The sequence below is a fragment of the Cupriavidus sp. GW822-FHT02D05 genome, assembly GCF_058802485.1.
In genome coordinates this window covers 460481-516214 of sequence record NZ_JBXAOE010000001.1, presented here as the reverse complement: position 1 = coordinate 516214, position 55734 = coordinate 460481, and the positions used below count along the sequence as shown (strand labels likewise).

At 66.8% G+C, this 55734-nt stretch carries 52 protein-coding genes and 1 pseudogene (2 of these 53 only partly in view); 15 read left to right on the top strand and 38 right to left on the bottom strand.

What is annotated here, in order from left to right; genetic code table 11:
- Nucleotides 1-974, bottom strand: partial view of a type II toxin-antitoxin system HipA family toxin gene (locus tag AC1RQK_RS02365; RefSeq protein ID WP_492807451.1) — the 5' portion only. Its footprint begins 367 nt before the window's first position; the window shows 974 of its 1341 coding nt (coding positions 1-974); it begins with the start codon at nucleotides 972-974; the stop codon falls past the left edge of the window.
- A 2-nt stretch (nucleotides 975-976) separates the two neighbouring features.
- Complete coding sequence (locus tag AC1RQK_RS02360; RefSeq protein ID WP_492807449.1) at nucleotides 977-1228, bottom strand: helix-turn-helix domain-containing protein; 252 nt, start codon at nucleotides 1226-1228, stop codon at nucleotides 977-979.
- A 266-nt stretch (nucleotides 1229-1494) separates the two neighbouring features.
- Between AC1RQK_RS02360 and AC1RQK_RS02355 the strand changes: the two genes are divergently transcribed.
- The gene (locus AC1RQK_RS02355) at nucleotides 1495-3111 is read left to right on the top strand and encodes a class I adenylate-forming enzyme family protein (RefSeq protein ID WP_492807447.1); all 1617 of its coding nucleotides are present in this window, start codon (nucleotides 1495-1497) and stop codon (nucleotides 3109-3111) included.
- Here the strand turns inward: AC1RQK_RS02355 and AC1RQK_RS02350 are convergent.
- The 19 genes from AC1RQK_RS02350 to AC1RQK_RS02260 all read right to left on the bottom strand — a co-directional run bounded on the left by AC1RQK_RS02350 (nucleotide 3108) and on the right by AC1RQK_RS02260 (nucleotide 28860).
- On the bottom strand, nucleotides 3108-3965 hold the full coding sequence (locus tag AC1RQK_RS02350) for an AraC family transcriptional regulator (RefSeq protein ID WP_492807445.1): 858 nt from the start codon (nucleotides 3963-3965) through the stop codon (nucleotides 3108-3110). The genes AC1RQK_RS02355 and AC1RQK_RS02350 overlap by 4 nt on opposite strands.
- A gap of 195 nt (nucleotides 3966-4160) precedes the next feature.
- Nucleotides 4161-5792, bottom strand: a complete 1632-nt coding sequence (locus AC1RQK_RS02345) for a class I adenylate-forming enzyme family protein (RefSeq protein WP_492807443.1) — start codon at nucleotides 5790-5792, stop codon at nucleotides 4161-4163.
- 35 nt (nucleotides 5793-5827) lie between these two features.
- Nucleotides 5828-7000, bottom strand: coding sequence for an ABC transporter substrate-binding protein (locus AC1RQK_RS02340; RefSeq protein WP_150984552.1), 1173 nt, complete (start codon nucleotides 6998-7000; stop codon nucleotides 5828-5830).
- Between the two features lie 64 nt (nucleotides 7001-7064).
- The gene (locus AC1RQK_RS02335) at nucleotides 7065-9323 is read right to left on the bottom strand and encodes a 3-hydroxyacyl-CoA dehydrogenase NAD-binding domain-containing protein (RefSeq protein WP_492807441.1); all 2259 of its coding nucleotides are present in this window, start codon (nucleotides 9321-9323) and stop codon (nucleotides 7065-7067) included.
- Between the two features lie 34 nt (nucleotides 9324-9357).
- A complete protein-coding gene (locus AC1RQK_RS02330) occupies nucleotides 9358-11187 on the bottom strand; it encodes an AMP-dependent synthetase/ligase (RefSeq protein WP_492807440.1) in 1830 nt (609 codons plus the stop codon).
- Between the two features lie 69 nt (nucleotides 11188-11256).
- The gene (locus tag AC1RQK_RS02325; protein WP_492375570.1) at nucleotides 11257-12069 is read right to left on the bottom strand and encodes an ABC transporter ATP-binding protein; all 813 of its coding nucleotides are present in this window, start codon (nucleotides 12067-12069) and stop codon (nucleotides 11257-11259) included.
- The gene (locus tag AC1RQK_RS02320) at nucleotides 12066-12863 is read right to left on the bottom strand and encodes an ABC transporter ATP-binding protein (protein ID WP_492807438.1); all 798 of its coding nucleotides are present in this window, start codon (nucleotides 12861-12863) and stop codon (nucleotides 12066-12068) included. The genes AC1RQK_RS02325 and AC1RQK_RS02320 overlap by 4 nt, the downstream gene beginning before the upstream one ends.
- A gap of 12 nt (nucleotides 12864-12875) precedes the next feature.
- The gene (locus AC1RQK_RS02315; protein ID WP_174426302.1) at nucleotides 12876-13952 is read right to left on the bottom strand and encodes a branched-chain amino acid ABC transporter permease; all 1077 of its coding nucleotides are present in this window, start codon (nucleotides 13950-13952) and stop codon (nucleotides 12876-12878) included.
- Nucleotides 13953-13959: 7 nt separating this feature from the next.
- A complete protein-coding gene (locus AC1RQK_RS02310; RefSeq protein WP_492375568.1) occupies nucleotides 13960-14832 on the bottom strand; it encodes a branched-chain amino acid ABC transporter permease in 873 nt (290 codons plus the stop codon).
- Nucleotides 14833-15072: 240 nt separating this feature from the next.
- Complete coding sequence (locus tag AC1RQK_RS02305; protein ID WP_492807435.1) at nucleotides 15073-15684, bottom strand: methyltransferase domain-containing protein; 612 nt, start codon at nucleotides 15682-15684, stop codon at nucleotides 15073-15075.
- 905 nt (nucleotides 15685-16589) lie between these two features.
- Nucleotides 16590-18161 carry an acyl-CoA synthetase gene (locus tag AC1RQK_RS02300; RefSeq protein ID WP_492807434.1) on the bottom strand — a complete coding sequence of 524 codons (1572 nt, stop codon included), beginning with the start codon at nucleotides 18159-18161 and terminating at the stop codon, nucleotides 16590-16592.
- 72 nt (nucleotides 18162-18233) lie between these two features.
- Complete coding sequence (locus tag AC1RQK_RS02295; RefSeq protein ID WP_492375246.1) at nucleotides 18234-19019, bottom strand: enoyl-CoA hydratase/isomerase family protein; 786 nt, start codon at nucleotides 19017-19019, stop codon at nucleotides 18234-18236.
- A gap of 85 nt (nucleotides 19020-19104) precedes the next feature.
- Nucleotides 19105-21105 carry an acetyl-CoA carboxylase biotin carboxylase subunit gene (locus AC1RQK_RS02290; protein WP_492807431.1) on the bottom strand — a complete coding sequence of 667 codons (2001 nt, stop codon included), beginning with the start codon at nucleotides 21103-21105 and terminating at the stop codon, nucleotides 19105-19107.
- 39 nt (nucleotides 21106-21144) lie between these two features.
- Complete coding sequence (locus tag AC1RQK_RS02285; protein WP_492375248.1) at nucleotides 21145-22299, bottom strand: acyl-CoA dehydrogenase family protein; 1155 nt, start codon at nucleotides 22297-22299, stop codon at nucleotides 21145-21147.
- 55 nt (nucleotides 22300-22354) lie between these two features.
- A complete protein-coding gene (locus AC1RQK_RS02280) occupies nucleotides 22355-23977 on the bottom strand; it encodes an acyl-CoA carboxylase subunit beta (protein WP_492375249.1) in 1623 nt (540 codons plus the stop codon).
- Between the two features lie 155 nt (nucleotides 23978-24132).
- Nucleotides 24133-25035 (bottom strand): phosphatidylglycerol lysyltransferase domain-containing protein, encoded by a 903-nt coding sequence (locus tag AC1RQK_RS02275; protein ID WP_492807429.1) that lies wholly within the window; start codon nucleotides 25033-25035, stop codon nucleotides 24133-24135.
- Nucleotides 25032-25844 (bottom strand): TIGR03084 family metal-binding protein, encoded by an 813-nt coding sequence (locus AC1RQK_RS02270; protein ID WP_492807427.1) that lies wholly within the window; start codon nucleotides 25842-25844, stop codon nucleotides 25032-25034. The genes AC1RQK_RS02275 and AC1RQK_RS02270 overlap by 4 nt, the downstream gene beginning before the upstream one ends.
- 108 nt (nucleotides 25845-25952) lie before the next feature.
- Nucleotides 25953-26723 (bottom strand): AraC family transcriptional regulator, encoded by a 771-nt coding sequence (locus tag AC1RQK_RS02265; RefSeq protein WP_492375252.1) that lies wholly within the window; start codon nucleotides 26721-26723, stop codon nucleotides 25953-25955.
- Nucleotides 26724-27021: 298 nt separating this feature from the next.
- Complete coding sequence (locus tag AC1RQK_RS02260; protein ID WP_492807425.1) at nucleotides 27022-28860, bottom strand: acyclic terpene utilization AtuA family protein; 1839 nt, start codon at nucleotides 28858-28860, stop codon at nucleotides 27022-27024.
- Nucleotides 28861-29137: 277 nt separating this feature from the next.
- Between AC1RQK_RS02260 and AC1RQK_RS02255 the strand changes: the two genes are divergently transcribed.
- On the top strand, nucleotides 29138-30706 hold the full coding sequence (locus AC1RQK_RS02255) for a fatty acid--CoA ligase (protein ID WP_492375254.1): 1569 nt from the start codon (nucleotides 29138-29140) through the stop codon (nucleotides 30704-30706).
- Between the two features lie 162 nt (nucleotides 30707-30868).
- On the opposite strand, the gene AC1RQK_RS02250 is transcribed toward AC1RQK_RS02255, so the two are convergent.
- A complete protein-coding gene (locus tag AC1RQK_RS02250) occupies nucleotides 30869-31837 on the bottom strand; it encodes a DNA-binding protein (RefSeq protein WP_492807423.1) in 969 nt (322 codons plus the stop codon).
- Between the two features lie 122 nt (nucleotides 31838-31959).
- Between AC1RQK_RS02250 and AC1RQK_RS02245 the strand changes: the two genes are divergently transcribed.
- From AC1RQK_RS02245 to AC1RQK_RS02230, 4 genes are all read left to right on the top strand, one after another.
- A complete protein-coding gene (locus AC1RQK_RS02245) occupies nucleotides 31960-33120 on the top strand; it encodes a site-specific integrase (RefSeq protein ID WP_492807422.1) in 1161 nt (386 codons plus the stop codon).
- Between the two features lie 230 nt (nucleotides 33121-33350).
- Entirely contained in the window at nucleotides 33351-33767 is a 417-nt protein-coding gene (locus AC1RQK_RS02240) for a hypothetical protein (protein WP_492375257.1), read from the top strand.
- Between the two features lie 182 nt (nucleotides 33768-33949).
- Nucleotides 33950-34921, top strand: a complete 972-nt coding sequence (locus tag AC1RQK_RS02235; RefSeq protein ID WP_492375258.1) for a GGDEF domain-containing protein — start codon at nucleotides 33950-33952, stop codon at nucleotides 34919-34921.
- Between the two features lie 101 nt (nucleotides 34922-35022).
- The gene (locus AC1RQK_RS02230) at nucleotides 35023-35442 is read left to right on the top strand and encodes a hypothetical protein (protein WP_492375259.1); all 420 of its coding nucleotides are present in this window, start codon (nucleotides 35023-35025) and stop codon (nucleotides 35440-35442) included.
- A 21-nt stretch (nucleotides 35443-35463) separates the two neighbouring features.
- Here the strand turns inward: AC1RQK_RS02230 and AC1RQK_RS02225 are convergent, their stop codons facing one another.
- The 8 genes and pseudogenes from AC1RQK_RS02225 to AC1RQK_RS02190 all read right to left on the bottom strand — a co-directional run bounded on the left by AC1RQK_RS02225 (nucleotide 35464) and on the right by AC1RQK_RS02190 (nucleotide 39668).
- Nucleotides 35464-35652, bottom strand: coding sequence for a hypothetical protein (locus AC1RQK_RS02225; protein ID WP_492375260.1), 189 nt, complete (start codon nucleotides 35650-35652; stop codon nucleotides 35464-35466).
- A 214-nt stretch (nucleotides 35653-35866) separates the two neighbouring features.
- A pseudogene (locus AC1RQK_RS02220) lies at nucleotides 35867-36121 on the bottom strand (TCP-1/cpn60 chaperonin family protein); the annotation flags it as partial.
- A gap of 41 nt (nucleotides 36122-36162) precedes the next feature.
- Nucleotides 36163-36450, bottom strand: coding sequence for a co-chaperone GroES (locus AC1RQK_RS02215; protein ID WP_492375261.1), 288 nt, complete (start codon nucleotides 36448-36450; stop codon nucleotides 36163-36165).
- Between the two features lie 142 nt (nucleotides 36451-36592).
- Nucleotides 36593-36973: a hypothetical protein gene (locus tag AC1RQK_RS02210; RefSeq protein ID WP_253931045.1), complete on the bottom strand. Its 381-nt coding sequence runs from the start codon at nucleotides 36971-36973 to the stop codon at nucleotides 36593-36595.
- Nucleotides 36974-37212: 239 nt separating this feature from the next.
- On the bottom strand, nucleotides 37213-37779 hold the full coding sequence (locus tag AC1RQK_RS02205; protein ID WP_492807418.1) for an Hsp20/alpha crystallin family protein: 567 nt from the start codon (nucleotides 37777-37779) through the stop codon (nucleotides 37213-37215).
- Nucleotides 37780-37868: 89 nt separating this feature from the next.
- Nucleotides 37869-38276, bottom strand: a complete 408-nt coding sequence (locus AC1RQK_RS02200; protein ID WP_492807416.1) for an Hsp20/alpha crystallin family protein — start codon at nucleotides 38274-38276, stop codon at nucleotides 37869-37871.
- A gap of 15 nt (nucleotides 38277-38291) precedes the next feature.
- Nucleotides 38292-38732 (bottom strand): Hsp20/alpha crystallin family protein, encoded by a 441-nt coding sequence (locus AC1RQK_RS02195; protein WP_492375264.1) that lies wholly within the window; start codon nucleotides 38730-38732, stop codon nucleotides 38292-38294.
- A gap of 486 nt (nucleotides 38733-39218) precedes the next feature.
- Complete coding sequence (locus tag AC1RQK_RS02190; protein ID WP_492375265.1) at nucleotides 39219-39668, bottom strand: PA2169 family four-helix-bundle protein; 450 nt, start codon at nucleotides 39666-39668, stop codon at nucleotides 39219-39221.
- 343 nt (nucleotides 39669-40011) lie between these two features.
- On the opposite strand from AC1RQK_RS02190, the gene AC1RQK_RS02185 reads away from it, so the two are divergent.
- A complete protein-coding gene (locus AC1RQK_RS02185) occupies nucleotides 40012-40389 on the top strand; it encodes a hypothetical protein (RefSeq protein ID WP_492807413.1) in 378 nt (125 codons plus the stop codon).
- Nucleotides 40390-40411: 22 nt separating this feature from the next.
- On the opposite strand, the gene AC1RQK_RS02180 is transcribed toward AC1RQK_RS02185, so the two are convergent.
- Complete coding sequence (locus AC1RQK_RS02180) at nucleotides 40412-41221, bottom strand: sulfite exporter TauE/SafE family protein (RefSeq protein ID WP_492375281.1); 810 nt, start codon at nucleotides 41219-41221, stop codon at nucleotides 40412-40414.
- A 123-nt stretch (nucleotides 41222-41344) separates the two neighbouring features.
- Between AC1RQK_RS02180 and AC1RQK_RS02175 the strand changes: the two genes are divergently transcribed.
- A complete protein-coding gene (locus AC1RQK_RS02175) occupies nucleotides 41345-42196 on the top strand; it encodes an AraC family transcriptional regulator (RefSeq protein ID WP_492375266.1) in 852 nt (283 codons plus the stop codon).
- Nucleotides 42197-42414: 218 nt separating this feature from the next.
- Nucleotides 42415-43743 carry an alpha-hydroxyketone-type quorum-sensing autoinducer synthase gene (gene cqsA / locus AC1RQK_RS02170; protein WP_492375267.1) on the top strand — a complete coding sequence of 443 codons (1329 nt, stop codon included), beginning with the start codon at nucleotides 42415-42417 and terminating at the stop codon, nucleotides 43741-43743.
- A gap of 7 nt (nucleotides 43744-43750) precedes the next feature.
- Here cqsA and AC1RQK_RS02165 read toward each other — a convergent pair whose 3' ends face one another.
- The 5 genes from AC1RQK_RS02165 to nthA all read right to left on the bottom strand — a co-directional run bounded on the left by AC1RQK_RS02165 (nucleotide 43751) and on the right by nthA (nucleotide 47733).
- Entirely contained in the window at nucleotides 43751-45100 is a 1350-nt protein-coding gene (locus AC1RQK_RS02165; protein WP_492375268.1) for a sensor histidine kinase, read from the bottom strand.
- Nucleotides 45101-45229: 129 nt separating this feature from the next.
- Entirely contained in the window at nucleotides 45230-45826 is a 597-nt protein-coding gene (gene ribA, locus AC1RQK_RS02160; protein ID WP_043355124.1) for a GTP cyclohydrolase II, read from the bottom strand.
- A gap of 173 nt (nucleotides 45827-45999) precedes the next feature.
- A complete protein-coding gene (locus AC1RQK_RS02155) occupies nucleotides 46000-46386 on the bottom strand; it encodes a nitrile hydratase accessory protein (RefSeq protein ID WP_492375269.1) in 387 nt (128 codons plus the stop codon).
- Nucleotides 46379-47050, bottom strand: coding sequence for a nitrile hydratase subunit beta (gene nthB / locus AC1RQK_RS02150; protein ID WP_492375270.1), 672 nt, complete (start codon nucleotides 47048-47050; stop codon nucleotides 46379-46381). Before nthB ends, AC1RQK_RS02155 begins: the two co-directional genes overlap by 8 nt.
- A complete protein-coding gene (nthA, locus tag AC1RQK_RS02145) occupies nucleotides 47047-47733 on the bottom strand; it encodes a nitrile hydratase subunit alpha (RefSeq protein WP_492807409.1) in 687 nt (228 codons plus the stop codon). Before nthA ends, nthB begins: the two co-directional genes overlap by 4 nt.
- Nucleotides 47734-48090: 357 nt before the next feature.
- On the opposite strand from nthA, the gene AC1RQK_RS02140 reads away from it, so the two are divergent.
- The 6 genes from AC1RQK_RS02140 to AC1RQK_RS02115 are packed head-to-tail and all read left to right on the top strand — an operon-like array spanning nucleotide 48091 to nucleotide 54214.
- Nucleotides 48091-48891, top strand: coding sequence for an STAS domain-containing protein (locus tag AC1RQK_RS02140; protein WP_492807407.1), 801 nt, complete (start codon nucleotides 48091-48093; stop codon nucleotides 48889-48891).
- 23 nt (nucleotides 48892-48914) lie between these two features.
- The gene (locus AC1RQK_RS02135; RefSeq protein ID WP_492807405.1) at nucleotides 48915-49268 is read left to right on the top strand and encodes an STAS domain-containing protein; all 354 of its coding nucleotides are present in this window, start codon (nucleotides 48915-48917) and stop codon (nucleotides 49266-49268) included.
- A 50-nt stretch (nucleotides 49269-49318) separates the two neighbouring features.
- Complete coding sequence (locus AC1RQK_RS02130; RefSeq protein ID WP_492375274.1) at nucleotides 49319-49735, top strand: ATP-binding protein; 417 nt, start codon at nucleotides 49319-49321, stop codon at nucleotides 49733-49735.
- A 15-nt stretch (nucleotides 49736-49750) separates the two neighbouring features.
- Complete coding sequence (locus AC1RQK_RS02125) at nucleotides 49751-50854, top strand: ATP-binding protein (protein ID WP_492807403.1); 1104 nt, start codon at nucleotides 49751-49753, stop codon at nucleotides 50852-50854.
- Nucleotides 50851-52248, top strand: a complete 1398-nt coding sequence (locus AC1RQK_RS02120; protein ID WP_492807401.1) for a sensor histidine kinase — start codon at nucleotides 50851-50853, stop codon at nucleotides 52246-52248. Before AC1RQK_RS02125 ends, AC1RQK_RS02120 begins: the two co-directional genes overlap by 4 nt.
- A 7-nt stretch (nucleotides 52249-52255) precedes the next feature.
- On the top strand, nucleotides 52256-54214 hold the full coding sequence (locus AC1RQK_RS02115) for a hybrid sensor histidine kinase/response regulator (protein WP_492807399.1): 1959 nt from the start codon (nucleotides 52256-52258) through the stop codon (nucleotides 54212-54214).
- 243 nt (nucleotides 54215-54457) lie between these two features.
- On the opposite strand, the gene AC1RQK_RS02110 is transcribed toward AC1RQK_RS02115, so the two are convergent.
- Together AC1RQK_RS02110 and AC1RQK_RS02105 are read right to left on the bottom strand one after the other, a co-directional pair.
- A complete protein-coding gene (locus AC1RQK_RS02110; RefSeq protein WP_492375278.1) occupies nucleotides 54458-55288 on the bottom strand; it encodes a sensor histidine kinase in 831 nt (276 codons plus the stop codon).
- Between the two features lie 173 nt (nucleotides 55289-55461).
- Nucleotides 55462-55734 carry the 3' portion of a sigma-54-dependent transcriptional regulator gene (locus AC1RQK_RS02105; protein WP_492807397.1) on the bottom strand. 1137 nt of this gene lie beyond the right edge of the window, so 273 of the gene's 1410 nt are visible here — the last part of the coding sequence; its start codon lies off the right edge, out of view; it ends in the stop codon at nucleotides 55462-55464.

Below are 55734 nucleotides of genomic sequence, written 5' to 3'. Positions count from 1 at the left end.
CGGATGCTGAAATTCTTGGCATGCCCGTCGGGCGCCGCCAGCATCCAGAACAGGATCTGCGTGGTGAGGAAGATCTCCAGGTCTTCGTCGGCATGGGTCGATTGCCGCAGGATCTGGGCGATGTCGCGCATGCCAGGGCCGCCATCCGCCTCGTACTTCAGGTGCGGGGCGACGCCAAGCGCCTGGCAAAAATCCTCCTGCGGCAGGCGCAGGATCCAGCCTCCCGAGGAATGCATCTGCCGGTCGAAGCGCTGCACGCTCAGGACCTTCTGGCTGGCGAAGGTCTTGATTTCGCTACGCGCCACCGGCAGGCCATAAGCGGCGAGGATGGTCAGGCAGAGCCACTCGTTCTCGACCGAGGTACTGAGGTCGGCCCGCTTGTTGCCCACCAGTCCAAGCGGCAGCTTGAGGATGTGCGTGGTGGGCGTGGCGCCGTGGGGCTTCATCCACTGGTTGCCATGCCACAGCAGCGCGGTCTTTTCCTGCGCGCCGGCCAGGGAGATGCGGAAATCATCGTCATCGTCCTGCGCGCCCATGCCGGTGGGGCTGACCGTCTGCCGCAGCAGCTTTTCAATATCGGAGTCGGACTGCGGCGTACCGTCGATGCGGTCATGGCCCACCGGCTGTTCGTTCTCGCCGAGCAATTGCACGGCGCCGACGCAATCGCGGCCGATGGCTTCCAGCAGGTCGAAGGCTTCCGTGGTTGCCGCCTTGAAACGCGTGGCCAGGCGCTTGCGGATGGCATCGCTGTCGGGTAGCAGGTTGTCGAAGTAGTTGCGCACCCGGTCGCCCTTGAGCGGGGAGGTATCGACGCCGAAGGGAAGCGACAGGGAAAGCGGGCGTCCGGCGGGCGAGGCCAGCCAGCCTGGGTCGTACTGCAATTCCATGTCGCCCCGCGTGGGGATGCGCCACGTCCCTACCCGCTCGCCATTGGCCCATACCGACAACGCCCGCGCATGCGATCTGCGGCCCATGGCTACCACTCCACCGGCGAGGCGTCGGCGCCTGCCGCGTGCCGATCCTGCACGACGAGTTCCAGGCCGAGGACGCTGATCAGCGCCAGCAACTGGTCGGCGCTGATGCTGCCCGGGTTGAGCTCCATATGGGAGATGCGGCTCTGGCTGACATCCAGCCGCGCGGCAAGGTCCGTCTGCGACAGCTTGGCGGCGCGCCGTGCGGATTGCAGCACTTGCCCGAGCTGGCTGGGGGTGGTGAGCAGCTGTTTCATCGTGGTCATCCGGAGTTACCCATCAAATGCGTAATCTCACTTTACAAATAATATGGGTAAATTGCAAATATCAATTTCATGGGTATTTTTCAAATACCCATGTCATGCGTAATCTACGTCCACCGAGACGACGCTGCCGCCGCCATACGCAGCGACCCAGCCACTTTCCGCAAGCCTTGCCCCGCGCTCCTTGGCTACGCTTGCCGCTCTGACCTGCCCCGGTCTTTGCCGCATCCAACTTGACATCCAACGCCAGGAGAGCCCGCATGATTGCCAACCCGCCGCCCGCCACCATTGGTGCCGCCCTTCGCCAGGCCAGCCAGCGGTGGGGCCAGCGCACTGCCTACCGCTGCGGGCCGCAGGCCCACACCTTTGCCGGGATGGAGGCCAGCTCCGCGCGCCTTGCCTGTGGGCTGCTTGGCCTGGGCATCGCCCGTGGCGAACGCATCGGCGTGATTGGCCTGAACCAGATCGAGTGGCTGCAGCTGTTCTATGCCGCAAGCCGCATCGGCGTGGCGGTGGTGGGCCTGAGCGTGCGCTACCGCGACAACGAGATCGAGCATATGGTCAACGACAGCGCGGTCAAGGCGGTCTTCACGGTGCCGGAGTGCGAGGGCTTTGATTTTCCAGGCATGCTGGCACGGCTGGCTCCGCGCATGCCGGGCTTGTCGCATGTGGTGCTGATCGACCCAATCGACACAATCGACACGGCGCCATCGGCCGACACCAGCTCGCTGCGGCTTTCCACGCTGCTGGCCACCGCGCCGGACCCGGCCGTACTGGAGGCCGCCGAGGCGCAGGTCGTGCCGCAGGACCTGGCCATGGTGATCTACACCTCGGGCACCACCGGGCGGCCTAAGGGCGCGGGACTGTCCCATCGCAGCATGCTGGCGGCAGCCCTGGCCCAAGCGCGCCATGTGCGCACGAGCGAGGCCGACCAGCTCCAGCTGGCCCTGCCCTTGAACCATGTGGGCGGCATCACCTGCGGGGTGCTGAACTTCCTGCTGGGCGGCGGCACTTGCGACCTCGTGCCAGCCTTCAAGGCGGACCTGGTGCTCGCCAGGATGCGCCAGCACCCGCCCACCATCTTCTCGGGCGTGCCGACCATGGCCACGCTGCTGCTGATGCATCCCGACTCGGCCAAGGTGGACTTCTCCTCCGTGCGGCTCGTGATCGTGGGCGGCGCCACCGTGGACGCGGCCCTGCTGGAGCAGTTGCAGGCCCGCATGCCGCAGGCGACGGTGATGAACCTGTACGGCCTCTCGGAATCCTCTGGCGCGATCGTCATGACGCCCTGGGACGCGCAGCGGCAGGACCTGATGCAATCGATCGGCCGTGTGTTCGACGCCGCCGAGGTGCGGGTGGTCTCGTTTGCCGGCGAAAGCCTGGCCACGGGCGAAATCGGCGAGCTCTGTTACCGTGGCGCGGGCGTTTGCCCGGGCTACGTCGGCGGCGCGGCCGGGGAGGATGGATTCGATGCCCAGGGCTGGCTGCACTCGGGCGACCTGGGCTACGTGGACGAACGCGGCTATATCCACTTGAAGGGGCGCAAGAAGGATATGTATATCCAGGGCGGCTTCAACGTCTATCCGGCCGAGATCGAGGGCGTGATCGCGCGGCACCCGGCGGTGATGATGGTCGCCGGCATTGGCGTGCCCGACCCCGTGCTGGGCGAGATCGGCCGTTATTACATCGTGCCCAAGCCTGGCTGCCAGGTCTCCGAGCAGGAAATCCGCGCGTACTGCGGGACCCGCCTGGCCGACTACAAGGTGCCGCGCCAGGTGGTGCTGCGCGAAGCGCTGCCGCTCACGCCGGCCGGCAAGATCCACAAGGCGGCCTTGCGCACTGAGCACGCGCCGGATACCCCTGCGCGGCCCGCCTAGCCGGGCATGCCGCTGCCCACCTCCGCAAGCTCGCCAATCAGGGCGAGCTTGCGCGAGCCGGCAAAGATATCGCTGGGTTTGAGTCCGTAAACCTGGCGGATGGAATGGCTGAAGTGGGTGGAGTCCGGATAGCCGGCATCCAGCGCCACATGGGCCAGGTTGGAGTCCTGGGTGACATAGTGCAGCAGGCTGCGGGCGCGTTTCCAGGTCCGGAAGCTGCGGAACGGCGTGCCGACATCCTCCTTGAACAGATGCAGGAAGCGCGAGAAGGACAGATGGGCCGATGCGGCGCATGACTCGGCCGTGGCCGTGGCCGACGGCGCATTGCGAATGCGCTGCACCGCGGCCTCGATACGCGGGTCCAGCTTGCGCGGCGCCAGCGCGTGCCCGAAGAAGATCTGGTCGAAGCTGTCCGCCTGCAGTTCCAGCTCCCGGCCGCGCTCGCTCAGGTAGGCATGCGCTTGGCGCACATGGCGCACAAAGGCCGGATCGTCCACCGGCCCTGCCCGCTCGCGTATCACCGGCGGCAGGCGCGCCAGGTCGATGCTCTCCGCTTCCAGTGCGAGGTCGCAGATCATGCGGTCGTCGCAAGCAACCGAGTGCGGCATGTACGCCGGCACCACCGCCAGTTCCGTGGATGCCCAGGGTCCGTCGTCAAAGCGGATGCGGATGGGTGCACGCAAAGCCACATAGATCAATAGCCCACCCATGGTGCGGACCGAAGGCGAGCCAAGCAGGCCGGCGTAGAACAGCCTGTCGGGGGTGAGCCACATCACCCGGCCGGCTCCGTCCCGGGCGCCAGGCGCCACGGTCGTCGCTGGCGGGCACGCAATGCCTGGTGCTTGCATCTGCATGTCCTCGTCTCCTGCTGGCACCGTCCGCGCCCCGATGGGGGCATCGTCAGGCCTGCTAGTTATTTGCTCTCGGTGCGCCGCCATGATGCGATGCAAAAATGCGACGCAAAAAGCAGCGTAGCCGGGGCTACCGGCTACGTCTTGCGTCAGGTGGCTATGTCAGGTGGCTATGTCAGCCACAGGCGGGCCCGGTGCTCAGCCCTCGCCAGGGTGCGCGTGGTGCGCTTCGTGGTGCTCATCGTAATGCTCGTGATAGCGCTGGCGCAACGCGAACTTCTGGATCTTCCCGGTGGAGGTGGCCGGCAATGCCGCCAGCAGCAGCACCGCCTTGGGCACCTCGAAGCCGCCCAGGTGGGCCCTGCAGTGCGCGCCCAGCTCGTCGTCCTCCACCCGCGCGCCGGGCTTCAGGGTCACGAAGGCCGTCACCGCTTCGCCCCAGCGCGCATGCGGCAGCCCGACCACTGCCGCATTGGCCACGGCGGCATGGCGCAGCAACACTTCCTCGACCTTGATCGAGGGCACGTTTTCGCCGCCGCTCTTGATCATGTCCTTGATACGATCGAGGAACAGCAACTGGCCATCCTCGTCCAGCACGCCAAGATCGCCGGAGTGATGCCAGCCAAAGCGCTGCACGCGGGCGGTAGCCTCGGGGTCCTTGTAATAGCCCAGCATCACGTTCGGCCCGCGAAACACGATCTCGCCGGGCTCGCCCGGGCCGAGCAGCCGGCCGTCGTCGCTCATCACCGCCACCTCGTTGACCACCGTGCCCACGCCCCAGAAGGCGCCAAAGCGCTTGCGCTGCTCCTGCGCCTCGAAAATGGTGGCCGCCGGGTACATCTCGGTCTGGCCCGAGCACAGGACGAAGTTGGGGCAGAACGCATCCAGCAGGCGCAGCAGCAGGTTCTTGGGCAATGGCGCCATGCCGTAGATGCACAGCCGCACGCTGGAGAGGTCGGTCGCGGCGAACTGCGGGTGCTCCAGCATGGCCCGGTACATCATCGGCAGCGCCACCACCACGGTGACGCGGTGCCGGGCCAGGTCCGCCAGCACCCGGGCCGGATCGAAGCCGCGCCCGATCACCACGGCATGGCCGCCCAGCAGCGCGCTCATGGTATTGCCGTGCTGCGCGCAGTGGAACATCGGCAGCAGGCAGGTAAAGACTTCAGTCGCCGTCCCGCAGTCGGTATCGACCAGGTTGGCCGCCAGCACCGAATGCACCGAGGCGTGGGAATGCATGACACCCTTTTGCGGGCCGGTGGTGCCGCTGGTGTACATGATCTGTGCCAGTTGGCCGCTGGCGATGTCCACATCTGGCAGCGTGGCCGGCTGGCCAGCCAGCGCGTCGGCATGCCGGGTAACGGCTAATCCGGCCATCTCGCCTGCCACCTCGCCCGCCGGCTCCAGCAACACGACGGGAATGCGCAACGCCGCGACCAGCTCGCCGACGCCGGGCCGCGCCAGCACGGACGCGTCCGCCACCAGGCGCGTTACCTCCGCGTGTTCCAGGATGTACTGGATCGCATCCGGCGCCAGCGCCGTGTTGATCGGCACCCACACCATGCCCGCTTTCTGGATACCCAGCAGCGCCACGATCATGTCGATCGAGTTGTTGCACAGCATGCCGACACGCTCTGCGCTGCGCATGCCCTGGGCCAGCAGGTAGTGGGCAAACTGGTTGGTGGCGGCGTTCAGCGCCGTATAGCTGAGGCTGTGGTCGCCCTCGATCAATGCCGTGCGGGCGCCGAAGCGCCGGGCGCTGCGGTGGATCACATCGCCCAGGGCGATGCGCCCGATGCGCTCGCGCGCCTGTTCCGTTGCCGTGCTCATGGTTGTCTCCGGTTGTTCATGAATGCCGCGCCCGCTCAGTTCATCTTGGGCGGCGGCAGCAGGTCGCTGGCCGGGATCCACTTGTCGCCAGCCACCTTCATGATGCGGATGCGGTCGTTGCTCAGGCGGTTGCTGGCGGAGACATTGAAGCCCGGGTTGCCCAGCGCGTCCTGCGGTAGCTTGGTCGACTCCATGGCGGCGTTGAAGGACTCCGCGCTCAGGTTGCGCCCGGCCTTGTCGGCGATGGTGGCGAAGGTGGTGTAGGCGTAGTAGCTGAACATCGAGTACACGCCCGGGTCTTCATTGAAGCGTTTCTTGTAGGCGGCCGCCCATTGCCGTACCGCCGGGTTTGCATCGTCCGCATAGGGCAGCATGATGAAGGCTGCCGCATGCAGGCCTTCCATGGCCTTGCCGCCGAGCAGCGGCACCTGGTGCGCGTAGTTGGCGGAGGTGCCGGCGAAGACCGGGTTGAAGCCGATCTTGCGCGCTTCCTGGACGGAGGCGATGTACTCGCGCATCGTGGAGGCGTTGAACACCAGGTCGCAGTTGGCCGCCTTGAGCCGCGCCATCTGCGAGGAAAAATCGGTGGCGCCGCGCTTGTACGACACCTTTTCCACCAGGGTCATGTTCCTGGTCTTGAGGTAGGCCTGCACACCCTCCACGGACTCCCGCCCGTAGTCGTCGTCCTGGTACAGCGCGCCCACCCGCTGGTAGGGCTTCTGCTTGAAGAAGTAATCCATGATGGTGGTGGACATCAGGAAGTTGGACGGTCCCAGCGCGATCTTGTATGGGCTGGCCGGCTCATACATGTCGCGCGCGGCGCTCTGCGGCATGAAGTTGAAGACCTTGCTTTGCACCAGGAACGGCAGCGTGGCCATATTGGGCGCGGTGCCCAGGTGGCCGATGATGGCGAACACGCCATCCTGCGTGACCAGCTTCTGCGCGGCCAGCACGGCTCGCTTGGGCTCGTAGCCATTGTCTTCCACCACCACCCGCAGCTTGCGGCCCTGCACGCCGCCGCGGGCGTTGATCTCTTCCACGGCCATGGTCATGCCGTTGCGCGACTCCTTGCCGTAGTTGACGATCGGCCCGGACATATCGGTGATCAGGCCGAGCACGATTTCCTTGTCGGTGACGCCGCGCGTCTGCGCGCTTGCGCCGGCGCTGAGCGCGAGCGCAATGGCGGCGATGGTAGTCTTCAAGATCATGGTTGTCTCCTTGTCTTATCGGTTCGTTGCTTGTTCGTTGCCTTCTTGCTGGTTTGCCTTGGCTTCAATGCACGCTCTGCGGCGGCTTGGGTCCCGACTGGATCCTGCTTTGCACGGACCGAGAGTCCTGCGGTAATGAGATAGGCGCATGGCACTGTGCCTGGCCGCCCGGTGCTACGGCATCGGCTGCGGGCGGCGGCGCGCACCAGTCGGACAAGCGCTGCCCGCTTTGTGCCAGCGCCGCCAGCAAGGGGGAGATGTCCCAGTAGTCGTAAGGATTGCCGCGCAGGCGGGCGTAGCGCTCCAGCCCGGCTTTGACGCGGGGCAGGCCAATGCTGTCCGCCTGCCACACAGGGCCCCCGAGATAGTCGGGAAAGCCATAGCCGGCGGTCCATACCATGTCGATGTCTGCGGGCCGGCAGGCCATGCCCTCCTCCAGCAGCTTGGCGGCCTCGTTGATCAGCGGAAAAATCAGGCGCTCGATGATCTCGGCATCGGTAATGTCGGTGCGCTGGGCGATGCCGTGCGCGCGGCCCAGCGCGGCGCAGATGCGCTCGGCCTCCGGGTCCGCCACCGGCTCGCCGTCCGGATAGCGGTAGTAGCCCGCGCCGCTCTTGCAGCCGAGCCGCCCCAGCATGAACAACGTACGCACCACCGCGCGATAGGCGGGATCCGGCGGCAGTCCCCCGGCCTTGCCGTACTCCAGCACGATCTTGGCGCCCGTGTCGATCCCGGCCAGGTCCAGCATGCGGCACGGCCCCATCGCCATGCCGTAAGCCTGCATCACGGCATCCAACCGCGCCGGGCTCACGCCTTCCATGAGCAGGAACTCGCTCTCGCGCAGGTAGGCCTCGGCCATGCGGTTGCCGATAAAGCCGAAGCACACGCCCGTCACCACCGCTACCTTGCCGAGCCGCCGGGCCAGGTGCATGGCAGTCATCAACACATCCGGCGCGGTGGCGCTGCCGCGCACCACTTCGATCAACCGTCCGCCATTGGCCGGGTTGCGGAAATGCAGCCCGGCGAAATCGTCCGGCCGGCCGCAGGCCTCGGCCAATACCTCCACGTCCAGCGTGGAGGTATTGGTGGCAATGATTGCGCCGGGCTTGCAGATCTGGCCAAGACGGGCGCACACCTGCTGCTTGAGCGCCATGTCCTCGACCACCGCTTCGATCACCAGTTCGCAGCCGGCCAGTGCGTCGTAGTCCAGCGTGCCGGCAATCAGGCCCATGCGCCTGGCCACCTGATCGGGCTGCAGCCGCCCGGCCGCGGCACTGGCCTCGTACTGGGCGCGCACGGATGCCAGGCCCTTGGCCAACGCCGCGCCGCTGGCCTCAACCAGCGTTACCGGCAAGCCGGCGTCCGCCAGGCTCATGGCGATGCGCCTGCCCATGGTGCCGGCGCCCACCACTCCAGCGGTATGCAGCGCGCGCGGCGTGATGCCCGAGGGCACCCCGGGCACGCGGGCCGCCTGGCGCTCGGCAAAGAACAGATGGCGCAGCGCCCGCGATTCCGGCGACGCCACGCAGGCGGCAAGCAAGGCGGCCTCCACCGCCTCGCCCCCGGCGAACGGCAGCGTCGCTGCCGCCTCCACCGCTTGCACAATTGCCGCTGCCGCGGGATAGCGCGCACGCTCCTGCGTGGCGCGCTGCAAGGCCTGCGCGAAGAAGTCCGGCGGGAGCCCGGCAACAGGCACGGACAGCCTCGACAGCCGGCGCGGCGGCGCTCGCTTCGCCAGCAGGTCTTCCAGAAAATGAAGGCCGGCGGCCAACGGCTCGCCCGGCACCAGCGCATCGACGATGCCGGCGGCCAGCGCTGCCTCGGCGTCGAGCATGCGCCCGCTCAGCATCAGGTCCAGCGCCAGGGCCGCCCCGCAGGCGCGCGGCAGCCGCTGGGAGCCCAGCGAGCCGGGCAGCAGCCCCAGCTTGATCTCGGGCAGCCCGACCCGCGTGCCGGGCGCGGCCACGCGGTAATGGCAGGCCAGCGCCAGTTCCAGCCCGCCGCCCAGCGCGGTGCCGTGCAGCACGGCCACCACCAGCCGTTCGCACGCTTCGATCCGGGCCAGGATACGGTTGTAAGGCGCAGCCGTGAAATCCGGGGCATCAAATTGCGCGATGTCGCCGCCCGCCACGAAGGTCCGGCCCGCGCACCAGATCAGCAAGCCATCGAGGGAGGAATCGGCCTCGAAGGCGGCCACCTTGGCATCCAGCCCCGCCACCGTCGCCACCGAGAGCGCGTTCACCGGTGGATGGTCGATGCACAGCAGGCCGATGCGGCCATGCCGCACCAGGCTGACGGGAACCGCTTTGTCTGCATCGCTCATGGCGCCTCCTGTCTCCTGTTGGGGCCGCTTGCGTTCAGGCCACCTTGGCCAGGTACATCGACTCGATCAGCGCGCTGTATTTGTCGTTGACCAGCTTGCGCTTGAGCTTCATGGTGGGCGTCAGTTCCTCGTCCTCGGCGCCAAGGCGGGTCTCGATCAGCCTGAATGCCTTGATCTGCTCGACCCGCGCGAACTGCTTGTTGACACGGTCGATCTCCTGGCCCACCAGCGCGATCACCTCCTTGCTGCGGCACAGCGAGCCGTAGTCGGAGAAATGCACGTCGTGCTCCTGCGCCCACTGCTCCACGTTGTCCTGGTCGATCATCACCAGGCAGCTCAGGTAGGGCCGGCGGTCTCCGATCACCACGGCGTCGGTCACATAGGGGCTGAACTTGAGCTGGTTCTCCCACTCGGACGGCGTGACGTTCTTGCCGCCAGCGGTGATGATCAGGTCCTTCATGCGGTCGGTGATATAGAAGTAGCCCTGCTCGTCCACCCGGCCCACGTCGCCCGTGCGCAGCCAGCCGTCGGCCATGGTCTCGGCGGTCTTGGCGGGCAGGTTCAGGTAGCCCATGAAGACCTGCGGGCCCCGCACCAGCAGCTCGCCTTCCTGCGAGACCTTCACCTCGGTATGCGGCAAGGCAATGCCGATGCTGCCCGGGCGTGTCCGGCCGGGCGGGTTGCAGGTAGCCGCGCCGGTGATCTCGGTCATGCCCCAAAGCTCGTGCAGCACGATGCCCAGCGCCATATACCAGCGGATCAGGTCGGGCGAGATCGGCGCCGCGCCGGTCACCGCCAGCTGCACGCGGTTCAGGCCCATCATGCGGCGCACGTTGCCCAGCACCAGCGTATCGGCCAGCCAGAGCTTCAGGCGCGCGGCCAGAGGCAACACCGTTGCCTGCCCGTCCTCGTGCACGCGGGCCTGCCCGGCGGCCAGCGCCCAGTCATAGGCCCAGCGCTGCAGGCGGGTCGCTTCCCGGACCGCGATGGTCACGCTGGAATACAGCTTCTCCCACACGCGCGGCACCGCCAGGAAGGCGTCGGGCTGGATCTCGCGAATGTTGTCGAAGATGGTGTCGGGGTTCTCGACAAAGTTGACGACGGCACCGGACAGGATCGAGTAGTACTCGCCAAAGATCCGCTCCGAGACGTGGCACAGCGGCAGGAACGCCATGCGCTCGCCGATGGTGGTGGCCGGGAGGAACTCGCGCAGCGTCAGGCAGCTGCGCAGCACATTGCGGTGCGACAGCATCGCGCCCTTGGGCCGTCCCGTGGTGCCGGATGTATAGACCAGCACCGCCAGCGCGTCGGCGCTGCCGGCGGCCAGCCGCGCCGCCACCAGCCCCGGTTGCCGGGCCCTCGCTTGCCTGCCGAGTGCCAGCAGCGCGTCAAAGCTGAGCACGCCGGGGTCATCGAAGCCGGCCAGCCCTTCCATGTCGTACACGATCGCCTTGCGCAGCCGTGGCAGGCGCTCGCGCACCTCCAGGTACTTGTCCAGCTGCTCCTCGTTCTCGGCGAAGAGCATGACGCTGCCCGAGTCGTGGCAAAGATACTCCACCTGCGAAGGCGAGTCGGTGGGATAGATGCCGCTGACCACCGCACCGGCGGTGAGTGCGCCAAGGTCGCTCCACACCCATTCGCGGTTGGTGCTGGACAGCACCGACACCACCTCGCCTGCCTGCAGGCCCAGCTCGGCAAGGCCGGCGGCGACATCGGCCACGATCTCGCCCACTTCGCGCCAGCGATAGCTGCGCCAGACGCCGAGGTCCTTCTGCCGCATCATCACGGCGTCGGCGCGCTGGGCCACGGCGTGCCAGAACATCTGCGGCAGGGTCTCGAATGCCGCTTCGGAAAGGGGCCGCATGGTGTGCGCCGTCGCCATTGCCGTTGCCATTGCCATTGATTGCTCTCAACTTGGTGATCGTTTAGCGCGCTACCGCCAGGTCTTGCGCTTTTTCCAGCGGCGCTCGCCGCGCACGCCGTTGTCCTTCATGCCGAGGTAGAACTCCTTGATGTCGTCCTTCTCGCGCAGCACGGCGCAGGTGTCCTCGGCCACGATGCGGCCGTTCTCCAGCACATAGCCATAGTCCGCCGCGTTGAGCGCCATATTGGCGTTCTGCTCCACCAGCAAGATGGTGGTGCCGCGCTCGCGGTTGATGCGCACCACGATCTCGAAGATGTCCTTGGTGAGCTTTGGCGACAGGCCCAGGCTGGGCTCGTCGAGCAGGATCAGCTCCGGCGCGGCCATCAGCGCGCGCGAGATCGCCAGCATCTGCTGCTGGCCGCCCGAGAGCAGGCCGGCATCCTGCGCGGCACGCTCGCACAGCACCGGGAAGTAGTCGTAGACCATTTCCATGTCGCGCGCCACGCCGTCGCGGTCGCGCCGCGTATAGGCACCCATCAGCAGGTTGTCGCGCACAGACAGCAGCGGGAACACCTCCCTCCCCTCGGGCACGTGGCTCAGGCCACGCCGCACGATCTGGGCCGGATCCATTGCAGCGATGCTCTCGCCCTTGAAGGCGATGCTGCCGCGCGTCGGGTCCAGCACGCCGGAAATGGTCTTGAGGATGGTGGTCTTGCCGGCGCCATTGGCGCCCAGCACGGTGGCGATGCAGCCGCGCTGCACGGCAAGGCTCACGCCCCGGATCGCCTTGACCGGGCCGTAGGCGCTTTCCACGTTGGCCAGCGCCAGCACGGGCGTGCCGTGGATTTCGCGCATCTTGTCAGCGCCTTCCATCAGGTTCATGCGGCCCTCCGCAGTGAGGCTACGTCGTCTACGGAGCCCAGGTAGGCTTCGATCACGCCGGGGTGCGCCTGGACCTCGGCCGGCGTGCCCTGCGCCAGCACCTGGCCCTGGTTCATCGCCAGCACCCGGTCTGACACGCGCGACACCAGGCTCATGTCGTGCTCCACCATCAGCACGGTGATGCCCAGCTCGCTCTGGATATCGCGGATCCACCAGGCCATGTCCTCGGTCTCTTCCACATTCAGCCCGGAAGACGGTTCGTCCAGCAGCAACAGCCGCGGGCTGCTGCACAAGGCCCGCGCCAGCTCCACCACCTTGCGCACGCCATAAGGCAGGCCCGCCACCAGCGCGTCGCGGTGCGCCTGCAGGTCCAGCAGCTCGATCATTTCCTCGGCCTTGTGGCGCGCGGCCAGCTCCGAGCGGCGCGCGGCGGGGGTAAACAGCAGGTCAGCCCAGAAGCCGCTGGCGCGATGCGTGTGGTGGCCGATCAGCAGGTTCTGCAGCACCGTGGCGTGCTCGAACAGCTCGATATTCTGGAAAGTGCGCGCGATGCCCTGCGCGGCGATCGCGTGGGGCGGCAACCGCGTCAGGCTGCTGCCCTGCCACAGGATCTCGCCGCTGGTGGGCGGATAGATGCGGCTGATCAGATTGAACACCGTGGTCTTGCCAGCCCCGTTGGGCCCGATCAGCGTAAAGACCTCGCCGCGCCGCACATCGAAGCTCACGCCGCCAAGCGCCAGCACGCCGCCAAAGCGCACTGACAGGTCGCGCACGCTGAGAAGAGTGTCTGTCATGTGCGGGCCTCCTTATTTCAAGCGCTCGGAGCGCTGGAAGGCCTTCTGGCGCCGGAACATACCCTGGCGATAGAAGGGAAACAGCTCCAGGTACGTGCGGATCTTGCACCAGCGCCCGTACAGCCCCATCGGCTCGAACAGCACAAAAGCCATCAGCACCAGCCCGTACACCAGCGCCTGCAGGCCGCTGGCTTGCCCGATGGCAGGCGGCAGGAGATCCTTCGCCAGCACGATCATCTGCGGCATGACGATCAGGAAGATCGCGCCAAGAAACGCGCCATGCACAGAGCCCAGCCCGCCCACCACAACCAGCAGCAACAAGTCGATCGACTGGGCAATGCCGAATTGCTCGGGCGAGATATAGCGCAGCTTGTGGGCATACAACGCCCCCGCGATGCCAACCAGCGCGGCGGACAACGCAAACGACAAGGTCTTGTAGCGCGCCAGGTGAATGCCCATGCTCTGCGCCGAGATCTCCGAGTCCCGGATGGCGATGAAGGCCCGCCCCGTGGCGCTGCGCAACAGGTTGAGCACGGCCAGCGTGGCCAGCAGGCAAACCGCGAGCGACAGGTAGTAGAACGCCACCGGCCCGTCAAGCACATAGCCCCACAGCTGCGGCGCGGCCACCGGCAGGCCGGCATTGCCGCCGGTCACGCTCTCCCAGCGCGCCAGGACCTCCTCGACGATCAGGCCGAAGGCCAGCGTGGCGATCGCCAGGTAGATGCCCTTGACGCGCAACGCCGGCAGGCCCACCACCACGCCCGTCAGTGCCGACAGCGCAGCCGCGGCCAGCAAGGCCGGCACGAAGGGCACGCCGTGGCTGGTCAGCCAGGCCTGTGTATAGGCGCCCACGCCAAGGAAGGCCGCATGGCCGATCGACAGCAGCCCCGTGTAGCCGGACAGCACCATCAGGCCCAGGCCCGCAATGGCGTAGATCAGCACAAAGCCAAGCTGCGCGATCCAGTAGCTGCTGGCCCAGCCCGGCGCGATCAGCAGGCAAGCCATCAGTAAGCCGTACCAGAACACATGGCCCGGGTGCCTGGCCAGGCGCAGGTCCTGGCGATAGTCGGTCTTGAAGAGGAATCGCATCGCGTCTCTACACCTTTTTGCGCAGGTTCTCGCCGAACAGGCCGTTCGGCTTGACCACCAGCATGATCAGCACCACGACATAGGCCGCGACGTCCTTGAAGCCCTCGGGCAGGTAAAAGCCCGCCAGCGACTCCACCACGCCAATCACCAGCCCGCCCACGATCGCGCCCGGCAGGCTGCCGAAGCCGCCCACCACCGCTGCGGGGAAGGCCTTGAGGCCGAGCATGCCCATGCTGGCGTGGACAAAGGTGATGGGCGCCAGCAGCAGGCCGGCGATCGCGGCCACCGACGCCGACAAGCCCCAGACCAGCCCGTTGAGCCGCCGCACCGGAATGCCCATGTAGTAAGCGGCAAGCTGGTTCTGCGAGCTGGCCTGCATCGCCACGCCGATGCGGCTGTAGCGGAACACCAGGTAAAGCACCACGCAAAGCGCCGCGGTGACGCCGATCACCGCCACCTGCTCCACGCTCAGCACCAGCGCGCCGGTGCGCCACACCATGCCCTGGTAAGGCACCGGCAAGGTATGCGTGCCGGCGCCGATGCCCGGCACCATGGTGATCAGGCCGCGCATCACGTAGCCCATGCCGATGGTCAGCATCACCACGGCGAACTGCGGCTGGCCCAGGATGGGGCGAATCGCCAGGCGCTCGACCAGCATGCCAAAGCCTGCCATGCCCGCCACCGTCAACGGCACGGCAAGCACCAGTGGCAACCCGAGCATGGTCAGCACCACGCCAGCGAAGGCGCCCAGCATCATGAACTCGCCTTGCGCGAAATTCACCGTCTCGGTCGCCTTGTAGATCAGCACAAAACCCAGGGCGATCAGCGCATAGATGCAGCCCAGCGCGATCCCCGAGATCGTCAATTGCAGGATCTCCAATCTTGTCTCCTGTGCCGGCCGCCCCTTGCCGCGCGCGGTGTGCGGGCGGCCGGGGCCGATCTCGGAATTGGGTGGGTCAAGCGCGCCCGATGGCACCGGGTGCGACGCGTGCCGTCTTGCGGCTGCTGTGACTGGTGCCACCGTAACAAAACTACCGGCGTGGCTCTTGTGTGGACTGGCTGTATATGGATTGGGGATTACCCATGGATAACGCAGCTGGCGCTGTGCGCCGCCAGGGGATCAGCGGCGCACCAGCACCACCGCAAGCTCGAATGCGCCGCTCGGATGCGTGACAGCGCCGAACGGCGGCTTGGGCCATTCCCATTGCTGGGCGGGGAACAGCGCGCGCATGGCGTTGATGTCGCAGTGATACGGCGGCCCTTCCACCACGCCCTGGCCAGCGCTGTCGCGGCGCATCTGCATGAACAGCGCTAGCAGGCGTCCGCCGGGACGCAGCCAGGCATGAAGTTGAGCGGCGTAACGGGTCCAGTGGTCGGGATGCAGCGCGCACAGGCAGGTCTGCTCATAGATGGCATCCACCGGCGTAGCCGGCTGCCAATGCAACACGTCCGCCTGTTCCAGGTCCGCTTGCAGTCCGCTGCGCTCCAGCCGGGCAAGCGTGCGGGCCAGCGCCCCGGGCGCGTAGTCGATACCGCTGACCCGCGCGCCATGCGCGGCCAGCGCGGCGACTTCCCAGCCACCGCCACAGCCGGGCACGACCACACGTTCCCCGGCCTGGATGACGCCTTGCGCCAGCCAGGCTTGGAGTTGCGGGCTGGCGGATTCGCGTTCCCAAGGGGTTTGCCCGGATTCGAAGCGGGTTTGCCAGAAGTCGATGGTGGGTCCTGTCATTGGGGGCTCCTCTTATTTTTTTGAAGTTTCCGGTCTGCTGTTTCTTTTGCTGATTCTTTGAGCGGCGTTGGTTTTTGCACCCAAGGGCCATACGACATCCCCCTGCGGGGGCTGCCGGTCACTCTTCTTTGCGTCGGCAAAGAAGACTAACGAGAAGAAAGCCGACCCTGCCGGGCGCAGAGCAATAAGGCTCCTGAGCCTCGGTGGTTGCGTCGTACGGCCCGGAGTGTTGGCTAGCGAATCCTACCGGCCCCAAGGACATCATTTCTGCATGACCCATGGGTTACGTCGTGCAGCCCCTGACCTCGCTTGCGGTGACCATTCACACATCTGCCGTTCGCGGGGCGAAGTGCTGCGCCGTTTCGGGTGTGGCTGGTTTCGTGGTTTTGTCTCGGAGGACGAGCGCCGTGGGTGCGAGCGCGGCCCTAGCGAACGGGCCACGGTGCCCACCACGAAACCCTGGAAGCTAAGAGCAAGACGCAGATAGAGCCGGTACGGCAGGGCATCAAATACCCGGGCGCCCGCCGCCAGAGACAAAACCACGAAACCACCAAGGCAGGCAGAATCGCGGCGCTGCGCACCGCGAACGGCAGATGCCCGAACGCTCACCGCGCAAAGCGATCAGGGGCACCACCACGTGACCATTGGGTCATGCCGTAGAGATGACCTACAAGCCGGCATGGCAAAGGCCAGCCAACACTCCGGGCCGTACGACGCAACCACCGAGGCTGAACAGCCTTATTGCTCTGCGCCCGGCAGGGTCGGCTTTCTTCTCGTTAGTCTTCTTTGCCGACGCAAAGAAGAGTGACCGGCAGCCCCCGCAGGGGGATGTCGTATGGCCCTTGGGTGCAAAAACCAACGCCGCTAAAAGAGACAGCAAACCCGCCATGCACCACCCAACACCCTTACCCCTCCCCCATCTCCCTCAACCTCACCTTCAACACCTTCCCCGTAGGATTACGCGGCAACGCCGCCACCACCCGCAACGCCCGCGGCAGCTTGTACCGCGCCAGCCGCAGCTCCGCAAACGCCTGCAGGGCTTCCAGCGTCAGGCTGGCGCCCGGCTTGAGCGCCACCACGGCAACCACATGCTCGCCCCAGCGCTCGTCGGGCGCGCCGATCACGGCGACTTCGGCAATGGCCGGGTGCTCGTACAGCACGCTTTCGACTTCGGCCGGGTAGACGTTCTCACCGCCGGTGATCACCATGTCCTTCAGGCGGTCGCAGACGTAGTGGAAGCCTTCTTCGTCGACATAGCCGACGTCGCCGGTGCGGAACCAGCCGCCTTCGTAGAACGCCGCGGCGGTGGCTTCCGGGCGGTTCCAGTAGCCCTTCATGATGTTGCCGCCACGCGCGCAGATCTCGCCGCGGGCCTGCGGCTCGGTCAGTGGCTTGCCGTCGAAGTCGCGGATGCAGACTTCGGTCATCATGGCCGGTGTGCCACAGGAGCCGAGCTTGTCCTGCGCGCGCTCCGGGGCCAGGAAGGTCGTCGCGGCGGCGGTCTCGGTCAGGCCGTAGCCCTGGTTGACCGGAATGCCGCGCCCGGCGAACAGGCGCAGCAGCGGCTCGGGCATGGGGGCGCCGCCGACCGAAATGGTTCGCAGGCTGGACAGGTCCGCCCGCGCGAAATCCGGGTGCTGGCTGACGAACAGCAGCATGGCGGGCACCGCGAAGCTGACCGTCACGCGGTGCTCGGCCACCGCCTGCATGACGGCTGCGGGGTCGAAGCTGCGCTGCAGCACGAGATGGCCGCCCGCCATCAGGATGGGCAAGCTCACGCAGCACATGCCGCCAACATGGAACAGGGGCGCGAAATTGAGCGCGACGTCGGTGCTGGCGAGGTCGCTCAGCATCATCACGTTCAGGTTGTTGGCCCAGAAGTTGCCATGCGTGAGCATGGCGCCCTTGGGGTGTCCGGTGGTGCCCGAGGTGTACATGATCGCGGCGATATCGTCCGGATCGGTGGGCACGGGCGGCAGCGCAGCATCGGCTTGCGCCATCCGCGACGACAAACCTTCCCAGCCCGGCGCATCGGTGCGGCGCAGGTAGCGCTGGCACTCCAGCGTCGGGCGCGCTTCATCGATCAGGCCGGCGTAGTCTTCATCGGCAAACAGCGTATGCACGCCGGCATCGTTAAGGATAAAGGCCAGCTCCGGCCCGGTGAGCCGGAAATTGAGCGGCACGAAGATGGCGCCCAGCCAGGCGCAGGCGAACTGCGTCACCAGGAACAGCGGGTCGTTCAGGCCCAGGTAGCCCACGCGCCGGCCGCGTCCGACGCCGCCCGCCGCCAGCACGGCAGCCATCTTCTGGGCGTCGGCCACCAGCTCGGCATAGGTCCAGGTCTGCCCGGCGCAGGTCAGCGCGGGGCTGCGGGGGCTGCGCGCAGCGCGGCGGTGCAGCCATTGCGCCATGCCGAGCGCCAGGAAGGCGGCGCTGTCCGCTTGGGTGGACGATGTTGTCGACGATGCATTGTTCATAGGCTGCTTCCTTGTTCAGTCGTTGCAGACACCGCCAGCGCGCCCTGCCCGGCGCGCGCCTCGCCGGTTGTTTTACCTGCCGGTCCAGACCGGCTTGCGCTTTTCGTTGAAGGCGGCCAGGCCTTCGCGCGCGTCTTCGGTCATCGCCAGCAGCGCGATCTGGCTTTCGGTATAGGCGATGCCTTCGGGAAAGCTCATCGACGCCATGGCTTGCATGGCGTACTTGCCGCGCCGGATCGCGGTGGGCGACTTGTCGGCCACGCGGGCGACCAGCCATTCGGTGCGCGCGTCCAGCTCGCCCGGCGCGGCCAGGTGGTTGACCAGCCCGGCGGCCTTGGCCTCGGCGGCGGAAAACGGCTCGCCGCTGATGCACCACTCGCGCACCAGCCGGGGCGGCGCCAGCGTTTGCAGCAGACTCAGCACTTGCATCGGGAACACGCCCACCTTGACCTCCGGCAGGCCAAACAAGGCGTTCTCGGCGGCCACCGCCATATCGGTCATGCACAGCAAGCCCATGCCGCCGGCCATGCAGGTGCCGTTGATCCGCGCAATGCTGGGCAGCGTGGCTTGCTGGGATTCGCGCAGCATGTCGGCGTAGTCCACATTAGGCTGCGAGAGGTCGAAGGCAAAGCCCTTGCCTGGCTGCAGGTCGCCACCGGCGCAGAAGGCCTTGTCGCCGGCGCCGGTCAGCACGATGGCGCGGATGGCGGGGTCTGCGTGCGCAGCGCGGTAGCCCGCCCGGATGCCGGCCACGACTTCCTTGTTGATGGCGTTGCGCTTGTCGGGCCGGTTGATGGTGATCCAGAACGCGGCGCCGCGTTTTTCATGGAGGACGGCTGGGGTTTCCGATTCGCTCATGGTGCTCCGCTGGTTAGTCTGTCTCTATGGGTTGGGAAGCGGTCTGATGGGTGCCGTGGCAACAGGCTCAGGCCACTCGGAGGGCTCAGGCGGCAGCCTTGACCGGCTCCGCCGGCGGCGCCTCGAACTCGATCTCCGCGATCACGCGCATGGCGGCGGCCTGATCGCCAACCTGTACGTGCACGGCGCCAACCCGGCCGGCGGCCGGGGCCACGTGGATGTGCTCCATCTTCATGGCTTCCAGCGTGACCATGGGCTGGCCCGCCTCGACCTGGTCGCCGATGGCCACCATCACGTTGACCACGCGGCCATTCATCGAGGCGCGCAGCTTGCCGTCCCCGGCAACCTCGCCAGCCCTGGCAGCAGCGGCCCGGGTGTGGTCCTCGATGCGCAGCGGCGTGCCCTGGTAGTGCAGCAGCAGCGTGCTGGCGTCGCGATGGAAGGTAGCGCTCTCGACCAGGCCATCGCAGCTGAAACGTACCGAATGCGCGCTTAGCGTGATGGTCTCGAAGGCAAAGCGCGCCTCGCCCATGGCAACCGCGAAGCGATTGCCTCCGCCATATGCCAGGCTGGCCTGATGCTCCGCCCCGTTGACCCGGTAGCGCAGGCCGATGGGCAGCGTGGGGGCCAGGCTCGCGGCTGGCTCGCCCGGCTGGCGCTCCGGCGAGGTTTCATACAGGAGCAGCGCCGCCAGCGCGGCGGCCCGCTGGCGTAGTGCCGCATCGGGTTGCAGCAGCGCGTCCTGGTGCTGGCCGATGAAGGCGGTGGTGGCCTCTCCCGCGGCAAAGGCGGGATGGGCGAGGCAGCGGCCAAGGAACACCTGGTTGGTGGTCACGCCAAGCGCCACCAGGTCCGCCAGGCCTTGCGACAGCTTGCGCCGCGCTTCGTCGCGTGTACCACCGTAGCTGATGAGCTTGGCGATCATGGAGTCGTAGTACGGCGGGATTGTGGCGCCACTGCCCAGCGCGTGCTCCACGCGCAAGGCGCACGGGGCCTGCCACAGTGCAATCTCGCCGCTTTGCGGCATAAAGCCTTGATCGGCGTCTTCGGCGCACAGCCGCACTTCGATGGCGTGGCCGGAAAAGCGCACGTCTTCCTGCTTGAGCGGCAACGGCTCGCCTGCGGCAATCCGCAGTTGCAGCGCCACCAGGTCCAGGCCGGTGATGGCCTCGGTCACGGGGTGCTCCACCTGCAGCCGCGTGTTCATCTCCATGAAGTAATAGTTGCCGTCGCGATCGAGCAGGAACTCCAGCGTGCCCGCGCCTTCGTAGCCGATCGCCTTGACGGCGGCCACGGCGGTAGCGCCCATGCGGGCCCGCAGCTCGGCGCTCACCGCGGGCGATGGCGCCTCTTCGATCAGCTTCTGGTGGCGCCGCTGCACCGAGCAATCGCGCTCGCCCAGGTGGATGGCGTTTCCATAGCGGTCCGCCAGGATCTGGATCTCGATATGGCGCGGTTCCACCACGGCCCGCTCCAGGATCACCTCGGGGTCGCCGAAGGCGCCCTGCGCTTCCGAGCGCGCGCTGCGCAGCAGCTCGGGAAAGGCCCGCGCGTGCGGCACCAGCCGCATGCCCCGCCCGCCCCCGCCTGCCGTGGCCTTGATCATGACCGGGAAGCCGATGCGCTCGGCCTCGGCGCACAGGCGCGCCTCGTCCTGGTCCTCGCCCTGGTAGCCCGGGATGCACGGCACGTCCGCGGCCATCATCAGCCGCTTGGCGCCGGCCTTGTTGCCCATGGCCACGATGGACTCGGCCGACGGGCCGATGAATACCAGCCCCGCTTCGCGGCAGGCGCGGGCAAAAGCGGCATTCTCCGCCAGGAAGCCGTAGCCGGGATGCACGGCATCGGCGCCGCAACGCCGCGCTGCCTCGATGATGGCGTCGATGCGCAGGTAGGACTGCGCCGGTTGCGCCTCGCCGATATACACCGCCTGGCCGGCTTCCTGGACATGGCGCGCGCCGGCGTCGGCGCTGGAGTAGACCGCCACCGTGCGGTAGCCCAGCGCGGTGGCGCTGCGCATCACGCGCAAGGCGATTTCGCCCCGGTTGGCGATCAGGATCTTTTGGAATGGCGTGGGCTGCTTCATGGTGGCCTGGTCTGCTCTCTTGTCTTTAGCTTTGAACGCTTACTTCGACTGGGGGAAGGTGCCCATGAACTTGCACAGGATCTGCATCATGACTTCGTCGGCGCCGCCGCCGATGGAGGTGAGCCGCCCGTCCCGGAAAATGCGCGAGATCGGGCTCTCCAGCACGTAGCCCATGCCGCCCCAGAACTGCAGGCAGCGGTCCGCCACCTCACGCGACAGCCGGCCGGCCTTGAGCTTGGCCATGGTGGCCAGGCGGGTGGCATCCTCGCCGCGCACCATCATCTCCACGGCGCGCCAGCACAGGGCGTGCAGCGCTTCGACCTCGGTCTGCAGCTCGGCCAAGGTGTAGTGCACCCACTGGTTGTCCAGGATGGAGCGGCCAAATGCCTTGCGCTCGCGGGTGTACTCGATGGTGAGATCGATCGCCTTGGCGCATCGGCTGGCGGAGCTGAGCGCGCCCCACAGGCGCTCTACCTGGAACTGTTCCATCTGGTAGGTAAAGCCCATGCCTTCCTCGCCGATGCGGTAGCGCTGCGGCACCCGCACGTCGTCGAAGTACAGCTGCGCGGTATCGGACGAGTCCATGCCGATCTTGCGGATCTTCTTGGCCACTGAAACGCCGCGGGTCTTCATTGGCACCACGATCAGCGTCTTGTTGCGGTGCGGCGCTCCGTCCGACGTATTGGCCAGCACGCAGCAGAAGTCTGCCTGGGTGCCATTGGTGGTCCACATCTTGCCGCCGTTGATGATGTAGTCGTCGCCGTCGCGCCTTGCAGTGGTCTTGATCGAGGCCACGTCGGAGCCGCTGCCCACCTCCGAGACGCCCAGGCAGGCCACGTACTCGCCGCGGATCGCGGGCGCCAGGAATTCGCGGCGCAGCTCCGCGCTGCCGTGGTGGGCCAGGGCCGGGGTAGCCATGTCGGTCTGCACCCCGATGGCCATGGGCACGCCGCCGCAGTTGATGTCGGAGAGCGTTTCCGCCAGCACCGCGCTGTAGGAGTAATCGAGCCCCATGCCGCCATCCTCTTCCGGCTTGGACAGGCCCAGCAGGCCCAGATCGCCCATCTTGCGGAAGACGTCATGCGCGGGGAAGATCTCGGCCTCTTCCCAGGCGTCCACGTGCGGATTGATCTGCTCGGCGATAAATCGCTTGATGGTGGCGCGCAGCGCCTCGTGTTCGGGTGTCAGTAGCATGTCGCTGGTCTCCGTTCGTTCTTTTGCATGTCTGTTCTGGCTGAGTCGCTGGTCGTCAGGGCCGCGCAACCCCGAATTGCATGGCTTGCGGCGTCCTGGCATCGCCCTCGCGGCAGACCGCCAGCACATTGGCCAGCACCGCGCGCGTATTGCGCGGGTCGATCACGCCGTCGTCCAGCACGTGGGCGCTGGTGACAAACACGCTCATCTGGCGGTCGAAACGCTCGACGATGCCTTTCTGCAGTGCTTCCAGCTGGTCGGCATCGGCCTGCCCGCCTTTGCGCTTCATGGCGGCCTCGGTCACGATGGCCATGGTGCGCGCGGCCTGCTCGCCGCCCATCACGGCGGTCTTGGCATTGGGCCAGGAGAAGCAGAAACGCGGGTGGAAGCCGCGTCCGCACATGCCGTAGTTGCCCGCGCCGAACGACGCGCCGCAATAGATCGTGATCTGCGGCACGGTGGCGTTGCTCACCGCCTGGATCATCTTGGAGCCGTGCTTGATGATGCCGGCTTCCTCATAGCTGCGGCCCACCATGAAGCCGGTGGTGTTGTTCAGGTAGAGGATGGGCGTGCGCGACTGGCAGCAGGCCTGGATAAAGTGCGTGGCCTTGGTCGCGCCGGCCGGATCGATCGGGCCGTTGTTGGTGATGATGCCCAGCGGCCAGCCCTCGATCTTGATATGGCCGCATACGGTGGCGCCGCCGTAGTTCTCGCCGAACTCCAGGAAGTCGGAATCGTCGGCAATGCGCGCGATCACCTCCTTCATGTCGACAGGCCGCTTATGGTCCATCGGCATCACGCCGAGCAGCTCCTCGGCATCAAAGCGCGGCGGCTTGTAGCTGCGCGGCGCGGCGGCGGGCTGGTCGCGGTGCCAGTCGATCTTGCCCAGGATCTCGCGGGCGATGCGCAGCGCATCGCGGTCGTCCTCGGCCAGGTAGTCGCCCAGGCCGGAGACCGAGGTATGCATCACGGCGCCACCGAGCTCCTCCTCGGTGGCCACTTCGCCCGTCGCTGCCATCAACAGCGGCGGGCCTGCCAGGAAGGCGCGCGAGCGGCCGCGCACCATGATGATGTAGTCCGACAAGCCGGTCTGGTAAGCCCCACCCGCCGTGGACGAGCCATGCGTCACCGTCACCACCGGCAGCCCGGCAGCCGACAGGCGCGCCAGGTTGCGGAACAGGTTGCCGCCCCGCACGAAATCCTCGACCTTGTAGGTCATCAGGTTGGCGCCGGCACTCTCCACCAGCTGCACATAGGGCAGCTTGTTCTCGAGCGCGATCTCCTGCACCCGCAGCTGCTTGTCCAGCCCCTTGGGTTGCAAGGCGCCGGCGTTGATGCCTGAGTCCGAGGCGCTGATCATGCAGCGCAGGCCCGACACAAAGCCGATGCCCGCGATCAGGCCGCCGCCGGGCACGCTCTTGTCCAGGTCGGGGTTGTCCAGCCCCAGCCCGGCCAGCGACGACAACTCGATAAACGGTGCGCCCGGGTCCAGCAGCAATGCCAGCCGGTCGCGCGGCAGCAACTGCCCGCGCTTCTCGAAGCGCTCGCGCGAGGCGGCGGACAAACTGGCGGCGCGCTGCTCGAAGGCGCGGATACGCTCCAGCAGTGCCAGCATGCCGGCACGGTTGGCCTGGAATGCTTCACTGCCGGCGGAGAGTCTGGATTCGATATTTGCCATGTGGGTTCACTGTTCAGGGGCGGTGCGCCGGTGTGAAGCCATGGTAGGGGTGGGAGCCGGCAGGGTCTTGCGAGAACTGGCTGTGCTGCTTCGCGCCGTTCTGCCTTTGTGCCTTTGTGCTTTTATGCCTTTGTGTGACAGATGCCGGAAGTACGTCAACTCACCCGCAATTGCACCCTGAACTTCGGCAGTAACGCGCTCGGCGCATAGGAGAGCTTGGTCTGACGGAAGTTGTCCAGCCCCATGTCCTGTTCGAAATTCAGCCACGCTACCGGGCGTGGATACGCCGTGCAGAAGTGGTGGAACATGTACTGGTAGATGCCCTTGCAGGCTGCCAGGCCTTTGGCGAAGCGCATGGCGAAGACCGTTGGGCGGATCTCCTGCGCCAGCACGAAACCCACGGGCTGCCCTGCTATCTCGTACAGGAAGCCTTCCAGGCCGAGTCGTTCGGCGTGTTGGAGGGCCTCGCCGCAGGGGGTGTCGTCGGCTTCGCCGTGCGCCTTGTGCTTGGCTTGCATCCAGCCTTCATGCACGGCCAGGGCCTGGTCGGCCAGCCCCGGGTGGTAGGCGCGCGCGGTGACGGCATGCGTGGCCAGCAGTTGCTTCATCAGGTTGCGCTTCTTGGCCAGCGTCGTGCCGCGATAGGCTGTGAAGTTGGCGGCGGGATAGAGATAGTCGGCGTCGGCGCGCGATGCCGTCCAGGTGAAGATGGCGGGGTCGAGCCGCGCGACCTGGGCCGTGGACAGCGGATAGAAGCAGGCGTGCTCGCGCAGCAGCGCCCGCAGCACGTCAACCGGTGCGGTTTCCAGCGCGAACAGCGGCAGCACGTGGCGCGCGCCGTCATAGGTCACACCGCTGATATGCGGATGGTCGCCGCCGACATAGCGGTAGGCGTGCGCTTGCCGGAACAGGTACAGGTTGGCGAAGGCGTGCTCGGAGAGGCAGGTTTCGCCGGCGTCGGCGCTGAGCTTGCGCAGCGCTGCGTCGATCCCGGCGGCAAGCGCCGGGACCAGCGGCTCGCCGTGCGCGGCCTGAATGGGCGCTGCGGTGCCGTTCACCCTGCCGAAGCCGTGCGCAACACGCGCGTGCCGGCAGCCGGCCCGGTGGCGGGCGGCCCGGCGAAGCACTGGGCCTGCGCCAGCCATTGCCGGGCCGGCCCGGCGCTGTATTGCAGGCGGGTATCGTCCAGATGGCGGCGCTGCGTGACCAGCAGGCAGAAATCTTCCGCGCTGCCGCGCACGTAGTTGTCCTGCTGCGGTTCGTTCCAGGTCCACACGCTGCCATCGGGCGCGCTCAGCGCGATATAAGGCGCGGGCCCCGGCACCGGCTCACCGCGGTTGACGAAGGTCCAGCCGTAGGTGGTGGCGCCGATATGCGCGATGTGCTTGAGGCGGGCGGTGGGCGCGCGGGCCTGGCCCGCCGTATCCCAGATGTCCTGGCCATGGGCCCAGGTCTCCATCAGCCGCGCGGTGGCAAAGCTGCGGGCGCTCATGGGTGGACCGTACCAGGGCAGGCGGGCCTTGGGGTCGAGCGCGGCCAGCGTGCGCACCAGCTGCTCGTACAGTGGCTGCCAGTACGCCAGCAAGGCGGGGCCGTCCAGGTGGCCGTAGGTATCGCGCGCCACGGCGCTGATATGCCCGCCTCCTGCCATCAGCGCATTGAGCGCTTGCGCGTCGCGCAGGAAGGCTTGCGGGTCGGTGGCCGCCTGCAGCGCGGTCTGGTCGAAGTAGCACAGGTGGGCGATCTCGTCCCAGGCGCTCCAGTCATAGAAGGCGCTTGGCTCGCGCCATTGCGCGGGGGTGAGCGTGGCGCAAAGGGCGGCCAGCTCGCGGTACTCGTCCAGCAGGTCCTGGCAGGTTGCTTTCATGGGGCGTATCCGGCTGCCGTTGGCGGCAGGCTTGGCAAGGTTCGATGGCTTCGATTCTGGCGCGCGGCGCGCCATTGGTCTTGTGCAAAGTGATCGCCGCCTGGCCAGCTACGCGGGGCGATAGGCAGTCATTGGCGGCAGGCCATGCAGCGCGAGCTTGCGCGAGCCCGCGAAGATGTCGCGCGGCTTGAGACCGTACACGCGGCGGATGGAGTGGCTGAAGTGCGTGGAATCCGGATAGCCGGTATCCAGCGCGACCTCGGCCAGGTTGGCCTCCTGGGTGACGTAGTGCAGCAGGCTGCGGGCGCGCTTCCAGGTGCGGAACGTGCGGAACGGCGTGCCGACCTCCTCCTTGAACAGGTGCAGGAAGCGGGAAAACGACAAGTTGGCGTCGCGCGCATGGTCGCTGGCGGCGCTACGCCCGCCCGGGTCGGCCTTGATCTGACGCACCGCCGCATCGATGCGCCGATCGAGCGCACGCGGCGCCAGCGGCTCGCCCAGCAGCAGCGCATCGAGCAGCCCGGCGCCCAGCTCCGGCCGCCGCATGCCGCGCAACTGGGTGATCAGGTCGCGCGCATGCTGCGCCATCCGCGGGGCCGCCAGTGCGCCGCCCGGACCGCGCAGCGGCAGGGGCAAGCGGGACATATCGACGGTCTCGGGCTCGATCAGGAAGCCGCACAGGCTGCGGCTGTCGGAAGCGATGCGGTGCGCAGCGTAGGGCGGCACGAAGGCGATCTCGGCGGTTTCCCACTCGCCATCCGCCACGCTCAGGCGAAACGGCGCGTCCAGCGCCACATAAAGCAGGATGGCGCCGATCGAGCGCACCGACGGCGCGCCGAGCAGCCCAACGTAGAGCACGCGGTCGGGGTCGATCCACATGAAACTTCCGCTCGGGCGCCTGCATGGCAGGTCCGTGGCGTCCGGTGTGCATGGCAAAACTGGCTGCATCTGGGTCTCACTGTTCGCGGCGCCGCGCGTGGCGGATGTGGCGGATGTGGCTGATGTGACTGACGGCTGGCGCCTGGTTCGGCAAGAACGCGCGGGCAGCCGCCCTGCGGCCTTGCGCGCCAGCGTCATGATGCCAGCGAAGGCGGCTGAAGAGGCGCCGGATGGGGGTTTATCCCGATGCCGCATGCCGCATGCCGTCGGCATCGGGATAGACCCCATCCGGCCTGGCTCAGGCGCCCAGTGCCCGCGCCAGCGCCAGCGCCGGCGGCACCCGCACCGGCATGGCCAGCAGGACCTGGCCCATCCCCTTGCCCAGCGGATCGTTGCGCAGCGACGCCATGCCGCCGCCGCCCAGCGCCTGCTCGCACAGGAAGTTGAAGGCGCCGATGCCGGGCAGGAAGTAACGCGTCACCCTGCCCTTGACGTTGTGCGCAAGGAACGCGGCCACCGCAGCCTCTGTCAACTGCGCTGCGATCAGCGGCAGGTAGGCGGCGTCGCGCGCGATGATGCCGATGTTGGAAAAATCGCCCTTGTCGCCACTACGCCCGTACGCCAGCCGGATCAGCGGCACATCGACCCAGTCTGCGGCAGGCTCGGTAGCGGCAGATGGCGTCGACGCGCGGGCTGGCTCGGCCGCCGGCACCGCGCCAGTTGGCGCATCGCTTGCGCAGGCCATGGTCGCGGGCAGCGGCACCGGCTGCTCGTCAAGCCACACGGCGGGCTGGACCCGCGTTTTTGGCACCAGGAAGGGAAACTGCTTGATGGCCATGCTGACGGATGGCCGCCCGCCTACCCCGGTGGTGCCGGGCGACCATGAAGTGCCTGCCGGCGCAATCTCTCGCGCGAACATCTCCAGCGCGCGCTTGTCCGGATGCGTCACCGCCAGCCACATCACCGCCTCGAACAAGGCAGGTTGCGGCACATGCGGGCCAAAGGCCGCGGCGGTGCCCAGCACGTCCAGCCGGGTCTCGGTGAAATCCGGCTGCCCGGCCCGTGCCAGCATGCCGCGCGTGCGTGCCAGGAAGGCCTCGCCGCTGCGGCGCGCCTTGCGCACGGCATCGAAGCCCACGATGGTCAGTTGCGCCGAGCAGCGATAGCCGTCGGCATAGGTGGCCGAGACCTTGTAGCTGGCGCTAGGCGGGCGGCCCTTGGCGCCCTGGACTTCCACCAGGTCCGTCCCGGCCTGGCGCAGCGTGACGCCGGTGAAATCGCAGATCACGTCAGGCAGCAGGTAGGCGGCCGGATCGCCTATCTCGTATAGCATCTGCTCGCCGACGGTGGCCGGGCTGACCAGCCCGCCGGTGCCGGGCGGCTTGCCGACCAGGAAGGTGCCATCCGCCCGGCAGGTCACTACCGGGTAGCCGATATTGGCCCAGTCCGGTACCTGCTCCCAGTCGGTGTGCAGGCCGCCGGTGGCCTGGCAGCCGCACTCGATGATGTGCCCCGCCAGGCTGCCCGCGGACAGCAGGTCGTAGTCGGTGGGGCTCCAGTTGAACTCGTGCATCAGCACGCCCAGCGTCACCGCGCTGTCCACGCAGCGCCCGGTGATCACGATATCCGCGCCGGCATCCAGCGCGGCCCGGATCGGCACGGCGCCCAGGTAGGCGTTGGCCGTCAGGATGCGGGCCGGCATCGCGGCGCCGCTTTGCATGTCGCGCGTGCCTGCCTCGCGCAGCGCGTCGAGCTGCGGCAGCAGGTCGTCGCCATCGACCACCGCCACCCGCACCGTCACGCCGAGTTCCTCGGCCAGCTTGCGCACCGCCGCCGCACAGGCCCGCGGATTCACGCCGCCGGCATTGCTCACGATGCGGATGCCCTTTTCCATGGCTGGCTTGAGCACCGAGCGCAGGGCCCCGGTGACAAAATCCAGCGCATAGCCAGCTTCCGGATTCTTCAGCCGCGCCGCCGCCAGCAGCGACATGGTGAGCTCAGCCAGGTAGTCGAACACCAGGTAGTCGATGTCGCCCTTGTCCACCAGCTGGACCGGGCCGATTGCGCTGTCGCCCCAGAAACCGGAGGCGCCGCCTATCCGCACGTTTTCCTTGCCCTGCCGACTTTGCTTGTTCATGGACGCGCTTCCCCTTTCGCCTCAGTCATCGATTGCCGTTGTCATCGGCGAGTCATGGCTCGCCGGCCTTGCTGGCACGATAGCGAGTTGCGGGCATGACGTCTTGCGTCAATTGGCTTCGGCGCAGGGCGCCCTGGCGGATCCATATATGCAAAGTGCAAATCGTTATTTCCCAAAAAGAGACGCTGGCTTTATATTCGACCGCTTTCTTTCGGCCGTTCTTGCCGGCTTGCCTTGCCCGCCGGCGCCCCCCCACCCCCGCTGTTGGAGCATTGCCTTGAGCCACGTCCTTACCCTGGGCGACACCCTTTCCTGGCCCGCGCGCTACCTGCCACGCAAGACCGCGCTGGTCGCCGGCATGGGACCGAGCCGCCGCACCTGGACCTATGCGGAGCTGGACGCGCAGGTGAACCGCCACGCCCATGCGCTGCTGTCGATCGGCGTAGGCCATGGCGATGTGGTTGCGGCGTTCCTCTACAACACGCCAGCCTTTGTTTTCAGCATGCTGGCGGCGGCCCGGGTAGGCGCGATCTTTAATCCGATCAACTACCGGCTGGCCGCGCAGGAACTGGCCTTCATCCTGGAGGACGGCAAGGCCAGCGCCCTGCTGTTCGAGCAGGAAGGCTGCGCCGTGGTGGAAAAAGCCGCCGAGCTGGCCTCGGGCACAACACGCTGGATCTACGCGGACCCCGAGCCGGCACCGGCCTTTGCCACGCACCACCTGGCCACGCTGGCCGCGGGGCAGCCGCATGACGCGCCCGGCATCGCCGTGATTGAGAACGATCCCTGCATCCTGATGTACACCAGCGGCACCACCGGCCGCCCCAAGGGCGTGCTGCACACGCATCGCAGCAAGCTCGCGCACAACGCCATGATGCATCAGGCCATGACGCTGTCGCGCGAGGACGTGGGCTTGTCGATTGCGCCGCTGAACCACACGGCGGAGCTGCACACCAGCTTCCTGCCGCGCCTGCAACTGGGCGCCACGCAGGTGCTGCAGCGGCGCTTCGATGCCGGCGAGGCCTGGCAACTGGTCGAGGCCGAGAAAGTCACGCACTTCTTCGCCGCGCCGACCATGGTCGGCATGCTGCTCAACCACCCGGACGCCCACGCGCGCGATGTGTCGTCGCTGCGGCTGGTGGAGTACGGCGGCGCATCGATGGCGCCGCACCTGATCCGCGAGTGGGACCGCGTGGTTGGCGCGGGCTTGGTGCAGGTGTATGGCACCACCGAGATGGGGCCCTGCATGTCCGTGCTGTATCCGCATGAGCAGCTCAGCCACGCCGGCTCGGCCGGCCTGCCCTCGCTCAATCACGACCTGGTGGTTGCAGTGCTGCGCGAGGACGACGCCCCGACCGATCCGGCCCAGCCTTGCGCACCCGGAGAAGTCGGCGAGATCCTGGTGCGCGGCCCGTGCATGATGGCCGGCTACCTGAACCGCCCGGATGCCAATGCGCGCGCCCTGGCCCACGGCTGGTACCACACCGGCGACCTCGGCAGCCTGGACGAGGACGGCTACCTGTGGGTGCGCGATCGCATCGACTACATGATCAATTCGGGCGCCGAGAACGTGTATCCGCGGGAAGTCGAGGATGCGCTGATCGAGCACGCTGCCGTGCTGGAAGTGGCGGTCATCGGCGAGGCGGATGCTACCTGGGGGCAGGTTGTCGGCGCCTATGTGGTGGTCAAGCCCGGGGCACAAGCTACCGCGGCATTGCTCGACGGCTTCCTGGTGCATGGCGACCGCCTGGCTGCCTACAAGCGGCCGCGCCGGTATCACTTTGTCGATGCGCTGCCGAAGACCACGAGCGGGAAAATCCAGAAGCACCTGCTAAGGGGGACGTAAAGGAGTCGGGTCATGGAAATGCATGAAGATCAATGGCTTATCGGCATGTCCAAATGTCAGGTGTTAGGTGTTCCGGTGTGGAAACATTCCGGAGATTTCCAATAAATTCAACCGGTTGCGCCCTACTGTCAATGCTAGATCTAGCATCAGGATAGACCCTCCTCACACCTTGAATCTCGGTGGCCGGGCGGGCCTGATCGGGCGACTCTTTCGTATTGGCGGGCGTGCTGCCCGCGCGATATCCGCGTCCGGCTCTCCCCGGTTTTCCAATTGCTGCCGGTACTCGGCCAGCAAGCCATCCTGCTGCCGGACCCGCTCATCCAGCACAGCCACGGCATTCCCTACCTTTGCCAGTTCCTCGGCCTGCCGCCCCGCGGCTTCGGCCGCGTCGGCCAGTTTTTGCTGGGCCGCCTTGCGCTCGTTGTCCAACTGACGCTGCCCTTCGCGCAGCGCTACCCGCGCGCCGTCCAGTTCCAGCGCCATGCGCCGCTCATTGGCGCCAAATCGATCCGCCATGGTTTCGCGCTCCTTGTCCCAGGCGGCGCGCTGGCTAGCGGTATCGCGCAGCAGCGCGTCCTTCTCTTGCTGCGCGCGTCCCAGCGCGGCACGCATGGCGTCGTTCTCCGCTTGCTGCGCCACCAGTTGCGCCTCGGCGCGGGCGGCGCGTTCGCTGGCTTCATCGCGGGCGCGCGCCAGTTCGGCCAGGGCGTTGTCGGCGGCGTCCAGTTTTGCCATCAGGATGGCGCGCTCCTGCGCCAGCGCGGCCTGCTCCGCCTCGACGGCTGCCCTCGCCAGCGCCAGTTCCGATTCTCGCGTGGCATAGCTCGCCGACACGGTGGCCCGGGCCTCGGCTTGTGCCGCATCCCATAGATAGCGTGCGGCCTGGTTCACCGGTTCAGGCAGGTTCGCTGGCGCCGCAAACGCCTGCGGGTCCTGCAAACGGGCGCCCAGCCCGGCGAACCAGGCATCCAGGTGCGGGCTGACGGTGTTTGGCGAGCCGCGCCCAAGATGCAGCCGGATCCGTTCGATGGTGGGGCGCTGGCCGGCCAGCAGCAAGGCATCGGCGGCTTGCCAGACATCTTGCTGGGTGATGGAACGGGAGCGCGTGGCGGGCAGATTGGCGTTTTGCATGGTCCGGGCAAGTTTTTTGGCGGCGTTGGATCTCGCCCCAAAGATAAGGCACGATAATGAATGGTTATCGCGCCTTATCTGGTGTTTGTGTATAATTTAATACAGCATACATCATATTTATTATGATTTCACAAGAGCCACTCTTATTCCTCGGTGACAAGGCCGAAAACTCGCCAAAGCACCCCGATTCCTCCAGCCTGAAGCTCGCTCATGCCGATTTTCCCGCGCCGCTGCGCCCGTCCGAACTCGACCCGCTTGGCCGCCAGGCCGCCGAAGCGCTGTACCGCGAGGGCGAATCCGCCAACACGGTGGCCAGCTATCGTTCCGCCCTACGGTATTGGGCAGGTTGGTTCGCGCTGCGCTACGGCCAGCCGATCGCCCTTCCCCTGCAGCCGGCGGTCATCATCCAGTTTGTCGTAGACCACGCCACGCGGACCACGCCCCAGGGCCCGGTCAGCGAATTGCCGCCGGCCATCGACGCGGCACTGGTCGCCAGCGGACTCAAGGCGCGTACAGGCCCGCCGGCATTGGCCACGCTGATGCACCGGCTGGCCGTGATTGCCAAGGCGCATCGGCTGGAAAACCTGGATAACCCCTGTGCCGACCCGGCCGTGCGTGAGCTGGTGGCGCGCACGCGCCGGGCCTATGCCAAGCGCGGCGAGCGCCCGGCGCGCAAGGCGGCGCTGACGCGTGAGCCGTTATCCCGGCTACTGGAGACCTGCGACGATTCGCTGATCGGCCTGCGCGACCGTGCGCTGCTGCTGTTCGCCTGGTCCAGCGGTGGCCGGCGGCGCTCCGAGGTGGCGGGCGCCACCCTGGCCAACCTGCGGCGCCTCGCGCCGGGCGAGTTCGTCTATCAACTGGGCTGGTCCAAGACCAACCAGGCCGGAGCCGACCTGCCGGACAACGCCAAGCCGGTGATCGGCGCGGCGGGCGCGGCGCTGGAGGCCTGGCTAAAGGCGGCAGCGATTGGCGATGGCGTGATCTTCCGGCGCGTGCGCCGTGGCGGGCATGTGGGCGAAGCGCTGTCCGACGCCGCCGTGCGCAAGATCGTCAGGCAGCGTTGCGAGGCGGCCGGGCTGGAGGGAGATTTCTCGGCGCACTCGCTGCGCTCGGGCTTTGTGACCGAGGCAGCTTCGCGCCAGGTGCCGATGGCCGAGGCCATGGCCATGACGGGGCACACCAGCGTGGCGACGCTGGTGCGGTACTTCCGGGCGGCGGATGCGCGGCGCTCGGTGGCGGCTGACCTGATCGGCGTGCTGGACGAGGATGCCGAGCGGTGACAGCTGATGCCGCCTTCCACGTGTAGTTCTCCTTGATGCAAGGAGAACGTCTCAAATCTGATTCTATTGCCGAGAATGCAAGGGCGCCAGGATCATGGGAGAACGGTCGGCACCGCTGGACAAGCCGCCCTGGGACGGACAAGAATATGGGCCGGGTTGCGCACACGCCCACCAGATTCCAGATCGACAATCACGGCGGCCGCCACCGGCGGTGCCAACGGGAGACTGCCATGCGGCACTGGCTTGTCCTGCTTGCGCTTGTCTGCTGCATGGGCGCGGCCCACGCCGGCAAATGCGTAAGCGGCAACAAAACGCTCTACACCGACGCCCCGTGCCCGGCCGGCTGGCAGGGCGCGGCGCTGGGCGGCAATCTCTCTCGTATCAGCCCCGAACCGGCTACCGACGCGGCCAACCAGCAGTTCCTGAAAAAGCGCGAGGCGGAGGAGCGCGAATACCAGGCGCGGCTGGTGCGCGAGCAAAACGAGGCCGCCCGCACCGAGGTCAACCAGTGTTACTGGCTGGCCAACCAGATGCGGCTGCTGGAGTCCGACTACAGTGCGCGCCGCCGGGCTCGCCTGCCGGAGCAGGAGGACTACCGCCGGCGCTACCGCAACCTGCGCGATCAGCAGGCGCGGCTGCGCTGCTGAGGCCATGGACATCGCTCGAATGCCTGTTCGAATGCCTGTTCGATTGCCTCTTCGATTGCCTGTTTGAATTCCGCAAGCCACTACAATACGCGCCGGGTATGCCGATATACAGGCGGTGCGCGTGCAATCGCAGCCCGAGAGCGTGATGTCGCACACCATCCCCTGCCAGTCGCCGAACCCCTATGACGCCGCCTTCGATCCCCGCCAACGAACAGCTTCGGCTGGACACGCTGCGTGCCCTGAATATCCTCGATACCTCGGCGGAAGAGCGCTTCGACCGCCTGACCCGGCTGGCGCGGCGCCTGTTTGGCGTACCCATTGCGCTGGTCAGCCTGGTAGACGCCAACCGCCAGTGGTTCAAGTCCTGCATTGGCTTGTCTTCCACCGAGTCCCCTCGCGAGGTCTCGTTCTGCGGGCACGCGATCCTCGATGACGGCATCCTGCTGGTGCCCGACGCGCTGCTCGACGAACGCTTTCACGACAACCCGCTGGTCGTGGACGAGCCCGGCATCCGCTTTTATGCGGGCTGTCCGTTGTCGGTGGCCAACGGCAGCAAGCTGGGTACGCTGTGCCTGATCGACGTGCAGCCGCGCGAGTTCGGCGAGGAAGACCGCGCCTTGTTGCGCGATCTGGCTCGCATGGCCGAGCAGGAGTTGGCCGCGCTGCAACTGGCCACCATGGACGAGCTGACGCTGTTGTCCAATCGCCGCGGCTTCTCGGCGCTGGCGCAACACGCGCTCAATGTGTGCGAGCGGCTGGACAAGCCTGCCACGCTGCTGTTCTTCGACCTGGATGGTTTCAAAGGCATCAACGACCGCTTCGGCCATGCCGAGGGCGACCGCGCCCTGTCAGTCTTTGCCGCGCAGTTGCGCCAGTCGCTGCGTGACTCCGATGTGATCGGCCGCCTGGGCGGCGATGAGTTCGTGGCGCTGCTGACCAGCTCCGATGCCGCGCTGTGCGAGGCCACGCTGGCGCGCCTGAAGTCGGCCATGGATGCGATCAACGAGCAGGCGGCGCGAGGTTATGACATCGCGTTCAGCGTCGGCTCCGTCCAGTTCGATGCGGCGCGCCACGATGGCACCACCGCGCTGCTGGCCGAGGCCGATGCGGCCATGTATGCCAACAAGGCATCCCGCAAGGCAAGCCAGCGCTAACCCTAGGGGTTGCTGCCAAGCCACGCGCCCACCGCCGGGCGCGCCCTCCTGCCTATACTGACAAGCAGCCCCACTGAGCCAACAAGAAAAGGAGAACGGCTATGTCACACGAGCAATTCCTGGCCAAGCAGGAGGATCGCCGCAGCGGCCTGCGCGCCCTGCGGGCCGCGCTCCTGAAGGTGCACAAGGAAGTGATCGCGCTGAATCGCGTGGAGTACGAACGCCTGCATGGCCCGATCCCGGCCGGGCTGTTCGTGCAGGTTGTGACCGAGGAGACCTATTTCCGCTGGCTGGACCCGCTCTCGCGGCTGATCATCGAGATCGACGAAGAGCTGGACGCGCCCGAGCATCACGATGAAACCTGCAAGGCGGTGGCCGCGGCCACCGAGAAACTGTTTGGACCCGACAGCGCCCCGGCGTTTCGTGACCGCTACCAGCAAGCGCTGCAGGACGAGTCAGGCGTGATCGTGGCGCACGGGCAACTGATGAAAGTCGTCGCGCAGCTGCGGCAACTGGTCTAGCGGGGCGGCCCGGTGCAGGGGCTACTTCGCAGGCCGGGTGACGCGTCCGTGGTCCACCGAAATCGGGTCGCTTGCGGGAAAGGTTTCCCTCAGGGCTTCGTCGAGCTCTTCTTCCGCGTGGTCGGCCTTGCTGGCAGGCGATGGCTTGGTTTTGGATGGTGCGGGCGCCTTGTGAGGCGTCGGCGCTGCAGGTTTGCTCGCATTGGTCATGGTCATGTCCCTGGACGGGTGAGTGTGACTTGATCTTAGAAGGCTTATGGGCGGGATGCCAATCCTGCGCCGATCGCGGGCGCGCAGGCAGTGCCGGGCTCCGGCGCGTCGGCCAGCGCGCACAGGCAGCCGGCGAAGCCGTCCCGCACCCGGGCGTGCCGCCCAGCACAAGGTCGGCAGCGCGCGCGGCTGTCATGGCCGGAGACCGCCACGCGGCCACGTCGGAAGTCTTGGCCGCAACCTGCTTGACCAACTGGGCCCCCAATGTTTTCGAATTTGTCGCGAAGCTCGATTTCCTTGGTGACCGACACGCCATCCTTGGTAATCAGCGGGGCCCCGAACGATCGCTCGAGGACCACATTACGCCCCTTGGGACCGAGCGTGACCTTGATCGCGTTGGCCAGCAGGTTGACACCCGCCACGATGTGGCGGCGACGGACTCCTGAAACTGGATCTCCTTGGCTGCCATGATGAGACTCCTCGCGAGACTCTGGCCTTATGTTCCTTCCTCTATCCGACGACGCACAGAATGTCCTCGTCATGCATGACCAGCACGTGCTCGCCTGCAAGCTTGACGGTGCTGTCCGTATACTTGCCAAATAGCACGCGCTCGCCGATCTTCACGCTCGGCGCGCTGACACGGCCATCGCCCAGGCGCTTGCCGGGGCCGATGGCCAGGACTTTGCCCTGGTCCGGCATTTCAGCGGCAGTTTCGGGGATGACAATGCCGCCGGCCGTCTTGTGTTCTGCCTCCAGACGTCTGACGATGACGCGATCGTGTAGTGGACGGATGTTCATCGCCTTGCTCCTCATCCAATCACTGTAATCATGAGCTTGACGGGCCGGCCAGTCCTGACACTGTTCGTGCTTGAGAGCCTTAACGCCGATGCCTGGATTCGCGCCACGAGCGTCACTGGCCCAGAAGCCGAATTCTGGCGCTTCACTGAATGGGCGGCACGGCACCGAGCTTTTCGGCCAGCATCCGCTCATACACGCCAAAATGCGTATCCACCTCTGTTTGACTGACTACAACAACGTCAATCGTGACCTGCTCGAGCGCCAGGCCGAACATCGTGGCAAGGGCCACTTCCAGGTGGGGCGCCGCCTCTCTGTCCTTTTCGAACGTCGTGCCGATGCTGATCACGTAAGCATCGCCTTGTGCCGTGACTTCCACCAACCGGGCCCGCGCGCTGAGGTTGTTATCGATCGCGATGGTGACCAACTCCGCCACGCGCCGCGTCCGCTCGGTAGGGAAGCCGCGCGTGCACTTGAGCCGCACCCGATGCCTGCCTAGCGTCACCCACTCAGAATCGAATTTCATCGAAGTCTCCTTCTCGGGAAGCGTTTTCCGCGAAAATAGAGGCCAGTCCCGCGATTTCAAGACCTCAGCTTCGCACGTGGATTCGCTGCAGGGTTGCAAGCCGCACCGCACGTTCCGAGCGCCGCGTATGCCAGAAAGGAACCGCGGAGGTGCTACCTTGCATGGCCAGCAGGAACATCCCGGCGGAGCGCAGCAGGCTCACGCGAGTCCATGCCCTTGAGGCAGCTCGCATCTCCCGCTCACTTCACCTCGATCTTCCTCACCGCAGACTGCGACGCGCCGGTCTTGGGCAGACGCAGCGTCAATACACCGCGGTCGAAGTTCGCCTCGACGTGATCAAGGTCGACGCCATCTGGCAGCGGAATACTGCGCATGAAGGCGCCATATGCCCGCTCCAGCCGGTAGCAGCCGTTTTCCTCGCTCCGAGTGTCCTGCTTCTTCTCACCCCGCAACACCAGGGCGCCATCTTCGATGGTGGTCTGCAGGTCCTCGCGATCCATGCCGGGCAGCTCCGCCGTAATCCTCAGCGCCGTGCCATCATCGACCACATCGATCCGTGGCTGGAAGCGCGACGAACTGAAGTCACCGAACCATCGATCCAGTCCCCCGAAGCCCGCGAAGGGTTCATGCAGAAGCTCGCCCATCGCACGCCATGGGTCGCTTGAAAACAGCCGCGAAACGTCAGGCCAATCCGGTGTCCGGTGCCTTGGCGCGGGAACATTTGATGACTCGCCCGTCGGCTGCCCGTCCTCTGTCGATTTGCGTAGGAACTTGAAGGGGTTCCATTTACCCAGATCGGTTTTCATCTTGTCCTCACCGAATGTCCAGCCAATTTCCGCGGGCACTGCGGTGGCGCCCTTGCGGATGCCACCGCTACCCGGCGGGCGACGGCAACTCACGCGACGTTGACGGCAATGCGGCGTGGGCGCGCTTCGTCGCGACGCGGGATCGTCAGCTTGAGCACGCCGTCCTGCAGGTTCGCCTCGATCTTCGACGCGTCAAGGTCCGCACTCAACGAGAAAGCGCGTGCGAAGTGCGGCTGGCGAATTTCCGCGTGTTGCACCCGCAGTCCTTGGGGGGTGGGCACGACCGCTTCCGCCTCGATATGGAGGTTGCCGTCGTGAACATTCACCTCGAGCTTGTCCCTGGTCACACCTGGAAGGTCGGCCCAGAGGGTGACGCCGTTGCTGTCCTCGACGATGTCGACCGCGGGAAGCAGCGTCATCGTCGGCGTCGACCTGTCTTCCTGATCTTTTGTCACCGCATTCTGGTTGCGTTCAACCATTTGGGTAGTTTCGTTCATGGCATTCTCCTCGCGTTATTGGACCGTGATCGCCCGGGGCTTCGAGGCTTCGCGCTTACCGACACTGATAGACAGGCAGCCGTTGGCATAGCGCGCCTGAACTTTGTCCGGGTCGGCGCTCTGCGGCAATTCGACGACGCGCCGGAACGTGCCTGTGAATCGCTCTTGCGCGTACAGCCGGACCTCCGGATCATCCTCCGCTTGCGCCGTTTCGCGCTCGCCGCTGATGGTCAGCAAGCCCTTGTCGATCGACACCTCGAACTTGTCTGGCTTGAGCCCCGGTGCGAACGCGACGATCTCGATGGAATCGTCCGTGGCGCCGATATTGACGGGGGGAAATGCCCCGAAGCGGCCGGAGCGGATGCTGGATGGGAAGCCGCCGAACAAGCTCGCCATCTGCCTTTGCATGCGGTCGAGTTCGCTGAAGACGTCAGTTCCAAAGAAAAGATCGCTCATGGTTGTATCCTCCTTCGACGCAGCAAGGAGGCGAAGGGGCAACGCGCTCCCATCCACCTGCCAAGCCGCTGGCAAACAAACAGAAACACGCAGCGCGCAATGGTCGCGACTGCCTGAGCAAAAATAAAATAGTAATTGGCCACCCAAATTTCAAGGGGAGCAAGCCTGCGCCGTTCGTGAGATTCGTGCTGCCCCGGTCGCGTTTGGTCACACTCGCTTGCATTGCATCCGCGGCTGGTGCTCCCGGTTGCACGCCGCTCAAACAGGCGGGGCAGGCTCATCGCTTAATCGATAGGCCGTGGGTATTCAAAGTCAATCGCCCCATGTAGTCCGAACACCACTCGCCGGAGCATGCCCTCGACGGCAGCGCCGGCTTGCCTCTCGTTGAGCAGAATCGGGCTGGTCATAGGATGCTGGCCGACGAACGTGGGTGCACCGTCGTACATGCCGATCATGACGAGCCTGACGTGCGGGAGGCGGCTGGCCTCAGGCTGCGCGATAGCGGTTGCGCAGGTCGCGGATCAGGTCGTGGTTGCGTAGCACGCCCTGGTACTGGCGTTCCACCAGCGCACGGACTTCGACGCTCAGCTCGGTTTCCTGCAGCGCGTCGGCGTACTTCTTCTTGGCCACGTCCTCGCCCTTCTCGGTTTCTTCCAGAATGGCGAGATCGTTGCGGTCGGCCACCGCCGTGCGCAGACTGACCCAGCCGCGATGCAGCGCGCCGGCCACGCTGCCGTGTTCCTCGGGCTTGCCGCCGAGCGCCGCCACCTGTGCCTGCAATTCCCTCACGCCGGCGGCGATGTCCGTGGCGCGGCTGGCGAAGAGTGACTTGAGCTCAGGATTCTGGGCATCCTCCGCTGCCTTGAGAAAGCCTTGCTCGCCGTCACGCGAAACTTCGATCAGGTCGTTCAGTATGGAGATATTCTTGTCAGCCATGTGAGCTCCTTGCAGCGTGTTGAAAGACAGTGTTCAAGGGTCCAGGGTTTCAGAACCTCAAAGAGAGTGGCGCCGTGAAGACGACAGCCGATGAAGCGGGCCTTGGCGTCGGCGCTGCAATGCGCCCTGCCTTGCCACCCCTCCACATTACGAAAGGGCGGCCCCGCCGGCTGTAGGGAGAAGGCGCGACGGTTTGTCGGTGCCGGCCTACAGCAGCCCCGCGGACATGGGGGCAAGCCGCAGACAGTTGCCGGCACAATTGACATCCCCATGAAAATTCCACGTGCCCTTCCCGGCATTGCCCGGCATTGCCTGGCAAGGACCAGCCTGAGCGCGCCTGTGCATGCCGATGCGCCCTTGGCACGCTATCTGCCTTGGATCAGTCTTTGCTGCTGTTTCCGGCCGACACTCCTCGGTGGGTTCCGTGATGTTCGATGCCGTCCATGTGCCGCAAGGCGATGTCGATGCGCTGCAGGCCGACCCCGCTGCCGTGCTCTTCATCTGCGAGGCCTACAAGCATGACAAGCCGATCGGCGCGGGTGGCACCGGCGCGATGCTGGTTGCCGCCGCCGCGCGCGCAGCCGGGATCGACGGCGGCTTTGCCGGCCCTGGCGTGGTGCTCGCCAAGAAGGATGGGGCCTCCGAGCACGATGCACTGCTGGAAGCCGTGGGCGAGCATCGCTGGTGGGCGCGCACGGACGCTGCGCGGGTCATGGCCTGAGCGGCCGGCGCCAGGCTCGCGCTTACTTGAACATCATGCTGACCATCACCAGGGCCAGCAGCCCGAGATAGACGCGCGCATGCACGCGGTCGGGGATGCGCCCGGCCAGCGGGGCGGCAAGGCGGATGCCGGCCAGGGCGCCGATCGATAGCAAGCCGAATGCGGCGAGGTCGATGTACCCCAGATAACCACTGCCCAGCGCCACCGGCTGGTACCACGCCATGGCCACATAGGCCAGGGTGCCCGGCACGGCAACCGGCAGGCTCAAGGGGTTCGCCATCGCCGTGGCTTGCGCCATGCTCAGGCCGCGGCGGCGCAGCAGGGGCACGGTCATGACGCTGCCCCCCACGCCGAGGAACGTGGCGACTGCGCCGATCGCCAGGCCGCCCGCCACGGTCTGCGCCTGCCCGAGCCGCTGCGGTGAGTCCTGCCCGGCGCGCGCGAGAAATCCGCGCCGTGCCAGGCAATCCAGCAGCGTGACGCCAAGGTAGGCCACAAAGGCAAGGCGAACCACGTCGCTGCTCGCCAGCGTGGCGGCGCCGGCGCCCATGATGGCGCCCAACCCGATGAATCCCCCCAGCGGCCACACATAGGACCACAGGATGTTGCCTGCCAGGCGATGCTTGCGCGTGGCGAGCGAGGCGCTCAGGATCATCACCGCCGTTGAGGTCGCGACGGCAATATGCATGGCGGACTGGCCTGGCCCATGCGCATCGGCGGCGCTCAATGCGCGGTAAAGCAAAGGCACCACCACAAACCCGCCGCCGAAGCCGAACAAAACAGTGGTCAAGCCAGTCAGGCAGCCGAACAGGACAAAAAGGAGATAGAGCATCGCAAAGGCGGAGTGGGTTCCAGGTGCGCCCACGATACGTGCGGTTGGCATGGCCAACTTTCGAAGATTGGACAATAATATTTGTGTTTCGGCCATTCCACCCTTCCGCCGCCATTTCCTTCCATGCGCAACGTCCGCATCGACGACTACGACCACGTGCCCAGGCCCGTGGTTGCGATCGGCACCGACTACCCCGAGGGCTACCTGCTGCCGCGCCATGCCCATCGCCGCGCGCAGCTGCTCTATGGCGCGACGGGTGTGATGCATGTGGCGACGCACGATGGCAACTGGATCGTTCCGCCGCAGCGCGCGGTGTGGATTCCGCCGGGGATGGCGCATGAGGTGACGATGCTGGGCGTCAGCACGCGCAGCCTGTATATCGAGCCCGGCGCCGTGCCGGGGCCGGGCGATACGTGCCAGGTGGTGGGGATATCGGCCTTGATGCGGCAGTTGCTGATTGGTGCGGTGGAGATGCCGGCGCACTACGATCCCGACGGCCGGGACGGCGCGCTGGTCGCCCTGCTGCTGCATGAGATCGCGGGCATGACGGCGCTGCCCTTGCATATTCCGCTGCCGCGCGATGCGCGGCTCGCGCCGCTATGCCACGCCTTTCTCCGGCAGCCCGACACCCATGATTCGCCGCAACGCTGGGCCCTGGTGCTGCACATGAGCAGCCGGACCTTCAGCCGGTTTTTCCGCGAGCAGACCGGCATGGCGTTTTCGGCATGGCGCCAGCGCGCCTGCGTGGTCCTGGCCTTGTCCCGGCTGGCCGCCGGCGACGCCGTCACGCGCATTGCCCTGGATTTCGGCTACGACAGCCCGGCGGCCTTCTCGACCATGTTCCGCCGCGTGCTGGGCCACGCCCCCACAGAATATTTGCGCCAAGGCATGGCCAGCCCGCGCGCCGCCGGCGCGCCGCTGGCCGCCGCATTGCCGCCTGCCGGCTTGCCCGCCGAAGCCTTGGCCCACATCTAGGCGTGGCGTCGCCGCGCCATTTGTCTGCTACGGAACAAGGCGAATTCCCGGACACGCGTCAGAATAGCTTGTCGGCGCAACATCAGACATGCAGCAGGCTGCATTCCGCCCCGGAACCTATATTGCAAACAAAGGACGCGGGATGCACCTGTGTTGCCTCGACCTTTATCGGCCGTTTCGGCCATTTTCTTTAGTCGGAGTACTTCAAGGGGGTTGTAATGAGCAATATGGATTCGGGGTGCCTGCAAGCTAGCCGTACGTCGCATCAGGCCGCCGCCACGGTGGCTGCCTGGCCGGATTTTGTCACCACGCGGGTGGCGGGCCACGAGGTGGAACGCGTACAGAAGCGCTGGGGCGGCAGCCACCTGCTGCACGGCCGGCAACCGGGGCCCGACGCCGTGCATTTCTCCAGCAACGACTATCTTTGCCTGCTCGGCGAAGACAAGCTGGTGCGCGCGCAGACGGCCGCCATGCGCGGGCCGGAGAGCGAGCTGCTGATGTCGGCGGTGTTCCAGTACGGCGACAACCCCACCAGCCGGCTGGAGCGCAAGCTGGCGCAGTTCAGCGGCGCCGAGGACAGCATCCTCTGCCAGTCGGGCTGGGTGGCCAATGTGGGCCTGCTGCAGAGCATCGCCAACGAGCGCACGCCGGTCTACCTGGACATGCTGGCCCATATGTCGCTGTGGGAAGGCGCCCACGCGGCGCGCGCCCGTGCCGTGCCGTTCATGCACAACGATGCGGAGCACGCCGAGCGCCAGATCCGTAAGGAGGGCCCCGGCATCATCGTGGTGGATTCCGTCTACAGCACCAATGGCAGCCTGTGCCCGCTGACCGATTTCGTGGAGGTTGCGGAGCGTACCGGCAGTGTGATTGTAGTTGATGAGTCACATTCTCTTGGTACGCATGGCCCCGGCGGCGCGGGCCTGGTGGCGCAGCTCGGACTGTCGAAGCGGGTCCACTTCCAGACAGCCAGCCTGGCCAAGGCATTTGGCGGCCGCGCGGGGCTGGTGACGTGCCCGTCGTCGTTCAAGGGGTATTTCGCTGCGGAATCGCGCCCGGCTATTTTCAGTTCGGGGCTGCTCAGCCATGAACTGGCCTGGTTCGACGCCGCAGCGGATTTCATCGTCGGGGCGAACGATCGCCGCAGGCAGTTGCACGCGGTGTCGGCTCAGGTACGCGAAGCGCTGTCCGGGCTGGGCTACAACGTCTCGGCAGGATCCGAGCAGATCATCGCGCTGGAGTCTGGCACCGAGGAGCAGACGCTGGTGCTGCGCAATGCCTTGCAGTCACGCGGGATCTTTGGCGCCGTGTTCTGCGCGCCGGCCACCGCGCGGGACCGCGCGCTGATGCGGCTGACCATGCATGCCCACCTCACCGCCGTGGAAATCGAGCGCCTGATCCAGGTCTGCGCGGAAATCCGCGATGAGGTGAACCTGGCCGGCTGGCGCTCCACGCAGCGCAAGCCGCGCACGCTGGTGGCGCGCCCGCCGATGGCCATGCAGGCCACGCTGCAAGCCAGCCTCGAAGCGCTGCACGGCGCGGCCTGATGCAGGCTCAGCTTGCCGCGCCGTCGCCCTCCGGGCGCGGCTTGGCAAGCGGGAACTCGAGGACGAACTCCGTGTACTCGTGTTCGACCGAGCTGCAATGGATGCGCCCGTCCCAGGCCTCGAGCGTCTCACGGCAAAAGGCCAGGCCGATGCCGGTGCCCTCATTGCGCGGGTAGGTGTGGAAACGCTTGAAGATGGACGGCAGCTCGCGCTCCGGCACGCCGGTGCCGGTATCCCGGAAGATCAGCCGGTTGCGCCGGGTGCCGCGCTCCAGCCGCAGCCGGATATCGCCGTGCCCTGCCCGCGCCAGCGCGTGCAGCGCGTTCTTGATCAGGTTGAACAACACCATGACCATCAGCTTCTGGTCCGCGTGAATCAGGAAATTCTCTTCCAGATCCACGCGCACCAGCTCCCGCTGGCTGGCTTCAAAGGGGTAGCGGGAGATCGCTTCCTCCACGGCCTGGCCGAGAAGGAAAACCTCGCTGGGCCCGTGCAGGGACTTGGCGCGCGCATTGACCAGCAGCACGTCGATGCCGTGGTTCATGCGGTCGACCTCCAGCTGGATCCGCGGCAACGCGTCCTTGAGCAGGCCAAAATGGGCCCGCGGCAGGTGCAGTGAGTTTTCCGGCGTCTCGTTTTCCTCATAGAAACGGATCAGCCCCGGCAGGTACCGGCCCATGCCGAGCGCCGTGGAGCCGATGCTGCGGATCGGCGTACGCAGCTCATGGGCCACCGTGCCCAGCGCAATCGCCATGCCGTCCAGCTTTTCCTGGATCAGGATGCGCTGGTCAATCTTCAGCACAGCGATGGTACAGATGGTGAAACCGATGATCGGCAGCTCCACCGGCCAGTTCACCGCCAGCATCGCGGCGGGTGGCGGCGTCACGTAGTTGTAGACCAGCCACGCCAGGGCGGTGCCCACCACCAGGGAGGTGGCGCCACCCAGCCAGCCGCTGAAGTTGAAGAGGATGATGACGGCGATCACGAGCGACTGGGACCACACCAGGTTGCCGTGATTCATCAAATACATGTAGACGAAGAAAAACGACAGGCTGTACGTCAGGGTCGCCAAAAAATGTGCAGGAAGCCATTTTTTGTCACGCAGGTCGCGCGAGACGATCAGCGGCAGGCACATGACCATGGCCACCAGCCGCAGGGCCAGGCTCTCGTAAGGCTGGGGAAACCAGAATTTCCAGATCAGGTAGAACGCCGGGTAGCCCGTAAAGGCGAGCCACCCCAGCAGGCGGATGCGCTTGACCTGGGCGGGCTGGCGGATATCGAGATGGACTTCCCTGGCAAGCACCCGGCGCAGGCGCATCGCGCTTTCACCGCAACTGCGTTGAATCTGGGCAAGCATGTTGAGAACCGGCTGAGGGCTGATGGTGGCAACGATGCGAAAGTGTAGCCGGATACACCGGTTCTTTTCTCGGTTTTGTGCGCTTTTCGTAGCTTGGGCCGGAATCCGCCGTTGGCTTGCCGCCCGGCGTCAATCCAGCAGGTGCCCCATGCGCTCGCGCTTGGTCTCCAGGTATTTTTCGTTCTCGGCGTTGGACGGCACGATATGACGCATCTGCTCGACCACCTTGATGCCTGCGGCTTCCAGCGCCTGCTTCTTCTTGGGATTGTTGCTCATCAGCCGGATCGACTTGACGCCCCATTGATGCAGCAGGTCGGCGGCAAAGGCGTAGTTGCGGCTATCGATTTCCTGGCCCAGCGCCAGGTTGGCGTCGACCGTGTCGAGCCCGCCGTCCTGCAGCGCATAGGCGCGGATCTTGTGGCCCAGGCCGATCCCGCGCCCTTCCTGGCCGCGCAGGTACAACAGGATGCCGCGGCCTTCCTCGGCGATCTTCTTCATGGCCAGGTCGAGCTGCTCGCCGCAGTCGCAACGGCACGAGCCAAACACGTCGCCGGTCAGGCATTCGGAATGCAGGCGGGTCAGCACTGCCTCGCCAGTGATGTCGCCAACGCTCAGCGCAAGGTGTTCGATGCCCGAAACGGCACCCTTGAAGGCGTGGGCGGTAAATTCGCCAAATCGGGTCGGCAAGCGGGCCGAGCCGATCAGCTGGATCTCTGTGTCGTTCATGTCAGTCGGAGTGTTGCGCCGGCCTTGGCGGCGCGGCATCGGGGCGCTTGATAGCGTCTAGTCCGCTACGGTAGCACGAGCGGGGCCGGATCGCTGGCGGGCAAGTGGCCGGGCGCCCGCCGGCGGCTCGTATTTGGCCTGAAAGTCGCGCTCAGACCGGCCGCCTTGGCGCCTCAGCCAAGCTCGATCGGCTGGCCGTGGGGCGTGCGCCGGGCCGCCGCGTCCCACGCGTCACGCCGGTCCAGCAGCGCGCTGGCGTCGACCAGGCCCTTGGCCGCGGCGAGCCGCTCCAGCGCGGTCAGCCAGAAGCGGTAGTAATGCTCGCCGTTGTCGGGATCCCCCCCGGCCTGGGCTTCGCGGATGACCTGCGACAGGGTGGCCGCCCATTCCGTCCAGGTAAAGGCGCCGCGCTCATGCAGGGCGAGCGCCAGCGCAAAGGCCTGTGCTTCCCACGGCTCACGGAACACCGGTCCGGTGCTGTCGCAAGGCAGTGCCGGCAGTGCTGCCCGCATGGCCAGCAGGCTTGCGGGCGAGGGCGAAGTTGGCGCCGGATCAGCCATGGGCCACCTCCGCCGGGTCAAGGTAGGACTCCCAGCAATCCGCACAGACCGAGGCCGCGGTGGTGTCGGAGCCCCACAACTCGGTGGCGGCAAAGCGCACGGTGTAGAGCCACTGCGGCTGGTCGCCGGCCCCGGCGGCGCTGGCGTCCGGGAATACATGGGCGCCATGCACAGCCGCAATCTCGCCCTGCCGTCCACGGCAATAGCGTGGCAGCCGGGTGTGGCCGGCAGGATGCATCTGGCGGGTGCGTACCCGGTCGCCCACCTGGAAACGGGCTTCTCCCGGCGCGGGCCGGGCGCTGGGTGTGCCGCGCGCCAGGGCCGGGGCAACCTGATCCGCGCTCAGGATGCGCGCGAGGGGCAGCGGCGGCGCGGTGGATGCGCCGCTGGCGATCTCTTCCGCGTTGGCCATGCCGGTCTTGACCAGCATGGCCTTGAGGCCTTCGAACCAGATCTGGTAGTAGCTGCTGCCAAGGTACTGCGCCGGCGGCAGGCTTTCACGAGCCGCGCGCATGGTGTCGATATTCCACTTGCCGAGCGCACCCATGGCGAGCGTAAGCGCGAGCATGCGGCGCTCCCAGCCGGCGTGGAATACCGGCTCATCGGGTTCCGGGCGAACCGGGCCGAAACCCTGCATGCCGCCGAGGTCTTGGCCACCGTTCATTGCGGCTCCCCTGCCGTTGCCGGCGTGGTCACGTCCGGCAGCAGCCCCGTGCCGATCATCGCGTCACGGGTCACCAGCTCCGCCAGCGCTTGCTCGCTCCAGCTCTCGGTGCCGGCCGGGCGCATGGGTAGCACCAGGTAGCGCAGCTCGGCGGTGGAGTCCCACACCTGGATCTGCACCGCCTGCGGCAGCGTAAAGCCAAAATCGCGCAGCACGCCGCGTGGATCGATCACCGCCCGGGCACGGTACGGCGCGGACTTGTACCAGACCGGCGGCAGTCCCAGCACCGGCCAGGGATAGCAGGAGCACAGGGTGCAGACCACCATGTTGTGGGTGGCGGGCGTGTTCTCCAGCACGATCATGTGCTCGCCCTGGCGGCCGGTAAAGCCGAGCGAGGCGATGGCCGCGGTGGCGTCCGCCAGCAGCCACGCCTTGTAGGCGGGATCGGCCCAGGCCTTGGCGACCACGCGCGCCCCGTTGCGCGGGCCGATGTGTTGCTCGTAGGCTTCGATCAGGACATCCAGCGCGGCCGGGTCGACATAGCCCTTCTCCACCAGCAGCGATTCCAGCGCGCGCACGCGCAGGTCCATCTCGGAGAGCGTGCTGCCGCCGTGGCCGTGATCGTGATCGTGGTCATGGCCATGCGGGGGACTGGCTGGCGAATCGGGAGAGTCTTGGCGCATCGATGTCTGGGGAGATCGTTTCGGGATCGTTCTGGCACGGACACTGCTGAGCGCTCAGTATGGCCGCGCGCGCGGCGCCTGGCAATCCGGGCCGCCCGGCGCCTTCCTGTGGCAGGGTCCTGCACGTGGGCACGGCTTTTGCGCCATTTCCTCCATCCGGGCCACCAGGCGGCACGAGCCAGGCCCGCCGGCTCCTGGGCATCGCCCGCAAACCGTTGCCGGCCAAGGGGAAACGCAGCCTTCGGCATATCAAGGGGGAGAATCGTGGCGCAAACGCTACATGCAGAAAATACCGATCAGGGCCCTGACGCCCTAGTCGTTCTTACAAGCGTTCTTACAAACGAACCCGAGGCGCTATTGAATGACTGGGTAGCGCAGCAGCTTGCCCTGCCGGGCGGGCAGCGCCTGGCGCAAGCGGAGCTGCGCGACCAGTCCCAGCGCTTCCTGCACGGCCTGCGCGAAGCGCTGCGCGCCGGCGCCACTGCGGACCTGAGCAAGCCGGAATGGGAGCGCGTACGCGGCGTGCTGGCGGATATCTCGCGCCGCCGCGCCCGCGAAGGCTTCTCTCCGGCTGATACGGCCATGTTCGTGTTCTCGCTCAAGCAGCTGGCTTTCGTGCGCTTGCGCAAGCTGCTGGCCCAGGACCCGGTCCGGCTGGCGGACGAAACCTGGGCGACCAGCGCCCTGCTGGATCAGCTCGGCCTTTACACCACGACGCTATACCAGGCCAGCCGCGAAGAGGTCATCGCGCGGCAGCAAAGCGAACTGATGGAACTGTCGACGCCCGTGGTGCAGCTCTGGGACGACATCCTGGCGCTGCCGCTGATCGGCACGCTGGATAGCGCGCGGACCCAGACCGTGATGGAGAATCTGCTGCAGAAGATCGTCGATACCGGCGCCTCGATCGCCATCATCGACATCACCGGCGTGCCCACCGTGGACACGCTGGTCGCGCAGCACTTGCTGAAGACCGTGGCGGCGGCCCGGTTGATGGGCGCGGATTGCATCATCAGCGGCATTCGCCCGCAGATTGCGCAGACCATTGTCCACCTCGGCGTGGACCTGGCCGATGTCACCACCAAGGCCACCCTGGCGGATGCGTTCCGCGTCGCGCTCAAGCGTACCGGGGGCGCCGTTACCAGTGCCGCCCGGCGCTAGCCGCGCGCAACGGATGAACGGATATGGAGCGCATTCCAATTCTTCGCATGGGCAGCCTGCTGCTGGTGACGATCCAGGTCGACATGCACGACCGGCTGGCACTGACGCTGCAGGAGGACCTTTCCGAGCGCATTGTCAAGGACCGCGCCAAGGGCGTGCTGATCGACATCTCAGCACTGGACCTGGTGGATTCGTTCATCGGCCGCATGATTGGCAATACCGCCTCCATTGCGCGCGTGCTTGACGCCCAGACCGTGGTCGTCGGCATGCAGCCCGCCGTGGCGATCACCCTGGTGGAACTCGGGGTCCCGCTGGATGGGGTGCGCACCGCGCTGAACGTGGAGCGCGGCATGGCCCTGCTGCAGGCCGGCGCATGAACCCGCACGACGGCGTTTTCGCGGCCCAGAGGCCCTCGCTTCAGCAGGCTATGCCCGAGAGCCATGCGGCGGCGCAGAACATGCCGTTGCGCACGGGCGAGGACGTGGTGCGGCTGCGCAAGCTGGTGCGCGAAGCGGCGGTGGCACAGGGCATGTCCCTGGTCGACCAGACAAAGCTGGTCACCGCGGCGAGCGAGCTGGCGCGCAACATGGTGCTCTACGGCGGCGGCGGCACCGCGCAGGTCCTGCCGGTGACGGCGGGCGCGCGGCGCGGCGTGCAGTTGCGGTTCATCGATCAGGGGCCCGGTATTGCCGATGTGCAGGCGGCCCTGCAGGACGGTTTCACCACCGGCGGCGGCTTGGGCATTGGCCTAGGTGGCGCACGGCGGCTATCCGACGCTTTCGAGATCGATAGCGCGCCGGGCCGGGGAACGACGGTGACCATCGCCCGCTACGGCGTGTTCTGAATGCGGGAGAACATCATGCAGATTAGAGCCTCGATCCAGGAAGCCAGCCATGTCGCGCAGGCGCGCCGCACGGTCACCGAGCTGGCCATCCGCTGTGGCTTTGGCGAGGTGGCCACGGGCCGCCTGGCCATCGCCGTCTCCGAGGCAGCAACCAACATCCTGAAGCACGGCGGGGATGGCGAACTGCTGATCCGTGCCTTGCAGGAAGAAGTTGCCGGGCCGGCCGCGCCGCAGGTGGAGGTGATCGCCATCGACCGCGGCCCTGGCATGGCCGACCTCAGCACCAGCCTGCGCGACGGCTTTTCCACGACCGGCACCGCCGGCAACGGGCTGGGGGCAATAAGCCGGCTCGCCACCGCCTTCGATATCTACAGCGCGCCCGGCAAAGGCACGGTCCTGCGCATGGCGCTCTCCCCCTCCGACCGGCCAGCGCCACCAGCCCTGCCGGCGATCTCGGTGGGATCAGTGTGCGTGCCCATTGCCGGCGAGACCGAGTGCGGCGACGGCTGGCACGTGAGTTCGGCGCACGAGCTATCCAGTCTCACGGTGACCGATGGGCTCGGCCACGGCCCCGATGCCGCGCGCGCCGCCGAGGCCGCCAAGCGGGTTGCCGCCGCCCATGCCTTCGTGGCCCCCGCGGTGCTGATCGGGCACGCCCATGCGGCACTGCGGGCCACGCGCGGCGCGGCCATGGCGGTAGCCCGCATCGAGACGGCGCCGGGGCGGATCCGCTTTGCAGGCATCGGCAACATCGCCGCTTGCGTGGTCACGCCCGGGACGCTGGGCAGCACGGGGACACGGCGCCAGTTGATTTCGCACAACGGCATCGTCGGCTACGCCATACGCAAGGTGACTGAAGTGGAGGCACCGTGGCCGCCCGACACGCTGTTGATCCTGCACAGCGATGGCCTGGGCACGCACTGGGACCTGGACGACTATCCGGGTCTGAACGCGCGGCACCCGGCCATCATCGCGGCGGTGCTGTACCGGGATTTCGCGCGCGGGCGCGATGACGTCACCGTGATCGTGTGCCGCCGCAACAGCGAATGCCACGCGTGGACGGGCCCGTTGAGCGCCCCGGGCTCGGCTGCCGCTGCTGGCCAGGGAGCCTTGCCATGAAGCTCCCGCTGTTCCAGATCACCCTGCGCGCGGACACCGACGTGGTGGTGGCGCGCCAGGCCGCCCGCAACGCCGCGGCCGAGCTTGGCTTCTCCGCGATCGAGCAAACGGCCATCGCCACCACGGTGTCGGAACTTGCGCGCCTGCTGCTGGCGATGGACGAGCCCCGCACGCTGCGCGCGGAACTGGATCGCGGCGATTGCCGCAACGAGGCGGCGCGCGAACTCGCCATCGTCGTCGATGCGGCGCCCTCCGCCATTTCAACGCTGGCACGCATGCTGCGGGGCGAGGCCCTGGCGGGCGACCCGCCGGGCCAGGCGCTGCTGCATGCCGTGGCGCTGGCCGACACCTGGTCGCTTGACCCCGAGGCAAGCCAGCAACCCCGTCTCGCCATTCGCCGGCATCTGCCGCCAGCCGCGGCGGAGCCTGCGCCAGCCGCGCTGGCCGCCATCTCCGGGCGCTGCCTGGAGCGCTCGCCTGATCTGCTTGCGAGCGAGCTGCGCGAGCAGAACCGCGAGCTGGCTGGCACGCTGCACGAACTGGCCGCCCGCCAGCGCGAGCTCGAGCTGCTGGCCAACGAGCTGGCGGACACCAACCGTGGTGTGGTGGCCCTGTACGCGGAGCTGGATGATCGGGCCGACCGCCTGCGCGTGGCGGACGAAACCAAGAGCCGCTTCCTCTCCAACGTGAGCCACGAACTGCGCACGCCGCTCAGCTCGATCCGCGCCTTGTCCACGTTGCTGCTCGACCAGACCGATGGCCCGCTCAATGCCGAGCAGGTGCATCAGGTGACGATGGTGCGCCATTCCGCCGAGGCGCTGAGCCAGCTGGTCGACGACCTGCTCGACCTGGCGAAGATCGCCTCGGGCAAGACCGAAGTGCACGTCACCGAATTCACGCTGGACAGTACCTTCAGCGCGCTGCGCGGCATGATGCGCCCGCTGCAGCACAGCGCCGAGGTGGAACTGGTGATCGGCGCCGTCGACCACGTCCCGTCACTGCGTACCGACGAGGGCAAGGTGGCGCAGATCCTGCGCAACTTTGTCTCCAACGCGCTCAAGTACACCGAGCGCGGCGAGGTGCGTGTGAGCGCCCTCTACCTCCCGGCCACCGACCAGCTGGTGCTCACGGTTGCGGACACCGGCATCGGCATTGCTCCCGAACACCTGCCGGTGATCTTCGAGGAGTTCGCGCAGATCGCGAACCCGCTGCAGCACCGGGCCAAGGGAACGGGCCTGGGCCTCCCGCTGTGCCGCCAGCTTGCCGAATTGCTGAACGGCGACATCCACGTCCAAAGCGAGGCTGGCAAGGGATCCACCTTCACGCTGACGATCCCCGCTCACTGCCCCGCATGCACACGCCACACAGCACCTTTCGATACGCCACTTCGCTGAGTTCGCCATGAACATCCTGCCCTCTCCCATCAACGCCAGGCGCCCGCTGATCCTCAACGTGGACGATAGCGACGGGGCTCGCTACGTCAAGGGCCGCATCCTGCAGCGCGCGGGCTTCTCCGTGCTGGAGGCCGCGAGCGGACAGGCCGCGCTGTCGCTGGTGCGCCAGCATGCCCCGGACCTGGTGCTGCTGGATGTGAAGCTGCCCGACATCAGTGGACTGGAAGTGTGCCGGCTGATCAAGAGCGATCCCGAGACCGCCAGCACGCTGGTGCTGCAGACTTCGGCCGCGCTGACCGAATCGCGCCACCGGGTTCAGGCCCTGGATGGCGGCGCCGACAGCTACCTGATCGAGCCCGTGGACGCGGAAGAACTGGTGTCGAGCATCAATGCCCTGCTGCGCATGCGCAAGGCCGAGGAGGCCTCCCGCCAGTCGTCGCAAGCGCTGCGCGAGAACGAGGAACTGTTCCGCCAGCTGGCCGAGAATCTCTCCGATGCGCTGTGGATCCTGGACCCCGCCGAGCGCCAGTTCCTGTTCATGAGCCCGTCGTTCGCCCAGCTCTGGGGGCGCCCGGTGGAAGACCTCAAGCACAACCCGCGCAACTGGCTCGCCAGCGTGCACGCCGAGGACCGCGAGCGCATGGAGGCTGCATTCGATGCCATGCTGCGCGACGGCCATATGGATGCGGAATTCCGGCTCGAGCGAGGCGACGGCGAAGTCAGCGAGGTCCGCGCGCGCGCATTCCCGGTCTCCAACACGGCCGGCGTGTTCTATCGCGTGGCCGGCATCTGCCAGGACATCACTCCGCAAAAGCGCGCCGAGCGCATGCTGCTGGACGAGGATCGCCGCAAGGACGATTTCCTCGCCATGCTGGCCCACGAACTGCGCAACCCGCTCGCACCGATGCGCAGCGCCGCCGACTTGCTGATGCGCTGCGCGCCAAGCCGCGAGGACACCTTCAAGGCGCGCGACATCATCGCCCGGCAGCTGCATCACCTGACCCGCCTGGTGGACGACCTGCTCGATATCTCGCGCTTCACCCAGGGCCGGATCGTGCTGCGCGACGACCTGGTCGAGCTGCGCACCGCGCTGAGCACCGCCGTGGAAGCCGTGCGTCCGTTGATCGATTCGCGCGGCCACTCGCTGCGGTTGAGCGTGCCCGAGGGGCCAATGCCAGTACGCGGCGACCTGGTGCGGCTGACGCAGATCTTCAGCAACCTGCTGCACAACGCGGCGCGCTATACCCAGCCGGACGGCCAGCTCGCGCTGGAAGTCACCAGCGACGGTACGCTGCTCACGGTCCGGGTGCGGGACAACGGCCCCGGCTTGTCGCCGCAGGCGCTGCAAGCCATCTTCGACCCAACCACCGCGCATTACGGCGACAAGCCCCGCGGCACCACCGGGCAGGAGGGCATGGGCATCGGGCTGTCGCTGGTGCAAAAGCTGGTCAAGCTGCATGGCGGCACTGTCCACGCGCAGAGCGCGGGCGCGGGCCTGGGCTGCACCTTTGTGGTGGAGCTGCCCGCGCAGCCGTGGCAGAGCTGGCAGCCCGAAGTGGGCAAGCTACGCTCCCCGCTCGGCACGCCGCGCACGGTGATGGTGGTAGACGACAACATCGATGCGCTGGAGGCCATGGCGCTCACGCTGGAGGCCATGGGACACACGGTGGTGACCGCCATCGACGGGCCGGCCGCGATCGTGCGCGCGGTCAAGGCGCAGCCCGATGTGATCTTGCTGGATATCGGGATGCCGGCAATGGATGGCTTCGAGATTGCGCAACGGCTGCGTGCCATCCCCGAGTTGCAGCATGTGCGCCTGGTGGCATTGACGGGTTATAGCCAGCCAGCCGACCGGCAGCGGACCAACGAAGCCGGTTTTGACCAACATCTGGTGAAGCCGGTGGACCTGGAGGTGTTGTCGCGGATGCTGGAAGAACTTGGGGAGCCGGCTGCCCCCCGATCTTGATTTTTCGGAGATGGAGCATGCAGATGCACTTTCATATCACGCCCGAGCCTGATCAAAACCCGCCACCGCCGGAGGTTCCTCCCCCCGAAGTGCCTGATCCCGATCCGCCCGTGCCCGTGAGCGATCCGCCGCCAGGCGACAGGCCCCCGCCGCCGCAGCGGGCGTGAGGCTTCGAAGCCAAACTGAAAACGGCATTTCGCAGGCGCCATGCACTTTATGCTGCAACCGGTAAAAACTACGTGCTCAATGGGTTTCGTGCGGCGTGGCATGCAGCGGAAAACTCACTGTAATGCACACCGATCCGCTATCGGTCGAACACCCCTGCCCTTCGGCCTCGATGTGCGCCCCATGCGTTTCCACCAGCCGCCTGGCGAGCAGCAGCGCAGTGCCTTGGCGTGGCGCCGAGTTGCCGCCCTGGGCCTTGCGCCGGCGGAAGAAATCGGAGAGCACGGCAATGCGCTCTTCCCTGCGTGCGCCGGTGGGCGCCCGGCTCTCGGTAATGCGCAGCCGGATCCGCCCCGCCTCGAACTTGAGGTGCGTCTCCACGGTATCGGCGCTGCGCGCATGGTGAATGCAATGCACCAGCAAGTTGCGCAGCAGCGGATCCAGGCGGCGCGTGTCTGCGTCGATCAGCAGGCCGTCGCCAGGCTGATCCGCAGCGCTGTCCACGCCCGCTGCGGCCAGTATGACGCCGCGCGCTTCGGCCACCGGGCGTACCTCGTCCGTCGCCTTCTGCAATGCGGCCAGCAGGTCTACGCGCTCCCACTGCGGCGAGCTGTCGTCGGCCAGCAGCGCCACCGCCTCCTCCATGTGTTCGATCAGCGCCAGTTGCTGCTGCATGCCGGTGCGGATGCCGCTAAGCGCCCGCTGCGCGGAGGCGGGAGGCGTGTCGAGCGTGTGGTCCAGCACGTAGGCCCAGCTCTGCACCCCGTTAAGCGCGGAGCGCAGGTCATGCGCCACCTGGCTGATCAACGTGGCGACCTCGGCGCCGCTCTGGATCGGCTCGCTGGGTTCAACGGTCGCGGGACGATCCGATGCGTCGGGGCCTTCTGAAGGATGATGTTGCTGCGACATGGATACCTTTTGGGGCTGCATGCTCGCCCGGTTGTCATGCAATAACCATACCGCGCACGCCAATGGATGGCATCCGTGCAGCGCGAAACCGTAATTCCGGCACGCACCCGGCCAACTTTTGGTATCCGATCCAGCGGCGGCGCGCCAGGAACGCTGGCAGCGCGCGGCACAAGCTAGTTCGGCGCCGTGGTGCCGCCCGGCGGCGTGCTCGTGCCGTTGGCGCGCAGCGATTCGGGCAACTCCCCCCTTGAGGCATATTCTTCCAGGCGGTTATACAAGGTCTTGAGGCTGATGCCGAGTATCTCGGCGGCGTGCTTCTTCACACCGGAGCACTGCTCCAGCGTGGCAAAGATCAACTGGCGGTCGGCCTCGGCCAGCGACATCCCCACTGGCACCGAGACCATGGCGGTGGCAGCCGAATTGGCCGCTGCCACCTGCAGCGGCAC

Excerpts from the sequence above, each read along its gene's own strand:
- AC1RQK_RS02360 (WP_492807449.1), bottom strand. The coding sequence starts at position 1,228 with ATGAAACAGCTGCTCACCACCCCCAGCCAGCTCGGGCAAGTGCTGCAA.
- AC1RQK_RS02355 (WP_492807447.1), top strand. The coding sequence starts at position 1,495 with ATGATTGCCAACCCGCCGCCCGCCACCATTGGTGCCGCCCTTCGCCAG.
- AC1RQK_RS02350 (WP_492807445.1), bottom strand. The coding sequence starts at position 3,965 with ATGCAGATGCAAGCACCAGGCATTGCGTGCCCGCCAGCGACGACCGTG.
- AC1RQK_RS02345 (WP_492807443.1), bottom strand. The coding sequence starts at position 5,792 with ATGAGCACGGCAACGGAACAGGCGCGCGAGCGCATCGGGCGCATCGCC.
- AC1RQK_RS02340 (WP_150984552.1), bottom strand. The coding sequence starts at position 7,000 with ATGATCTTGAAGACTACCATCGCCGCCATTGCGCTCGCGCTCAGCGCC.
- AC1RQK_RS02335 (WP_492807441.1), bottom strand. The coding sequence starts at position 9,323 with ATGAGCGATGCAGACAAAGCGGTTCCCGTCAGCCTGGTGCGGCATGGC.
- AC1RQK_RS02330 (WP_492807440.1), bottom strand. The coding sequence starts at position 11,187 with ATGCGGCCCCTTTCCGAAGCGGCATTCGAGACCCTGCCGCAGATGTTC.
- AC1RQK_RS02325 (WP_492375570.1), bottom strand. The coding sequence starts at position 12,069 with ATGAACCTGATGGAAGGCGCTGACAAGATGCGCGAAATCCACGGCACG.
- AC1RQK_RS02320 (WP_492807438.1), bottom strand. The coding sequence starts at position 12,863 with ATGACAGACACTCTTCTCAGCGTGCGCGACCTGTCAGTGCGCTTTGGC.
- AC1RQK_RS02315 (WP_174426302.1), bottom strand. The coding sequence starts at position 13,952 with ATGCGATTCCTCTTCAAGACCGACTATCGCCAGGACCTGCGCCTGGCC.
- AC1RQK_RS02305 (WP_492807435.1), bottom strand. The coding sequence starts at position 15,684 with ATGACAGGACCCACCATCGACTTCTGGCAAACCCGCTTCGAATCCGGG.
- AC1RQK_RS02300 (WP_492807434.1), bottom strand. The coding sequence starts at position 18,161 with ATGAACAATGCATCGTCGACAACATCGTCCACCCAAGCGGACAGCGCC.
- AC1RQK_RS02295 (WP_492375246.1), bottom strand. The coding sequence starts at position 19,019 with ATGAGCGAATCGGAAACCCCAGCCGTCCTCCATGAAAAACGCGGCGCC.
- AC1RQK_RS02290 (WP_492807431.1), bottom strand. The coding sequence starts at position 21,105 with ATGAAGCAGCCCACGCCATTCCAAAAGATCCTGATCGCCAACCGGGGC.
- AC1RQK_RS02285 (WP_492375248.1), bottom strand. The coding sequence starts at position 22,299 with ATGCTACTGACACCCGAACACGAGGCGCTGCGCGCCACCATCAAGCGA.
- AC1RQK_RS02280 (WP_492375249.1), bottom strand. The coding sequence starts at position 23,977 with ATGGCAAATATCGAATCCAGACTCTCCGCCGGCAGTGAAGCATTCCAG.
- AC1RQK_RS02270 (WP_492807427.1), bottom strand. The coding sequence starts at position 25,844 with ATGAAAGCAACCTGCCAGGACCTGCTGGACGAGTACCGCGAGCTGGCC.
- AC1RQK_RS02265 (WP_492375252.1), bottom strand. The coding sequence starts at position 26,723 with ATGTGGATCGACCCCGACCGCGTGCTCTACGTTGGGCTGCTCGGCGCG.
- AC1RQK_RS02260 (WP_492807425.1), bottom strand. The coding sequence starts at position 28,860 with ATGAACAAGCAAAGTCGGCAGGGCAAGGAAAACGTGCGGATAGGCGGC.
- AC1RQK_RS02250 (WP_492807423.1), bottom strand. The coding sequence starts at position 31,837 with ATGCAAAACGCCAATCTGCCCGCCACGCGCTCCCGTTCCATCACCCAG.
- AC1RQK_RS02245 (WP_492807422.1), top strand. The coding sequence starts at position 31,960 with ATGATTTCACAAGAGCCACTCTTATTCCTCGGTGACAAGGCCGAAAAC.
- AC1RQK_RS02240 (WP_492375257.1), top strand. The coding sequence starts at position 33,351 with ATGCGGCACTGGCTTGTCCTGCTTGCGCTTGTCTGCTGCATGGGCGCG.
- AC1RQK_RS02235 (WP_492375258.1), top strand. The coding sequence starts at position 33,950 with ATGACGCCGCCTTCGATCCCCGCCAACGAACAGCTTCGGCTGGACACG.
- AC1RQK_RS02230 (WP_492375259.1), top strand. The coding sequence starts at position 35,023 with ATGTCACACGAGCAATTCCTGGCCAAGCAGGAGGATCGCCGCAGCGGC.
- AC1RQK_RS02225 (WP_492375260.1), bottom strand. The coding sequence starts at position 35,652 with ATGACCAATGCGAGCAAACCTGCAGCGCCGACGCCTCACAAGGCGCCC.
- AC1RQK_RS02215 (WP_492375261.1), bottom strand. The coding sequence starts at position 36,450 with ATGAACATCCGTCCACTACACGATCGCGTCATCGTCAGACGTCTGGAG.
- AC1RQK_RS02210 (WP_253931045.1), bottom strand. The coding sequence starts at position 36,973 with ATGAAATTCGATTCTGAGTGGGTGACGCTAGGCAGGCATCGGGTGCGG.
- AC1RQK_RS02205 (WP_492807418.1), bottom strand. The coding sequence starts at position 37,779 with ATGAAAACCGATCTGGGTAAATGGAACCCCTTCAAGTTCCTACGCAAA.
- AC1RQK_RS02200 (WP_492807416.1), bottom strand. The coding sequence starts at position 38,276 with ATGAACGAAACTACCCAAATGGTTGAACGCAACCAGAATGCGGTGACA.
- AC1RQK_RS02195 (WP_492375264.1), bottom strand. The coding sequence starts at position 38,732 with ATGAGCGATCTTTTCTTTGGAACTGACGTCTTCAGCGAACTCGACCGC.
- AC1RQK_RS02190 (WP_492375265.1), bottom strand. The coding sequence starts at position 39,668 with ATGGCTGACAAGAATATCTCCATACTGAACGACCTGATCGAAGTTTCG.
- AC1RQK_RS02185 (WP_492807413.1), top strand. The coding sequence starts at position 40,012 with ATGCCGATGCGCCCTTGGCACGCTATCTGCCTTGGATCAGTCTTTGCT.
- AC1RQK_RS02180 (WP_492375281.1), bottom strand. The coding sequence starts at position 41,221 with ATGCTCTATCTCCTTTTTGTCCTGTTCGGCTGCCTGACTGGCTTGACC.
- AC1RQK_RS02175 (WP_492375266.1), top strand. The coding sequence starts at position 41,345 with ATGCGCAACGTCCGCATCGACGACTACGACCACGTGCCCAGGCCCGTG.
- cqsA (WP_492375267.1), top strand. The coding sequence starts at position 42,415 with ATGAGCAATATGGATTCGGGGTGCCTGCAAGCTAGCCGTACGTCGCAT.
- AC1RQK_RS02165 (WP_492375268.1), bottom strand. The coding sequence starts at position 45,100 with ATGCTTGCCCAGATTCAACGCAGTTGCGGTGAAAGCGCGATGCGCCTG.
- ribA (WP_043355124.1), bottom strand. The coding sequence starts at position 45,826 with ATGAACGACACAGAGATCCAGCTGATCGGCTCGGCCCGCTTGCCGACC.
- AC1RQK_RS02155 (WP_492375269.1), bottom strand. The coding sequence starts at position 46,386 with ATGGCTGATCCGGCGCCAACTTCGCCCTCGCCCGCAAGCCTGCTGGCC.
- nthB (WP_492375270.1), bottom strand. The coding sequence starts at position 47,050 with ATGAACGGTGGCCAAGACCTCGGCGGCATGCAGGGTTTCGGCCCGGTT.
- nthA (WP_492807409.1), bottom strand. The coding sequence starts at position 47,733 with ATGCGCCAAGACTCTCCCGATTCGCCAGCCAGTCCCCCGCATGGCCAT.
- AC1RQK_RS02135 (WP_492807405.1), top strand. The coding sequence starts at position 48,915 with ATGGAGCGCATTCCAATTCTTCGCATGGGCAGCCTGCTGCTGGTGACG.
- AC1RQK_RS02130 (WP_492375274.1), top strand. The coding sequence starts at position 49,319 with ATGCCCGAGAGCCATGCGGCGGCGCAGAACATGCCGTTGCGCACGGGC.
- AC1RQK_RS02125 (WP_492807403.1), top strand. The coding sequence starts at position 49,751 with ATGCAGATTAGAGCCTCGATCCAGGAAGCCAGCCATGTCGCGCAGGCG.
- AC1RQK_RS02120 (WP_492807401.1), top strand. The coding sequence starts at position 50,851 with ATGAAGCTCCCGCTGTTCCAGATCACCCTGCGCGCGGACACCGACGTG.
- AC1RQK_RS02115 (WP_492807399.1), top strand. The coding sequence starts at position 52,256 with ATGAACATCCTGCCCTCTCCCATCAACGCCAGGCGCCCGCTGATCCTC.
- AC1RQK_RS02110 (WP_492375278.1), bottom strand. The coding sequence starts at position 55,288 with ATGTCGCAGCAACATCATCCTTCAGAAGGCCCCGACGCATCGGATCGT.